The organism is Streptomyces sp. NPDC006326 (assembly GCF_040612915.1).
Classification (GTDB): Bacteria; Actinomycetota; Actinomycetes; order Streptomycetales; family Streptomycetaceae; genus Streptomyces.
The window spans coordinates 1-52185 of the sequence record NZ_JBEXRC010000050.1 but is presented as its reverse complement, the minus strand read 5'-3'; the positions used below and the strand labels follow the sequence as shown (position 1 = coordinate 52185).

Below are 52185 nucleotides of genomic sequence, written 5' to 3'. Positions count from 1 at the left end.
GCCGCCGCAGTCGTCGCCCGGAGCGGCCGCTCCGGCCGGCCGCGCCGGCCGCGCCGGCCGCCAGGGCAGCCGGCGGCCCCGGACCGACGCCAGCAGCGCGTAGTTCTCCGCCACGAACACCCGTCCCGGGCCGCCCGAGGGCTGCGGAACCTGCTGCCCCGTCAGGTCGAGGTACATCGCCTGTACGACGTCCAGCCCGGCGGCGTCCGCGAACAGCCGGAACTGGGCGCCGGGCCGCGGGTTGAAGTCGACTAGCCGGAAGCACCCGTGCTCGTCCCGGCGGAAGTCCAGGTCCAGGATCCCCTGGTAGCCCAGCCGCGCCGCCAGCCGCAGCCCGGCCTCCTCCACCGCCGGATCGGGCAGCCAGCGCCCCACGGCCGTCAGGCCCGTGCGCACCGGCCACGACAGCTCCTTGCGGCCCGAACCGACGAGCAGCGGCCGCCCGCCCCGGCCGAAGGCGCCGTGGAAGAACCAGTCGGTGTCCGCCCCGGCCGGCAGGAACCGCTGCAGCAGCAGCCGGCTGCCGGCCTGCGGGGTGCGCTCGTACAGCCCCCGCGCCTCGGCGGCGCTGTGCACGAGGGTGGTGCTGCGCAGCCCTGCGCCGGCCGGCAGCAGCCAGGGCCGGCTCCACTTGGCGACCACCGGCAGGCCGAGGCGCCACACGGCCTCCGCCGCCTCGGCTCCGCTCGCCGGGATCACGGTCTCCGGGTGCGGGACGTCCCAGCGGGCGCACAGCCGTGACAGCTGCGCCTTGTCCGCCACCCGGGCCGGGAGCCCGTCGGGCTGATGGGGGATCCGGTAGCGCCCGTCGAGCATCGGGGCGATCCGCGCCACGGCGATCGCGCTCAGGTCGTCCATCGCGACGAGCACCGCCGGCCTGCCGATCCGCTCCGACACCCCGACCAGGCACTCCAGGAGCGCCTCGGGCGCCTCGGGGTCCAGCCCGCCGACCGGTCCGGGATGCGCGGCGCGCAGGTACCGCGAACGCCCCATGGGACCTCCCCCGGCCTCGACGACGGCATGGACCTCCACGCCCTTGCGCCCAAGGGATCTGACGGCGCCGAGGGTTCCGTGGTGGAACGGATTCCGATCGAGTCTGAGCACAACAGCGGGCACATGGGCGTCGAACGCGTACATGGGAACGGTGTCTTTCACCTAGTCGGTCCAAGCAGGGAGGGTGCGCAACTGCGAATGGCCTAGAAAGCCTTCATCGAACAGGCCATTCGTCAGATGTGCTGCCTAACGTCTTTGGCAAGCACACCGGTTCAGGAAGCCTCGGGAGACGCCATGTCCAGACCACGCCGCCGGCTGGCGAGCACCTGCATCGGTACGGTCACGGCCGGGCTGCTCGCCACGGGCGCCGCGCTCGCGGCGCCGGAGGACGACGAGCCCAGGAGCTCCGACGTCGCCATGGGGGCCTACCTCGACTACGGGCCTCCCGGGGTCGCCCGGATCCCGTTCCTGTCGCACTGGCTGGGCGGCAGGGAGATCCGGGTCGGACACACCTATCTGCCCGGCGACCGGTGGAGCGGCATCGAGGGGAACGTCGGCTGGCTCGACGACTGGGCGGAATGGCGCCTGGACGGCAGGGGCCGGATGTTCGTGCTCAACGTGCCCATGCAGGAGCGCAACGAGGGCCGGGTCCCCGACCGCCAGGTCGCCCAGCTGATCAGGGCGGGGGCGCACGGCGCCTTCGACGAGCACTTCAGGAGGCTCGCCGAACGGCTGGTGGACCTGGGCGTGCCGGACACGGTGATCGTGCTCGGCTGGGAGATGAACGGCGCCACGTACACCCACCGGTGCAGTCCGGACCCGGAGAACTGGAAGGTGTACTGGAAGCGCATCGTCAACACGATGCGCTCCGTGCCCGGTCAGAAGTTCAAGTTCGATTTCGCCCCCAACCGTGGGACGGACGCGATCGGCTGGACCAAGTGCTACCCGGGCGACGACGTGGTCGACATCATCGGCATGGATTCGTACGACCAGGGCCCCGGCCGCACCTTCGACGACCAGATCACCCAGCCGTACGGGCTCCAGCAGCACGTCAACTTCGCACGAGCACACGGAAAGCAGATCTCGTACCCGGAGTGGGGGCTCTTCCGCAACGGGGACAATCCGGAGTACGTACGGCGCATGCTGAAGTGGATCGAGCAGCACAAGCCGCTCTACCACACCATCACCGACTACTGCCCGCACGGCGTGTGGCAGTGCAAGCAGAACCCGCGCTCGGCGAAGGTGTTCCGCGAGGCGCTCAGGCCCGAGAAGCCGGGTCCGGTGATCCCCACCCCGGTGGTTCCGACGCCCGTCGTACCGACTCCGGTCGTCCCCACGCCCGTGGTCCCGACCCCGGTCGTACCGACGCCGGTCGTCCCGCTTCCCGACGTGCCGACGCCGCAGATCCCGATGCCCCAGGTCCCGGTCAAGCCGAGCCCCGCCAAACCGAGCCCCGCCAAGCCGAGCCCGGTCCCGCAGCCGAAGCCCAGCCCGGTGCAGCCCAGCCCGGTCGCACCCCGCCCGGTGGAGCCCAGCCCGGTGGAGCCCAGCCCGGTCGAGCCGAGCCCGGTCGAGCCGAGCCCCGTGGAACCGAGCCCGGTCGAGCCCAGCCCCGCCGCGCCCGTCCCCGTCGAGCCCAGCCCGGTGGAGCCCGTCCCCGTCGAGCCCAGCCCGGTGGAGCCCGGCCCCGTGGAACCGAGCCCGGTCGAGCCCGGCCCGGTCGAGCCCGTGCCCTCGCCCGTCATGCCCTCGCCCCAGGCGCCGGTCATCCCGGTCCCGAGCCCGGTCACGCCCGAGCCCGAGCCGCCGCGGCCGCAGCCGCAGAAGCCGTCCACCAACAGCACGCAGTGGTGCGTGCCGCTCAACGTCGGCGAGTGGCTCTCCAAGCTCCTCGGCAAGCAGTCGGTCTGCGTCAAGGTCGACTGGAGCTGGGGCGAGGGCTCCGGCTGGCCGTTCTAGGCGCGGCGGGGTCGTCACCGGACGCGCAGTTCGTTGAGCCGGGCCCGCCAGTCCCTGGCGGCCGGCAGCGCCTCGCGCAGCACCCCCACCGCCCGCTCGCGCCCCGCCGCCTGCCCTTCGTGCAGCCGCAGCAGGGGCGCGAGCGCCGTCCTGGCCAGCAGGAACCGCTGGTTGACCACGGTTTCCGGCCGCCAGTGGTTCTTGTACGGTTCGTTGCCGCGCAGGAAACTCACCACCGGGCGGCCCTCCGCGAGGGCCCGGCCCGCCTCGTAGCGCAGGAGCAGCGTGGCCACGTCCACCTTGCGGGAGCGCAGTTCCGGGTCCGCGCCGTACAGGTAGCCGCCGCTGAGCGCGCCCGACAGCAGCGTGACGTTGGCCGCCACCACCTTCCCGTCCAGCCGGAACTCCGTCAGCCGTCCCTCGCCGGCCCGGACCATCCGCCGGGTGGCGCGGGTCAGGTGCTCGGCGAAGCGGGGCTTGAGGTGCTCCGGGGTGACCCCGCGCCCGCGCCACTGCTTCTCGTGGAGCCGCAGCAGCGTCCGTACGGCGCGCGGCACTTCCTGCTCGGTGACCTCGTGCTCCTCGATCCCGGCCGCGTCGGTCTTGCGCAGCTTGGCCCGCACCCGCTGGGCGCCGGAGGCGGGCATCCGCTTGACCAGCTCGTCGAAGGGCAGGGCGGGCAGCTCCATGCAGGTGGAGTCGGCCAGCTTGGTGCGGACCCCGGGCCACTGCTCGTACAGGGCCTCGGCGGCCGCCCCGGGACGTACCTCGCGCAGGTCGACGACGGCGCCGCGCGCCGCCCGGTGCAGCCCGTGGGCCAGCGCCGGGACGACCTCTGCGGCGTACTCGGCGGCCACGAGCACGTCGGAGTAGTCCGTGATCCCACCGCCGAGCGGCACCAGCAGCGGCAGCGGCCGGTGTACGAGCATCAGCGGGGCCGCGCCGACCAGTTCCTCACCGCGCCGCACGAGGACGATCCGCAGCCGCCCCTCCCGGCCGTAGGAGAGCCACCAGGAGTGCAGCCAGGCGTGGCTCTGGAAGGGAGTGGCGGCGGGGCAGGAGCGGAAGAGCCGGTTCCATGGCTCCTCCATCGCGGCGAACTGCCGGGGATCACGGCACAGCGTCACCGTCAGGGCCCCTGGGGAGCCCGCGGTCATCGCACGGACTCCTTCTTCTCCTTGGCCTTCTCCTTGGCCGCGCCCGGCTCGCCCTGGGCGGGCAGCGAGGCGTACTCCTCCACAACGGGCTCCACGGCCCCGGCGTCCGCACCCGTGCTCGCGGTCGGGGTCGTGTCCGTGTCCGTGCGGGTGCCCGGGTCCGCGTCCTTGCGGCGCGGCCGCGCCAGCAGCCACAGCCCGCCCAGCAGGCCTCCCGCGCACAGCCCGACCGCGCCGCTGACGGTCGCGGACGGCGAGGCCGGCTCGGTCGGCGCCACCGCCTGGTTGAACAGCAGCAGCTGGACACCGGTGTTCTTCGCGGCCTGGTTGCTGCTCAGCGACAGCGCATCGGCGACCGCGTTGGCGATGTCGGCGGCCTCGCCGGGGCTCTTGGAGGTACCGGTGATGGCGATCATCGGCGACTCGGGGGAGGTCTCGGCCCGTACGTGGGTGCGCAGTTGCCGGGCCGGGATGCCCGCGCGGGGCTGCGCGTAGCCGAGGGTGGAGCTGCTGGTGGCGATCCGGGCGTACGCCTGGGCGAAGCCGAGGGCGGTGGCCGGCTCGGTGGTGTCGTCGGGCACGGCGACCACGTAGCTGGTGGCGGCGTACTCGGGCGCCTTGAGCACCCCGTACGCCCCGCCGGCGGCCAGTCCCACGAGGGCGGCGGCCGGCAGGGCCCACCATGCGGGCGGCGGCAGCAGCCTGGCTCGGCGGCGTCGGCGGTCGGTCTTCTTCTGGTCGGCGGTGTCGGCCATGTGCGTGCTCACTTCCTGGGTGAAGGGTTCTTGTCTCGGGCCCGGTTGGCGGGCCCCGGTACGGCGGTTGGGCTCAGCCGTTCTCCCCGCCCCCGCCCGCTGCGGCCGGGCCCGGGGCCACTGCGCCGGGAGCCGGCCGCCGTCCGGGCACGGACGCCGCCTCGCGCGGCTCGCCCCCCGGCGTCCCCGTTTCCGCCGGGGACAGGGCTTCGGGGCGGCCCTGCCCCGGCCCGTCCGGGACCGGGTCGCCGCCCGCTGCGAGCGGTGCGCGCGGGCGGGACAGGGCCAGGCGGTAGACGTCCAGCAGGAGTTCCGCGCTGTGCGCGATGTCGTAGCGGCGGGCCACCGGTGGCGGCGGCAGCCGGCGCACACCGGCCTCCATGTGTCCGCGCAGCGCCGCGACCAGCTCCTGCTCCCCCGTCCCGATCCGCCGCGCCCCCGGCGCCTGCGCCGCCGGCAGGTCGTCGATCGCCGGACAGGTGACGTGCAGCACCGGCAGCCCCGCCGCCAGCGCCTCGACCACGGCCAGCCCGAACGCCTCCTCCCGCGAGGCGGAGACGAACACGTCCATCGCCGCGAGGAGCGCCGGGATCCCGGGCGTGCGCCCGTCCGCGCTGTCGCCCAGCGGGTCCCGCTCCCCCAGGAGGTGGATCCGGCCCTGCGCGCCCGACTCGGCGGCCAGTGCCCGCAGGGTGGCCCGCTCGGGGCCGTCCCCGACGAGCAGCAGGTGCGCCCCCGGCAGTGCCGCCACCGCCCGCACCAGCGCGTCGAAGCGCTTGCCCGGCACCAGCCGGCCCACCCCGCCGACCACGAAGGCCCGCGCGGGCAGTCCGGTCCGGGCCCGGGTGGACCGCCGCACCTCCTCGTCGAAGCGGAAGCGGGCGGCCTCGATCCCGTTCGGTACGACGTGCACCCGCTCGGCGGGCACCCCCCACCCCTCCAGCCGGGCCGCGACGGTGTCCGAGACCGCCACGGTCGCGGCGCCCAGCCGCTCACCGGCCAGGTACAGGGCCCGGGCCCCGCGCGACAGCGGCCGTCCCTCGATCTCGCCGGCGCCCAGCGAGTGCTCGGTCGCCACGACGGCTCCCACGCCCGCGATCCGGGCCGCGATCCGCCCGTACAGGCAGGCCCGGTACAGGTGGGTGTGCACGAGGTCGTAGCGCCCGCGCCGGATGAACCGCACCAGCTTCGGCAGCGCCCCCAGGTCGCGGTTGCCGCGCATCCCCAGGTTCACCACCCGCACCCCGTCCGCGCGCAGCCCCTCGGCGACCGGCCCGGGATTGGTCAGCGTCAGCACGTCGCACTGCACCGGCAGGTGGCGCAGCAGCAGCCGCAGTTGCTGCTCGGCGCCGCCGACGCCCAGGCCGGTGATGACGTGCAGGACCCGTACGTCCTTCACCGGTGCACCGCCCGGCGCCGCAGCTCCTGCGCCTGGTGGCGCAGCTGCTTGATGCGCAGCCGGCCGCCGCCGTCCGCCTGGCTGACGTGCGTGCGCGGCAGGGCGTGCGGGCCCGCGAGGCGCCCGGGGTCGATGGCGCAGGCGTAGTCGTAGCCGGCGGCCCGGGTCGCGGCGACGACCCGCGCGTCGAGGTGCCCGTACGGGTAGCAGAAGCCCTGCGGGAGGGTTCCGGTGAGCTCGCGCAGCAGGTCCCGGCTGCCCCGCAGCTCCTGCTGGAGGACGGAGTCGGCGGCCGCGGTGAGGTCCTGGTGGAGCAGCCCGTGCGAGCCGATCTCCTGTCCGGCGGCGGCCACCTCGCGGATGCCCTCGGCGGTCAGCAGGGCCTTGCGCGGGCCCAGCGGGTCCCACACGTTGTCCACCCCGAGGCGTCCGGGCAGGACGAACAGGGTGGAGGTGAACTCGTGGCGGCGCAGCAGCGGCAGGGCGTTCGCCAGGTAGTCGGTGTAGCCGTCGTCGAAGGTCAGCCCGACCAGCCCGGCTCCGCGCCCGGCGGCCCGGGCCCGCAGCAGCTCCCCGACGGACACCCCGCGCAGCCCCCGCGCGCGCAGCCACAGCAGCTGGGCCTCCAGCGTCCGCGGGGTGACGGTGATGCCGTACGGGTCCTCCGCGGGATCGGTGAACTCGGTGACCGAGTGGTACATCAGGACCCACGGCGAGGCGGTCCGGCGGGCGGGAGCCCTCACGGCGGCCGGCGCCGCGGCGGTGTCAGCGGGCATTGCGGAACCTCTGGGTCATCTGGGAGATCTGGGCGGGCAGGGCGGTGATTTCGAGCACGCGCAAGGCCAGGCCGCAGGCCCCGAACATGGCGGGGATCAGCAGGCAGCCGAGCGCGACGCTGAGCAGGGGGTCGGGGATCTTCGGCGCGGCGACCCAGCCGGTGGCGCAGGCCGCGACGGCGGCGACGGCGAGCCGGCCGATGCTCAGGGCGACGCGGCGGACGTGGATCGCGATGATCCGGGAGCCGAGGCCGGTGAGCAGCAGCACCGCCGTGGTGGTGATGCCCGCGGCGTTGGCGGCGGCGATGCCGTGGGTGCCCCATCCGCGGACGGCAAAAGCTCCGCCGACGATGTTGACGAGCAGTCCGGCACCCATCGCGAGCGCCGGGAACCAGGTGGGCCGGGCGGTCGAGAAAAAGGGCCGGGACAGTGCGCCGACGAGGCAGTGGCCGAGGAGCCCGAGGCCGTAGACCCGCATGACGGAGGCGGTGGCCAGGGTGTCGCGGTGGGTGAAGGCGCCGCGTTCGAAGAGGACCTGGATGATCTGCGGCGCGTAGGCGATGACGAGGGCGCTGCCCATGAGGACGGCGAGGGAGGCGAGGGCCAGGTCCCGTTCGACGCGCCGACGGGCCTTTTCCAGTTCCCCGCCCGCCATGGCCTGGGCGACGACGGGGAAGGTGACGGTGCAGATCATCAGCGACAGCACCATCGGCATCTGCGCGACCTTCTGCGCGTAGTTCAGGTGCGAGATGGCGCCGGGCGGCAGCGAGGCGGCCAGGAACCGCTCCACCAGGACCTGGGACTGCCGGCAGACGGCGAACAGGATGACGGGCGCGATCAGGCCGAAGGCGAGCAGGGTGGGCCGGTCCCGGTCCCGCTGGCTGCGCGGGGCCTCCCCGGGGGCCGCCGCCCGGCCCGGACCGGAGCGTCGCCTCCCGGCGCGCGACGGCCCGAAGCCCACGTTCCGTACGAACGCGGGCAGTTGGACGAGCACCATCAGCAGACCGCCGACGGCCACCCCGGCGGCGGCGGCCCGCACCCCCCACACCGCGTGCAGGGCGATCATCGTCCCGATGATCCCGACGTTGTACGAGACGTAGATCGCGGCCGGCGGCACGAAGGAGCGGTGCGCCCGCAGGGCCGCGCTGAAGTACCCCGCGACCCCGAAGGACAGCACGGTCAGGGCGGTCAGCCGGGTGCACTCGACGGCCAGCCCGGGATCCGGCAGACCGGGCGCGAGCACGCCGACGACGAGCGGGGCGGCGATGATCAGCAGGGAGGCCACGGCGGCCAGGAACACCGCCAGCCGCGGCAGCGTCGCCCCCACGAGCAGGCGTACGGGGTCCTGCGCGCGGGCCTCCTTGCGGGTGAGCCCGGCCCAGGACGCCGCCCGCCGGGCCAGGGCATGGCTGAACGCGGGCACCATCAGCAGCGCCATGGCGTCCTCGATCAGCAGCGTCGAGGCCATCTCCGGCACGGTCCAGGCGATCAGGAAGGCGTCGCTGTCGTGCCCGGCACCGAAGAGGTGGGCGATCGTCTGGTCCCGCACCAGTCCGAACACCGCCCCGGCGGCGGTCAGTCCGGCGGTGACGGCGGCGGCCTTGGCCAGGAACCGCCCGAGCGGCGCGGATGTGCTGCCGTTCCCCGAGCCGCCGCCGGTGCGCTCGCCCCGGGGCCCTGGTGGCGGAGGCCCGCCGACCGCCCGCTCGCGTGCGGCGCCGCTGCGGCCGCCGGCGGCCGCGGGGCCGGACGCGGCCGGTCCGCCGGACCCCGGCGTCCCCGGGAGTGCGGCGGAGCCGGACTCGGGCAGGCGCGGCGGACGGCCCGCAGCCTCGGCGACTTCGGTCGCCGCGGCCGCGGGCCGCCGCCAAGGCGTCGTATCGGTCACCGGGCCGCCGTACCCGCGGCGCCGGCGAGGCGCCCGGCCGGAACGGCGGAGCCGGAGGGCATCCGCCGCCCGCCACGGCCGTCCGTATCCGCGTCGTCCCAGGAGGGGAGCGCCCACCACGCCGCCAGGCCGATGATCACCCCGGTGAGGACGGTGGACGGGCCACCGATGTCCGCGTACAGGAAGTCGGTCAGCTGCCACACCAGCAGGCCGACGGCGATCAGCCCGCAGTCCCGGGCGGCCCCGGCGCCGACGCACCGCCGCAGCCCCGCCACCAGCAGCGCCGCCCAGCCGCCCGCCAGTGCGGTCAGCCCGATCAGCCCCTGCTCGCTCAGCACCAGCAGGTACATGTTGTGCGGGGACAGCAGCGGCTGGCGGACGTACGCCTGACCCGCGCCCGCGGTGTCACTGCCCGAGGACAGCCCCAGCGAGGCGTGCCCGTCCCGGTTGGCGGGGAAGCCCTTGAGGCCCACCCCCACGGCGGGCCGCTCCCGCCACATCGACTCGGCGGCCGCCCACATCGTGTACCGGTCGGTGACCGACTGGTCGGGGGCGCTGGACACCTGGGTGATCGAGGTCAGCCGCTCCGCGACCATCTCGGAGCCGACCCCGAAGCCGCCCACGAGGACCACGCCGGCCGCGGTCAGGGCCGCCAGCACCTTCAGGGCCCGCCGGATCCCGGCCAGCCCCATCACCAGCACCGCGGCTCCCGCGGTCGCGATCCAGGCGCCGCGGCTGAAGGACAGGACGAGCGGCAGCACCAGGACCAGCGCCGCCGCGCCCGCCAGGCGCCGCACCCGGCGCGGCAGACCCGGGGCCAGCGCCGCCGCGGTGGCCACCACCAGCCCGTACGCGACGACCGTGGCCATGCCCATCACGTCGCCGGGACCGAAGGTGCCCACGGCCCGGACGTCCTCGCCCTGGTACGAGGCCCCGGTGTGCGTCGCGTACTGCACGACCCCCACCGCGCCCTGCACCAGCGCCAGCACCACGAAGCACCCGGCGGCCAGCCGGAACTCCCCTGCGTCCCGCACCAGCAGCACGATCGCCGCCGGGACGAGCACGAACACCTGCAGGTAGCGCACGAATCCCGGCAGGGCCGCGAACGGGTCGCCGGCGGTCGCGGTCGCCACGGCCAGCCCCAGCGCGGGCACCCCGAGCACCAGTACGGCGAGCGGGCTCAGCTCCCGCACCCGCCCGCGCAGCGCCTGCACCGCGCACACGGACACCAGCAGCAGCGAGGCGGCGTCGGCCGGGCCGACCTTGCCGGAGGTGCTCGCATCGCCCGCCGGAACGGGGGCGAGCAGTATCAGGACGGTGGCGGCGAGCGGCAGCAGCGGCCAGTGCCGCCGCATCAGGGCCGGCACGTCGGGCCGGGCCCGGGTACCGGAAAGGGCAAGGCTCATGCTCAGCTGCCTCCCAGCCGGAAACGGAAGAAGGAGGCCGCGGTGCGGGCCAGGATCCACAGGTCCTGCCACAGCGACCAGGTGTCGATGTAGTGGTTGTCGAAGCGGGCCCGGTCCTCGATGGAGGTGTCCCCGCGCAGGCCGTTGATCTGCGCGAGGCCCGTGATGCCGACGGGCATCCGGTGGCGGGCCTCGTAGCCGGGGTGCACGGCGGCGAACTTCGCCACGAAGTAGGGGCGTTCCGGCCGGGGACCGACCAGGCTCATGTCGCCGCGCACGACGTTCCACAGCTGCGGCAGCTCGTCCAGCGAGGACTTGCGCAGGAAGGAGCCGACCGGGCTCATCCGGTGGTCGCCGGCGACGGTCCACCGGGTGGCGGACTCGTGGGCGTCGGCGCGCAGGGTGCGGAACTTCAGCAGCGTGAAGGGCCGCCCGTAGAGACCGACCCGTTCCTGCCGGAAGATCACACCGGGCCCGTCGGAGACCCGTACGGCCAGGGCGCACAGGCCCATCACGGGCGCGGCGGCGATCAGGGCGAGCGCGGCGAGGGCACCGTCGATCACCCGCTTCAGCCCGCGCTCCACCGGCCGGGCGGGCCGCGGCAGCAGCGGCTGCACGGCGTAGCCCCACAGCTGGTCCTCGGGCTGGGCGACCCGCATCCCGGTGACCTTGGCGGTTCCGGCCGGGTCGGCGAGCCAGAGCCGGCAGCCGTGGTCGTGGAAGAGCCGGACCAGGGAGGCGGTGCGCTCGTCGGCCTCCGGCGGGCGGGTGAACACCGCGTGCCGCACGGAGTTCTGGATGACCGCGCGGCGGATGTCCTCCGGGGTGGCGAGCACCGGCACCCCGCCGTTCCCCTCCTCGGCGGGCCCGGTGTGCGCGAGGCCGACGGGCCGCAGCCCGTACTCGGGACGCCCGTGCAGGGCGGCGGCGACGGCGCTCGCCCCGGCGCCGGGTCCCACGACGAGGGCGGAGGAGGGCTTGCGCCGGGCGGACCGGCGGCGCAGCTGGTTGACGCAGCCGCGCGCCGCGCAGGCCAGTACGGCCTGGACGCAGACGGCGGTGAGCAGCGCCGCCCAGCCCAGGGCCTGGCGCGGGGCGACGGCGGCGACGACCGCCGCGGTCCCGCACCACAGGACGGCGGACCGCCCGGCCAGTACGGGCAGTTCGCGCAGCGCGGAGGGGGCGAGGCGCGGCCGGTAGAGCCCGGCCTGCGCGTGCAGCAGGGCCAGCAGTACGGCGATCGGTCCGGCCGCGGCGGCCGGGAGGGCGGGGGCGGGCAGGGCCGCGGTGGTGACTGCGGTGGCCAGCGCGTCGGCGGTCAGCAGCGGGAGGACGCCGTCGCGCGGGCGGCCCCGCTGCGGCCGGACGAGCGGCCGGGCCCGGTCGGCGTCGGGCCGGCGTGGGGGGTGGATGGCGGTCACGGACCGTCGGACGGCTGCGGTGCCGGCGCTGCCGCCGGCGGGCCCCGTGCCGCTCTGCCCGGTGTGCCGGGCGGGTGCGCTGTCCATCGTCATCGGCTGATGCGCTCCTGGTTAGAGGGCCGGGGCCTGCCCAGCAGTTCGTGGTACAGACCGGTGACCGCTTCCGTGGTCCGCCGTACGTCGAAATCGGTCCGGGCGTGCTGCCCGGCCTGCTCCCCGAGTGCGGCGAGCAGCCGCGGTTCGGCGAGCAGCCGTCCCAGGGCCTTGGCCAGGGCCGTCGGGTCCTCCGGCGGCACCAGGCACAGCCGTCCCTGGCCGGGCGGCAGGCTCTCCCGGGCACCGCTGACGTCCGAGACCAGGACCGGTCGGCCGCAGGCCATGGCTTCGAGCGGGGCGAGCGCCATGCCTTCCCACCGCGACGGCAGTACAACGAGATCGGCGGCCCGAAGCCACGGTCGGATGTCGGGGGCGGCGCCCGCGAAGAGCACTCCGGGCGGCGCGGCGCGGCGCAGCCGCTCGGTGTCGGGGCCGTCGCCGACCAGTGCCAGACGGGCGGTGGGCAGGTTGCCGAGGACCTCCCGCCAGGCCTGGAGCAGTACGTCCTGGCCCTTCTGCCGGCACAGGCGGCCCACGCAGACGGCGAGCGGCCCGTCGCCCTGGACGGCGGCGGGCCAGGGCAGTTCGGCGCGGGCCCGGGCCTTGTCCGCCTCCCCGTCCGGTCCGCCGGGGCGGAAGTGGTCGAGGTCCACGCCGTTGCGGATGACCGACCAGTGGGCGGCGACCCCCTCGCCGGCGCCCGCGCGGCGTTCGGCCTCGCTGACGCAGAGCACCCGGTCGGCCCAACGGGCCCCGAACCGCTCCCAGCGCAGGGCGAGGGCCGCGGTGCCCCCGCCGACGGCGTCGAAGGACCAGGCGTGGGGCTGGAAGACGGTGGGCACGCGGCCGCGGGCGGCGAGCCGCCCGGCGAGCCCGGCCTTGGCACTGTGGCAGTGCAGGACGTCGGGGCCGACCCGGCGGATCACCCGCCGGGCGCCGAGCACCTCGGCGGGCAGTTCGGGGCCGGGCGCCCGCCCGGCGCGCCAGGTGACCACCTCGGCCCCGGCCGCGCGGGCGTCGTCGCCGAGGCGGCCGCCGCGCGGGCATCCGACGACGGCGCGCAGTCCGGCTGCGGACTGGGCGCGGACGAGGTCGACGACGACGCGGGCCACGCCGCCGTCCACGGGCTGGACGAGATGGAGGACGGTCAGGGGGGAATGCTGTGTCGGCACGCGGAGCGGTCTCCTACGTTCAGCGGCGCGCGTCTGTCTGAACGAAGAGCACGCCGAGGAATTGACCCTGGCTTTCGCCCGTGAACCTGAAGTTCAGGCTGCGGGCGCCACCGGACAGGGCGGGACTCAGGTCGAACACGTCCGCGTCATATCCGAGATTGTTGATGTGTTCGGGCTGTCGCACGAACGAGGGACGTCCGAATTCCGTGATCGTGGAATTCATAACATCATTAAAAGGATTTTCAGCATCGCTGACGCTGATCCGGCGGCCGCTGTCCGCGGTCACCGTGAGTGAGTCCCCGAGGGCCCCGCGGTCCCCGTCGTACGCGACCACCCCGGCCTTCCCGGCCGCCCCCGGAGGGACGTCCAGGCCGTTGAGCTCGACCGTGTCGCCCGAGGCCCCGGCGGCCCGCTCGGCAATCCCTTCGAAGCCGTCCCACAGCGAGATCCTGCGGAGCGGCTCCTGCGGGTGCTCGTAGGCGACGACCAGCGTCCACCCGCCCCAGGCCCCCACCGCGGAGTGCCCCATGGCGATGTTGAGCTGGGCGACCGTCCACATGCCCGCGCCGCCCTTGCGCACCAGCGGGGTGACGTCGGCCGAGGCCTGGTAGGCGTCGCTGTCCGCGTCCGTACGGTGGCCGATGACGGTGTCGGCCAGGACCTCCTTGTAGGCCCCACCCGGCTCGGCCACCAGCACCCGGCCGTTGTCCTCGGGCGGCTTCTGCTCGCCCACCCGCAGATTTCCGCCCCAGTACAGGCGGGCGTACGACACCTTCGCACCCTCCGGGACCTTCAGCTCGGCCCGGGTGGAGTTGTAGGTGTCCGGGTCCTTGTCGACCTCGCTGTAGAACATCTCGAAGTCGCCGTTCACCCCGGCCGCACCCTGCTTGACGTCGGCGCACGGCTCGGCCTCGGGGGACTCCTCCCGCCGGCACGCGATCGACGAGTTGGAGGCCCGTACCAGCCCTCCGTGCTGCACGGCCTGGTAACGCTGGGTGAAAGGGATCTTCGGCGCTTCCCCGAGCTCCGGTGGGGCGGCGCCCGCGACGGGAGCGTTGACCGAAAGTGCGAGGCAGGACAGCAGGCCGAGCGTGCCGAGGATTCTGCGGGAGGAACCCATGACCCCGTCTCCATTTTCGATCAAGGGGACAAAACCGGAGTGAACTTTGGCAGATATCGGGCCGGAAATCACGCCGGACTCGCTCGTACGGCCTTTTGGGCGATGGCACGCACCCTCGCAGGCGGCGAGTCGTTATGCGGGTGGACCGGCGTTCGAACGGAAAGGAAATGCGGAGATGAAGAAGAAGCTGATGCGCGGCACCACCACCGCGGTCGCGGGCACCGCCCTGCTGCTGGGCGGCGCCGGCCTCGCCTCCGCGCTCGACGGGGACGGGGCGACCGCGGAAGGCGTCGCGGCGCAGTCCCCCGGCGTGGTCAGCGGCAACCTGCTCCAGGTCCCGGTCGACATCCCGGTGAACGTCTGCGGCAACAGCGTGAACGTGATCGGACTGCTGAACCCGGCCTTCGGCAACGTCTGCGTCAACCGCTGACCGCCCCGCCCCCTCCCCGCCTCACCGTCAACCACGGCGCCCGAAACGTCGGCATCCGGGTGAATCCACGCAACCCCGCCGAGGCGCGGCCGTTGATCCGGGTGCTTCAAGTACCGGGCAATCCTGCAAATAAGGGACGAGAATGATCAAGAAGATGATGGCCTCGGCAGCGGTTGCGGCCTCGGTCGTGGGCATCGGCGCCGCCATGGCGCCGCAGGCGATGGCCATCGGGAACGACAACGGCATCAACACCGTCAACGGCAACGGCGCCGCGCAGATCTACGGCAACCAGGCCACGTACGGCACCATGAGCCCGCAGATGGCGCTCATCCAGGGCTCGTTCAACAAGCCCTGCATCGCCCTGCCCGCCAAGGCCAACGTGCAGTCCCTGCTCGCCCTGGTCAACATCGGGGTCCAGGACGTCAACGTCCTGTCCAACCCGCAGAACCAGCAGTGCACGGAGAACTCCACCCAGGCCAAGGGCGACGAGGCCCTCTCGCACATCCTGGACAACATCCCGATCCTCTCCGGCAACATCTCCGCCGGCAGCTGATCGCGCCCCGCACCCCGCGAGGCCGCCGCACCCCCGGGCGCGGCGGCCTCGCCGCTTGTCGGCCCGCACATTCTCGATAAATCACTCGGTGAATTTCGGCCGACCGGCCCGCCGGGGCGAATTGGGTAGCCGCCCTCCGAAATAGGCGGTTTCTTTTCCCGGACCCGCTCGTTGTTATTTCTGCAGTGGACAAGCCGCTGCGGGAAGGATCTAAATCAAATGACGTACAAGAAGGCAGTGGTGCTGGCCGCCGGCGCTCTGATGGCCGCCGGTGCCGCCTCCCCCGCCATGGCCGACTCGGTGGCCGACGGTGCGGCCGTCGGCTCCCCCGGCGTGCTCTCCGGCAACCTGGTCCAGGTGCCGATCCACGTCCCGGTCAACGTCTGCGGCAACACCGTGAACATCATCGCGCTGCTGAACCCCGCGTTCGGCAACGTCTGCGTCAACGACTGACGCAGCGCCGGTGCCCGCAAGGGCAACCTCCTCGGGGTGGCCTCGGAGTGCACGGCGGTGCACTCCGGGGCCACCTTCGATTCAGCACCGGCGGCAGAGCCGGTAGACAGGGAAGGACCCATGCGACAGGTACTGAGCCGACAGGTACTGGGCAAGGGGGTGCTCACGGCGGCGGCCGCCTCAAGCCTGCTCTCGATCGCGACCGGCGCGGCCTACGCGCACCCGGGGGCGATGGCCGAGGCCTCGCATTCGCCGGGCGTACTGTCCGGCAACAGCGTCTCGGTACCGGTCACGCTCTCGCCGAACGTGTGCGGCAACAGCGTCGACGGCGGGGCGGCGCTGAACCCCTCGTTCGGGAACACGTGCGTCAACACCACCGGCTCCGACGACCGCCACGAGGACCACGCGTACGAGCGCTACCTGAGCCCCGAGCACGCCGAGGCGTTCGAGCGCTACCTCCAGGAGCGCGAGGGCCGGCACGCGCAGCCCACCCGGCAGCACGAGGAGTCCGGGTACGGGGGCGAGGAGGACGAGGGCAGCCGCCCGGAGGAGAGCCGGCACGAGGAGAGCCGCCCGGAGGAGAACCGGCACGAGGAGGCTCGTCACCCGGCACCCCGGCACGCCGCTCCGCGCCACGCCGCCCCCCGGCATGCGGCCCCCCGCCACGAGGCGCCTCGCCACGAGCAGCCCCGGCACGAGGAGACCCGCCGGGAGCAGCCCCGCCACGAGCAGCCCCGGCACCAGGAGACCCGCCACGAGGGCGGCTACGGCGGCTCCGGAGCGCACGAGGAGGAGTGCGACGACCACCCGCACACCCTCCCGGCCCCCGCCCCGCACCAGGCCCCGCCGGCTCCCCGCCCGGCTCCGCGCCCCGCCCCGCAGCACGCGCCCCCGCCCGCTCCCGTCGAGGAGGCACCGCCGGTCCACGAGGCGCCCGCACCGCCGCCCGCCCCGGTCGAGGAAGCGCCGCGGCCGCTCCCGGCCCCCGCCCCGGTCGAGGAAGCGCCGCGGCCGCTCCCCGCCCCGGCGCCGGTGGAGGAGGCGCCCGCCCCCGCGCCTCCGCGCGGCAGCCAGGTCGTGGAGCACCCGGCACCGGCCCGGCCGGCGCCCGAGGTGGTCCCTCCCGCCGGGCAGCCGCCGGCCGCACCGGCCGGTGACATGCCGGTCCGGCCGGCTCCCGCGCCGGCGCCGCTCCCCGCTCCGGCTCCGGCGCGTCCCGCCCCGGCCCCCCTCCCGGCCCCGGCCCCTGCTCCGGCGCACGTCACCGCTCCGGCGCTGGCCGAGACGGGCGCGGGTCAGCCCGGAGCCGCGGCGGCCCTCGCGACGGCCCTCGTACTGGGCGGCGCGATTCTCTACCGCAGGTCCCGTAACACCTGACCGGCAATACCGGTAATCAGAAGAAATAACGGCCGGAGAGTCCCCTGGTGGATTCTCCGGCCGTTGCCGTACGCGTTTCCGCAACCGCGGGGAATCGTTACCAGGGCGAAAGCGGCGCGACGGTCGCCGCTGACGCCTCTGTCCATGAAAGAAGAGGATTTCGATATGAAGCTCTCGAAGGCCGCTGCAGTAGTCGCCGGCTCCGTTGCCGCGCTCGGCGCCTCCGCCCCCGCTTTCGCCGCCGAGGCCGGCGCGATGCCGCCCATGAGCGTGACGAGCGGAGCGACGGACGCCATCAACGCCTTCGCTCCCGTCACCGAGTCGCTTCCCCAGACGCTGGGCAACGGCCTCGCCGAGCAGGGTCAGACCGTGGAGAAGGTGCTGGTCACCGCCCAGCAGGTGAACAAGTTCCGCAACAATGCGCCGGGCGAGCTGCTCGGCCTGGCGAACGGCGCCACCCAGGCCTCCCCGCTGCTCGGCGGTGTGAAGCTCAACGGCGGCGCGAACTGACCGCCCGCCCCCGACACGCACTGTGGGCGCCACCGGTCAGGCCGGTGGCGCCCACAGTCACGTGGAACGCTGACGTCAGTCGTTGACGCAGGCGTTGCCGAACGCGGGGTTCAGCGCGGCGATGACGTTCACGGTGTTGCCGCAGACGTTGACCGGGACGTGAACCGGGACCTGGACCAGGTTGCCGGAGATGACGCCGGGGGAACCCACGGCCGCGCCCTCGGCCGTCGAGTCGGCCAGGGCGGAGCCGGCGGCACCGGCCGCAGCGAGACCAGCGGTGGCCAGGACCAGGGCGGCCTTCTTGGCAGAGTTCATGGGAAGTGCACCTTCTGTTCGATGTTCTGCCCCGATCCGGGGCTCACACCGAGCGAAACGGTCCAGCCTCCCATGGGGACACGGCTCCGCGCGTAATCAGACCTGTTCAGCTCAATAGTCGTAATCACGAGCGGTTTTCCGGCCGCCCTCCACGGCCCTCCGGCCTCCGTCACGGCAGTCGGGGGACCTCCGGCACGATCTTCACCGGCGCCAGCACCGGGGCCGCCGGGGCGGGTTGCGCCGGCTTGGAGACCGGGATCGCTGGGATCTCGGGGATTTCCGGGATCGCCGGGATCGGGATGTCGGGGATCGCGATGGGCAGTTCGGGAATCTCCGGGATCTCCGGCAGGTCCGGGAGGGTGGGCAGTTGGATCGGTGGCAGCGTCACCCCGGGCAGCAGGGTCTGCAGGCTCTTCAGGAGGTCGTCCAGGGTCTTGGTGATGCCCGCCAGCAGGTCGTCGAGCGGACCGGCCGCGGCCGCCTGCCGGTTGATCTCCTGCTGCGCCGCCGCCACTCGCCTGTCGAGGGCGGCGCTGCCGCCACCGTCCGCGGCGCCTGCGGGGGCGGCCGCGCCGGCGAGTATGACGGCCGCGAGGACCGACGGGACAAGGACGCGGATACGGGACGGCTTCGTGCGGTGCATGGGGGTTCCTTCGTGGTCGCACAGGAGCGGACCCGAGCGATCCGCCTCCTTACCCACCGTGAGAACACCTTCTACGGAGCGCAACAGGATCTTGAAGGCGTGCACCTCCGATGGGGGCTGCGTACGGGCTTCGCGCAGGCGTCCGGGGGCGCCTCACCCGGGCCGGGGAAAAGACCGCCACGATCGCGCCGTTTGAGTGAAGGAGCGGAACCAACCCTCGGAGAGCCCAGTTGACCAGGGCGCTCCACTAGCGGGCACTCGTGCGACAAAAGGACCAATGATGCTCAAGAAGATCATGACTGCTGCCGCGGTCACCGCCGCCGCCGTGGGCGCGAGCGCCGCTGTTGCGGCCCCGGCCATGGCCATCGGCAACGACAACGGGATCAACACCGTCAACGGCAACGGTGCCCAGCAGATCTACGGCAACCAGAAGACCAACGGCGACCTGAGCCCGCAGCTGAGCCTCGTCCAGGGCACCCTGAACAAGCCCTGCATCGGCCTGCCCGCGAAGGTCAACGTCCAGTCGGTCCTGGCGCTGCTCAACATCGGGGTCCAGGACGTCAACGTCCTGTCCAACCCGCAGAACCAGCAGTGCACCGAGAACTCCACCCAGGCCAAGGGCGACGAGCCGCTCTCGCACATCCTGGACAACATCCCGGTCCTGTCCGGCAACCTCTCGCAGGGCAGCTGATCCTCACTCCTCCCCCCTTTCTTGCGGCCGGGCCACCCGCCCGTGGAGCGAAGTGAAGAGGGCCCCGGCAGCCACCGGCTGCCGGGGCCCTCGGCCGTGTGCGGACCGCGGACCGCGGGCCGCGGGCCGCGTCGCGTACGCGGATGCGGACGCCGTCAGCCGGTCCAGAACTCCCACCACCGGGTGAGGACCAGCATCCCGATCGCACCGGTGTGCAGGGCGGGCGGGGCCCAGCCGAACTCGGTGAAGAAGCCCTGTACGGCGCGCGGCGCCGGAAGCAGGCCCGTGCGGACGGTGTGCGCGGTGACCGCCCAGAACATCAGCAGCGTGGCCACCCAGGCCAGGGAGCACCACAGGCAGAGCGCGTTGATCTCGTAGAGCGACTGGACCATGAGCCAGGCGCAGAAGCCGGTCCCGAAGAGGGTCCCGGCGTTCAGTCCCAGCCAGAACCAGCCGCGGTAGCGGGCACCGGCCAGCAGCCCCGCGCCGACGCACACGACGACCCCGTACGCGACCAGCCCCAGCATGGGGTTGGGGAAGCCGAAGGCCGCGGCCTGCTCGCTCTGCATGACGCTGCCGCAGGAGACGACCGGGTTGAGACTGCAGGCGGGCTTGAAGTCCGGGTCCTCCAGCAGGAGGAACTTGTCGAGGGTGATCACCCAGGAGGCCAGCACTCCGGCGGCGCCGGTGAGGACCAGCAGCCAGGCCAATCCCCTTGGGGCCACGGCAGGTTCGTCCTCGTGCGGTCTGCGGGGGCGGCCCTGCTGGCGGGGGACGCCCACGGTGTTCGTTGCCATACGGCCCATCGTCCCGCGCTCCACCACAGACCGGGGCGAACCATGCTGCTCGCCCTGCAAGTTGACCTGAAGGGGTGGCGGGAACCGCCGGTACTTCCCGGACGTTTTACCGAACCCCGGACGTGATGTCAGAGCCAGGGGTTACGTTGTGCTTCCGCGAAGTGACAAGCTGCGACGGCCTGGAGACCCACCTTGAGCGATCCGTACGAGACAACCGAGGCGCACCTCGCGCGACTCCTGGGCCGCGCCCTCAACTCCTTCGACCTGCCCGACCGGTTGGTCGAGCGCCTCGGTACGGCGCTCGCCCACAGCTCTTCGCTCTACACCACCCACCACAGCCCGGCGGCGGGACTGTGGCGGGAGACCCACCGGCACACCTACCTGCTGGCCGACGGCGGGTCCGCCTCGCTGTGGGAGCTGGTGTACCGGCTGCCGGGCGACCGGGCCGTGCGGCACGAGCTCTTCACGAGCAAGGCGGAGACCTGCCTGGCCGTGTCCCGGCTGTTCGGGGACGGCGCGGTGGCCGATCCCGCGGCGGCCGCGGGCCGGGAGGAGCCGGACGGCGAGGCGCCGGAGCTGAGCGCGCTGTTCGCGGCCTCCACCCCGGCCCACCGGCACCGGGAGTACGCGGTGGAGCAGTCCGCGGACCACGCCCGGCGGGTGCTGCGCCGCGCGGAGAACGCGGACCGGCCCGGCGAGCAGGTGGCCCTGCTGCTGAGGTCGGCGTACGCGCACCAGATCACCCAGGCGTTCGGCACCCGGCAGTGCCTGCCGGACGGGCGGGGCGCCGGATTCAGCCTGTACGAGCACTCGTTCGTGCTGCTGGACGGCAGCGAGCTCAGCCTGTGGGAGGTCGAGCACACGGCGACGCCCGACGGCCGCCACATGTGCGAGGTCTACGAGAGCGAGGCGGCGGCTCGCGGGGCCATGGAGCACCGCGCCCGCGTGCGGTGAGCCGAAGGGCGACGGGCATGCCCGCCGGGGAGGCGGACATGCCCGTCGGGGGACACGCAGGCGGAGCCTAGGCGGCCGAGGCCGGGGCCGGCTCGGGCACAGTCCCGGCGTCGGGCTGCGTGGCGCCCTCGCGCTGCTCCGGCGGGAGCGCCTTGCGCGGCAGCATGAACATCACCGCGAAGATCACGACGAGGACGGCCACGATCCACCACAGCGCGCCGTGGAAGGCATCGACGTAGGGCTTCCCGAGGACCATGTCGTCGTCGATCAGACCGAAGAAGACGACGGAGGTCAGGCCGAGACCCAGGGCGTTGCCCATCTGGCCGGTGGTGTTGATCAGTCCGGATGCGGAACCCGCGTGCTCGCGCGGGACCTCGGAGAGCACGGTGTCGGTGAGCGGGGCGACGATCAGGCCCATGCCGACGCCCATCACCACCAGCGGCGCGGCCATCTGCCAGGAGGCGATCTCCATGCCGTAGTGCCCGGACTCCCAGATGTAGAGGAGCAGGCCCGCGGCCATGGTCAGGGCGCCCGCCTGGAGCACCTTGCGGCCGAAGCGGGGCACGAGCTTCTGCACCGAGATGCCCGCGGCGGCCGAGACGGCGAGGGAGAAGGGGATGCCGGTGGTGCCGGCCCGCAGCGCGCTCCAGCCGAGGCCCATCTGCATGTACAGCGTCCACACCAGGAAGAAGATGCCGGTCGCGATGCCGAAGGTGAGCTGGACGGCGATACCGCCGGCGAAGCTCTTGACCTTGAAGAGGGACAGTTCGACCAGCGGGGAGCCGTCCTTGCGGATCTTGTACTTCTCGTAGGCGATGAAGGCCGCGAAGACGAACGGCACGGCGCCCATGCACAGGAAGCCCCACAGCGGCCAGTCGTTCTCCCGGCCGTGGGTGAGCGGGAAGATCAGCATGACCAGGCCGAGGGTGGCGATCACGACGCCGGCCAGGTCGAGGCGCAGGGCCTTGGGGGCCTTGGACTCGGTGATGTACTTGCGTCCGAGGAGCACGCCGGCGATGCCCACGGGCAGGTTGATCAGGAAGATCGGGCGCCATTCGAGGCCGAGGATGTTGCCCTCGCTGAGCAGCGCGCCGAGCATCGGGCCGGAGACGGCGCCCAGACCGACGATCGCACCGAACATGCCGAACACCTTGCCGCGCTCGTTCGGCGGGAAGGTGACGTGGATGATCGCGAGGACCTGCGGGACCATCATGGCCGCCATGCCGCCCTGGAGGATGCGGGAGGCGACGAGCATGTCGGGGTTGGCGGCGATCCCGCACAGCAGGGAGGCGGCGGTGAAGCCGGAGATGCCGATGAGGAAGAGGCGCTTGCGCCCGTAGATGTCACCGAGACGGCCGCCGGTGATCAGACCTGCGGCGAAGGCGAGGGCGTAACCGGCGGTGATCCACTGGATGGCGCTGGTGGAGGCGTGGAAGTCCGCGCGCATCCGGGGTATCGCGATGTTGACGATCGTGACGTCGACCAGGTCCATGAAGGCCGCGGTCATCACGATCGCGAGGGCGAGCCAGCGCCGGCGGTCGGCCGGCGCCGGGTCGGCTGCTGCAGGTGGGGCGTGGTCGGGCAGAGGGGAGTTCCGCTCTTCTCGTACGGGCCCGTTCTTTCTTTCGGGCGATGCCTGGGACGTCTCGGTGGTCATGGAAGGAAACCTAGACGGCATCTAGGTCAGTTGGTGTCCTAATGCACTGGCAGGCTGGTGACATGACCGACACTCCGGCCCGCCTGCTGACCCTGCTCTCGCTGCTCCAGACCCCGCGCGAGTGGCCGGGGAGCGAGCTGGCGCAGCGGCTGCGCGTCAGCGCCCGGACGATCCGGCGCGATATCGACCGGCTGCGGGAGCTCGGCTATCCGGTGGAGGCCACGCTGGGCCCGGAGGGCGGGTACCGGCTGGTGGCGGGGGCGGCGATGCCGCCGCTGCTGCTGGACGACGAGGAGGCCGTGGCCATCGCGGTGGGCCTGCGTGCCGGGGCCGGGCACGCAGTCGAGGGCGTGGAGGAGGCCTCCGTACGGGCCCTGGCCAAGCTGGAGCAGGTCCTTCCGGGCCGGCTGCGCCACCGGGTGAGCTCGCTCCAGTCGGCCACGGTCGCCCTGGCGCGGGGCGACGGGGCCAGCGTGGATCCGCGGACGCTGACGACGATGGCGTCGGCGGTGGCGGGGCGGGAGCGGCTGCGGTTCGCGTACCGGGCGCGGGACGGGGCGCAGTCGCGGCGGCTGGTGGAGCCGTACCGGCTGGTGAGCACGGGGAGCCGGTGGTACCTGGTGGCGTACGACCTGGAGCGGGAGGACTGGCGGACGTTCCGGGTGGACCGGGTGGCGGAGCCGTTCGCGACGGGCGCCCGGTTCGCGCCGCGGGAGCTGCCGATGGACGCGCAGGAGTTCGTACGGCGGGGGGTGCGGGGCGCGGAGACCTACCGGGTGGAGGTCGTCCTCGGGGCGGGGGCGGAGGCGCTGCCGCCGTGGCTGCGCGATGCGGCGGTGGCGGACCCGGCGGGTACCCGGGTGTGCTTCGAGAGCGGGGACTCCCCGGAGTGGCTGGCGGCCAGGCTGGCGCTGATCGGGGTGCCGTTCACCGTCCACGAGCCGGAGTTCCTGGCGGTGGCGGCGCGGGGGCTGGCTGCGCGACTGGCCTCCGCGGCCGGGTCGTAGCCCGGCCGGGGGTCGTAGCCCGGCGGGGGCGCCCGGGTGCCGGACGCAGACGGAGGGAGCCCCCGGCACCTGGGGGGGATAGGCACCGGGGGCTCGTACAGGGGGCTCGCGCCGACTCTCGGGCGCGGGCCTCAGGCCACCGCGTCGAAGCCCGTCGCGCTTGCCATCCGCTTCAGCTCCAGCAGCGCGTGCTTCTCGATCTGGCGGATCCGCTCCCGGGTCAGGCCGTGCTGCTTGCCGACCTCCGTCAGGGTCCGCTCGCGGCCGTCGTCGATGCCGTAGCGCATCTTGATGATCGAGGCGGTGCGCTGGTCCAGCTTGCCCAGCAGGTCCTCCAGCTCCTCGCTGCGCAGCAGGGACAGGACGGACTGCTCCGGGGAGATCGCCGACGTGTCCTCCAGGAGGTCGCCGAACTGGGTCTCGCCCTCGTCGTCCACGGACATGTTCAGGCTGACCGGGTCGCGCGCCCAGTCCAGTACGTCGCTGACGCGCTTCTCCGTCGAGTCGAGCTCGGCGGCGATCTCGGCGTGGTCCGGGTCCCGGCCGTTCTCCCGGTTGAACTCGCGCTGGATCCGGCGGATCCGGCCGAGCTCCTCGACGAGGTGGACGGGCAGGCGGATGGTGCGGGACTGGTCGGCTATGGAGCGGGTGATGGCCTGGCGGATCCACCACGTGGCGTACGTGGAGAACTTGAAGCCCTTGGTGTAGTCGAACTTCTCGACGGCACGCACCAGGCCTGCGTTGCCCTCCTGGATCAGGTCGAGCAGGGGCAGGCCGCTGCGCGGGTAGCGGCGGGCGACGGCCACGACGAGGCGGAGGTTGGAGCGGATGAAGATCTCCTTGGCCCGCTCCCCCTCGGCGGCCAGGGCTTCCAGCTCCGCGCGCGAAGGGGAGTCCCCCTCGCGCTCCACCTCGCCGTCGAGGATCTCCTGGGCGTAGACGCCCGCCTCGATGATCTGCGAGAGCTCCACTTCCTTGGCCGCGTCGAGCAGCGGGGTGCGCGCGATCTCGTCCAGGTACATGCCGACCAGGTCGCGGTCGGCGATCTCCCCGCCCGCAGCGCGGGCGCTGCCCGTGGACTGACGGCGGGCGACGGCGCGGGTTGCCATGCGTGCTCCCTTGCAAAAGTTCGGTCGCGGTGCGGCTGCTGGAACGCGGCTGTGCGTCCCTGGACACTCTCCCGAGTGGCCCCTGCCGAAGGAAACAACGACTGGAATCGGGACAGAATTCCCACGCTGGTCCCTCTTTTTCGAGATCTTGCAGTATCCTGCCCCGCCGTCGGCGTCCCCGAGGGCCGCAGGGCTCCGTAAGAGCTCGAAGAGGTGCAGGTCAGGCGCGGGATCGAGACCCGGGCGCCGCCCCTCGGAACAGCGCCGGCCGTGGCTGCACTCCCGTCCTTGAAGACGGCGCTCGGCGCCTTCCGGTTGCCTGCGCGGTCACCCGAACTGGAGGGAGCGCTTCGACAGGCCCATCCAGAAGCCGTCCACCGGGTCCGTGCGGCGGCCGAGGTCACCGCAGGCGTCCGCCGCGCCGAGGGTGACGAAGAGCGGGGCGAAGTGCTCCGTACGGGGGTGGGCCAGGCGGCCCGCCGGGGACTTGGCCTCGAAGTCCATCAGGGCGTCGACGTCACAGGCGCCCAGGGCCTCGCGGCCCCACGCGTCGAACTCCGCCGACCAGGACGGCACGCCGGGACCGGAGTGCCGCAGGGCCGCCAGGTTGTGGGTGAAGAAGCCGCTGCCCACGATGAGGACGCCCTCGTCGCGCAGCGGCGCCAGCTTGCGGCCGAGGTCCATCAGGCGGCGCGGGTCGAGCGTCGGCATCGACATCTGCAGGACCGGGACGTCCGCCTCCGGGAACATCTCCACCAGCGGGACGTACGCGCCGTGGTCGAGGCCGCGGTCCGGGATGTCCTGGACCGGCGTGCCGGGCGCCTGGAGCAGCGCGCGTACCGAGGCGGCCAGCGCGGGGGCGCCCGGGGCGTCGTAGCGCACCCGGTAGTAGTGCTCCGGGAAGCCCCAGAAGTCGTGGACGAGGGGGACGGGCTCGGTCGCACCGAGGGCGAGCGGCGCCTCCTCCCAGTGCGCGGAGACCATCAGGATCGCCCGGGGGCGGGGCAGGTCCGCGGACCAGGCGGCGAGTTCGCCCGGCCAGACCGGGTCGTCGGCCAGCGGCGGGGCGCCATGGCTCAGGTAGAGCGCGGGCATGCGCTCCGGGGCCGGGCTGCGGTGCGGAGTGGTGGTCACGGGGTGCTCCTCGTACGTCGGCGCGACCCTGCGGACTGCGTCGGCACGGCCTGCGGTGTCGTCGGCACGGGCCTGCGGTCGCCTGCACGGGCTCGGAACCGGGCCCTGACAACAGACTAACCCCGTGTCGTTCAAATTTGAACGACACGGGGTCATCAGTCATTCCCGGCAGCCCCGGGCCCCGTCAGTGCGCGATCACCGGCACCTGGAGCTCGGCGTCCGCGTCCGCGCCCTTCGGGCCGCCGGAGGCGATCGGGCCACCCGCGCCCGGACGGCCCGTGGTGATCAGGGTCGCGGCGAGGACCGCGCTGGTGAGCAGGATTCCGACCGCCCACCAGATGGCGGTGGAGTAGCCCTCCACCATCGCCTGGGCCTGGATCAGCTTCGCCGCGGGGCCGCCCGCCGCCGCCTGGGCGGCGTGGTCGGTCAGGTACGCGGTCGTCGCCGAGGCGGCGATCGTGTTCAGCAGCGCGGTGCCGATCGCGCCGCCCACCTGCTGCGAGGTGTTGACCATCGCTGAGGCGACACCGGCGTCGGCCGGCTGCACCCCGTGCGTGGCCATCGACATGGCCGGCATGAACGCCGTACCCATGCCGAGGCCCAGCAGCAGCTGCGCGGGCAGGATCAGCGCCGGGTAGGAGGACCCGACCTCAAGCTGCGTCAGCAGCAGCATGCCGGTGGCGGCGAGCAGGAACCCCGGGCCCATCAGGAGCCGCGGCGCGACCCGCGTCATCAGGCGCGCGCCGATCTGGGTGGAGCCCGTGATCATGCCCGCGATCATCGGCAGGAAGGCGAAGCCGGTCTTGACGGGCGAGAAGCCCTTCACGACCTGGAGGTAGTACGTGAGGAAGAGGAACAGGCCGAACATCGCGATGACGGCGAGGCCCAGCGAGAGGTACACGCCGCCGCGGTTGCGCTCCAGCAGGACGCGCAGCGGCAGCAGCGGGGACTTCACCTTGGACTCGACGAAGACGAAGGCCGCGAGCAGCAGGGCCGAGCCGATGAACATGGCCACGGTCACCTGGTCCGACCAGCCGGCCGACTCGGCGCGGGTGAAGCCGTACACGAGGGCGACCAGACCGAGGGTGGAGAGGACCACGCCGGGGATGTCGAGCGGCGCGCGGTTGCGCCCGCCGACGGGCTCGCGGATGACGAGCCAGGCACCCAGGGCCGCGACGACCGCGAACGGGATGTTGACGAAGAAGGTCCAGCGCCAGTTGAGGTACTCGGTGAGGAAACCGCCGAGGATCAGACCGACGGCGCCGCCGCCACCGGCGATCGCACCGTAGATGCCGAAGGCCTTGGCGCGCTCCTTGGCGTCGGTGAACATGACGGCGAGCAGGGACAGGGCGGCCGGCGCCAGCAGTGCGCCGAAGGCACCCTGGAGGGCGCGGGCACCCAGCATCATCGCCTCGCCGTTGGCGGCGCCGCCGAGTGCGGAGGCGAGGGCGAAGCCGCTCAGGCCGACCACGAAGGCGTTCTTGCGGCCCCACTTGTCGGCGATGCGGCCGCCGAAGAGCAGCAGACCGCCGAAGGCCAGCGCGTACGCGGTGATGACCCACTGGCGATTGCCGTCGGAGATGCCGAGGTCGGTCTGGGCGGACGGGAGGGCGATGTTCACGATCGTCGCGTCGAGCACGACCATCAGCTGCGCCAGGGCGATGAAGACCAGGGCCTTCCATCGACTGGGGTCGGCCACCGGGACGGGTGCCGGGGCTGTTTTCGGCATGGGGGTACCCACTTCACTGTGCGGAATGACTGAAAAAGCGTGTTTGATCGGGATTTCGACGCTATCGGGGGCGACCCCGGGGCGTCACATGGTTTTCTGCCTCAGGTCCTCAAGCGTGGCCGCCGAACCCGGCAGGACGGAGCGGGCCGGGGCCCCCAACCCGTCGAGGAACAGCTGGAGATGACGGTGGACGAACATGTCTCCGTCCACGCAGGTGATGTCGGGCAGGGGCCGGCTGAGCTGGGACAGGGCGACCATCAGATCGCCGACCCCGACGTCGGTGCGGACCAGGCCGGCGTCCTGGCCGGCCGTGACCAGGGCTTCCACCGCCTCCTCCAAATCCGCGCGGGCGGCGAGGAGTTCGGGGTGCTCGCGGTCGAAGTCCCCCGCGAGCATGGGGCACAGGGCGCCGATCCGCTCGTCCGCGGCCGCGTGCGTGAAACGGCACAGCGCGGCGAAGGGGTCCGCCTCGACCGCGAGGGACTCCTCGGCCTGGGCGGCCACCCGGCCCATCACGTAGAGCACGACGTGGTGGACGAGGGCGGCCCGGTCGGGGAAGTGCCGGTACACGGTGGCGTTGCCGACGCCCGCCCGGCGGGCGATCTCGTCGAACGGGGCGCTGCAACCGGTCTCCACGAACATCTCGCGGGCCGCCACCAGGATCCGCTCACGGTTGCGCACGGCGTCCGCGCGCGGACGCGGGACCCGCTCGACGGCCGGGGCCGCCGGGGCGGTGGGCGCCGGGGCCGCCGGGGCGGACATGGCCGCCGGGGCGGACATGGCCGACGCGGCGGACGGGGCCGCCGGGGCGGTGGCGGAGCGCTTCATTCCGGGGCCTCCCTGGACCTGGGACTCGTACGGGGCCGTACGGAGGGGTCCGACGGACCCCGGTAAACGGGGAGCCGGTCCCCGCTTCGTGGACTCTCATGCAAACGGGGATTGCGTCCCCGCTTATTTCACCCCTCCGTGTGACCTGAGTCACCGCCCCGTTCCCGTTCGGCCGCACCCGGCGCGCGGGTGAGCCGCCGCCGACAGAGGGTGATCGCACAGAGAGCAGACCGGGCCCGGCCGGCTGCCGCGGACCCGAAGGCGATCTCCATGTCGCAGACCCGCCACCGGATACGCCGACATCACCGCGCCTGCGCCTACATCGGCCTCACCGCGCTGGCCCTGGGGATCACGGCCACCGCGAGCACCGGGATCGCCGGACGCGGCAACTCCGCGGCCGGCCCGGTGGCCGCGAACGCCGAATCGGCCCTGGCACCCTGCCGGATCAGCGGCGCGATGGGCGTACAGATGTCCGAGGGCCTGCCGACGCCTCCCGGGTACTCCCGCTCGACGGGCGAGATCCGGGCACTGAACCTGATGATCGACTTCCCTGACGCCAAGGGCGAGGGCGCGGCCATGGACCGGATGGCGGAGTTCTTCCCCCGGACCTCCGACTGGTTCCGCACCAGCTCCTACGGCCGGCTCAGCTACCGCCCCGAGGCCCCGATACGGAACTGGCTGCGGATGCCGATGCCCTTCGCCGCGTACGGGATCGGCCGCGGCTCCGCCTACGAGCCCGGCTACCGCCAGCTCGTCGAGCACATCGCGAAGGCCGCCGACTCCGAGGTGGACTTCAGCCGCTACGACCTGATCAACATCCTGGTCACCCCGAACGCCGGGCCCTCCGCCCTGGACACCGTCCTGTCCGTCACCTTCTCGGGCAATGCCGACGCCCCCACCGCCGACGGGGTCCCGCTCGCGAACACGTCCTTCGTCTACAGCCGGCAGGACGACGGCTCGGGCTCCTACCGGGAGACCGGCTACCGGGTCCTCCCGCACGAGAACGGGCACGTCTTCGGCCTGCCCGACCTCTACACCGCCGACGGCGGCGGCGCGGTCGGCCACTGGGACATCATGAGCGAGGACTGGGGAGCCAACAACGACCTGCTGGGCTGGCACAAGTGGAAGCTGGGCTGGCTGGACGGCTCACAGATCAGCTGCGCCTCGAAGTCGGGCGTCAGCGACCACGTCCTCACCTCCCTGGCGGTGGAGGGCGGCACCAAACTGGCCTTCGTGCCGCTGACGGAGAGCTCCGGATACGCGGTGGAGGTGCGCACCCGCGCCGGCAACGACGAGGCCGTCTGCCGCCCCGGCGTCCTCGTCTACAAGGTCGACTCGCAGGTGGACACCGGGCGGGGGCCGGTGACGGTCGCGGACAGCACGGCCGCGAGCGGCGGCTGCACGCGGCGGCCCAATGTGCACGGGGAACTGTCCGACGCGCCGTTCCGACCGGGTGAGACCTTCACCGACGAGAAGGCCGGCATCAGCATCTCGGTGGTGGGCGAACTGCGTGACGGCAGCTTCCAGGTCAGGATCACCCGCCCGTGACGTCCCCCGAGCCCTGACCGCCCGCCCGGACCGTGCCCGCCCGCCCCACCCCGAGGAGTCCGACCATGACCAGCACCCCGGAGGAACGCCTGACCGCGGCCGGGTTCACCCTGCCGCCGGCCCCGGCGCCCGTCGCCGTGTACGTACCCGCGGTACTCAGCGGGCACTACGTCCACACCTCCGGCCAGCTCCCGATGGTCGACGGCGCGCTCCCCCTGACCGGCAAGGTCGGCGACGGGATCACCCAGGAGCAGGGCAAGGACCTGGCCCGGCAGTGCGCACTGAACGCGCTCGCCGCGATCGCGTCGGTCGCCGGCGACCTGTCCGCCGTCAAACGGGTGGTCAAGGTGGTCGGCTTCGTCGCCAGCGCCCCCGGATTCACCGGCCAGCCGTACGTGGTCAACGGCGCGAGCGAACTGTTCGGGACCGCCTTCGGCGACGCGGGCATCCACGCGCGCAGCGCGGTCGGCGTGGCGGTGCTTCCGCTGGACGCGCCGGTGGAGGTGGAGGTCACGGTCGAACTGCACGTCCCGATGGGGGTGTAGGGCCGCGGCCGCGGTACTCGTCCCAGGTCCACACGAGCTGGCGGCGGGCCAGGACGCCCACCGCGTGGCGGCGGTAGCGGGCCGTGCCGCGGACGTCGTCGATGGGGTTGCAGGCGGCGGCCGCGAGCTCCCCGAACTGCCGGGCGACCGAAGGGCTGACGGCCCCGCCGGACTCCCACAGGCCGCCCTCGTCGAGGGCCGCGGCGAGGAACTCCTCGGCGGTCACCGCCCGCACCGGGGTGGGCGCCGCCGAGCCGATGCCCGTACGCACGCTGCGCGTCGCGGGGTGCAGGGCCATGCCGAAGGCGCAGACGGCGATGACCATGGCATTGCGGGTACCGACCTTGGAGAACTGCTGGGGGCCGTCCGCGGTGGCGATGTGGACGGTCTTGATGAGCTCGTCGGCGGCGAGGGCGTTGCGCTTGACGCCGGTGTAGAACGCGTCGATCGGGATCAGCCGGGAGCCCCGTACGGACTCCACCTCGACCTGCGCACCCGCGGCGAGCAGCGCGGGGTGCGCGTCGCCGGCCGGGGAGGCCGTGCCGAGGTTCCCGCCGACGCTGCCGCGGTTGCGGATCTGCGGGGAGGCGACGGTGTGCGAGGCGAGCGCGAGCGCCGGCAGCTCCGCGCGCAGGTTCTCGATGATCTCCGTGTACGTCACGCACGCCCCGAGCCGTACGACGTCCTCGCCGACCTCCCACTCCTGCAGGCTCCGGATGCGGTTCAGGTCCATCAGGTACTCGGGGCGGCGGTGGTCGAAGTTGATCTCCACCATGACGTCGGTGCCGCCCGCGATCGGCACGGCCGTGGGGTGCTCGGCCTTGGCGGCCAGCGCCTCCTCCCAGGTGGCAGGGCGCAGGAAGTCCATGCGGGGCTCTCCTTCGTCGTCCGGCGGTCACGGGTCCCATCGACCGGGCCCGCCGCCGCCAAACCGGGCAGCCGTAGGGCACAACAGTATGGGTCGGCCGGGCCGGAGGGCTGGAGCCGGCGCGGTGCAACCCGAAGAGCTCGGCGGCCGAGGTGGGGGGTAGGTGTCACCGAGCCAGCAGGTGCTGCGCCGGGCGGAGCGCGACGTTGAACTGCACGGGGTACGGATCGAGGCCGGCCAGGACGTGGCGATCTGGCACTTCTCGGCCAACCGGGACGAGCGCGTGTTCGCGGACGCCAACCGGTTCAACATCGCCCGGACGCACAACCCGCATCTGGCGCTGGGATCGGGGCCGCACTACTGCCTGGGGGCGTCCCTGGACGAGCTGTGCGAACGGGTGGGCTCCGCTGTCATGATCGAGCCGCCGGTGCGGCTCGCGTCCACGGTCATCAGTGGGTGCAAGCACCTGCGCGTCCGGCTGCTTCCCTCATGAGCCTGCAAGGAACCGATTCCGTGACCACTTCCGCACCGGCCGCCGCGACCGACCCGGCCCCGCCGGCGCCCGCCGTCCCACTGTGGCGCAGCAGGAACTTCCTGCTGCTCTGGGGCGGCCAGACCGTCGGCGAGCTGGGCGCGCGGATCTCCGGCGTCGCGGTGCCGCTGCTCGCGGCGACCACGCTGCACGCCAGTGTCTTCCAGATATCCCTGCTGTCCTTCCTCGGCTGGCTGCCGTACCTGCTCTTCTCACTGCCCGCGGGGATCCTGGCCGACCGGGTCGACCAGCGGAAGCTGATGATCGTGTGCGATCTGGCCCGTATGGCGCTGATGCTGTCCCTGCCGCTGGCCGCGCTCCTGTGGGAGCTGAGGCTCTGGTACCTGTACCTGGTCGTCGGCGTCTGCGGGGTGTTCACCGTGCTGTTCAACGTGGCGTACAAGAGCATGCTGCCCAGGCTGGCCGGACCGGACCAGCTGGTCGACGCCAACGCGAAGATCGTGATGAGCCAGGAGTTCGCCGAGCTCATCGGGCCGACCGCCAGCGGTCTGCTGATCGGCCTCGTCGGCACCGCCCGGACCTTCTTCAGCAACGGGCTGGCCTTCCTCGTCAGCGCGGTGACGCTCTCGCTCCTCCGGGAGGCGCCCAAGCCTGCGGCGACGGAGACGTCCGACGGCGGCGGGCGGGTCGGGTTGCGGGCCGAGATGAGCGAAGGCCTCGCCTTCATCCGCAGCCGGCCTATCCTGCTGGCGATCCTGGCCTGCACGGCCACCTCCAACTTCTTCGTCATCGCGAAGAGTTCCATCGAGGTCACGTTCCTCGTCCGCGAGCTGCACGCCTCCTCGCTTGCAGTCGGCCTCGTCTTCAGCGTGAGCGCCGTCGGCGGCCTGGCGGTCGGCGCCGTGGCGAGTCGGCTCTCCCGCCGAATCGGCACCGCCCGCGTCATCTGGGTCGCCATGGCCGTACCGGGCCCGCTGTACGCCCTCATGCCGCTCTCCACGCCGGGCTGGGGGCTGCTGCTCTATGGTTTCGGCCTCGCGGCGTTCTCCGCGAACGTGGGCCTGTACAACATCGCGGCGACCTCGTACCAGCAGCAGGTCACCCCCGCCCACCTGCTCGGGCGGGTCAACGCAGCCTTCATGTGGATATGCCTCGGCGTCATCCCGGTCGGGGCACTGTTCGGCGGCGCCCTCGGAAGCGGGCTGGGCCTGCGCACCACACTGTGGATCTGTGTGCTGGGGACCTGGAGCGCCGCGCTCTTCGTCGTCTTCTCACCGCTGCGGACGATGCGGGACATGCCCGCGGAAGGGACCTCGTCACCGTGACCGCCAAGACACTGCCTCCTGGCCGGCGGCACCGTCGTGCCGCTCAACGAGGCGTACCCCGCGGAGCGCAACCGGAGGATCCTCGAACTCGCGGGTCCCGACGCCGTCCTGGCCGACGCCGGGCAGGACGCCTCGTTCGCGGACGGGACCGGGGTCCCGGTCGTCCGCATCGGCGCCGACGACGTGGCACGGACCCTGCGGGAGCGCGGTCCGGCGCCCGCCCTGGCGGGGGAGCCGGGCGACCCCGACGCGATGTGACCAAGGACGGCGGCCGGGTGCGAGCGGAGCCCGACGTAGGGCTCCGTGGCCTTGATGTAGGCCTCCTTGCGGCAGGAGTCGCGCCTTACCCTCCTGCACTCGGCCGCCTCTCCGCGCCCTCACCACGCACCCGGCCTCCGCGCCCAGGCCCCCGGCCTTCAGAACCCCCAGGTCACGACCATGCCCTCGCCTCAGATCCGCGCCTGTGGCAATCCATGCGACCACTCCCAGCACGATCCGCTAGGCTGTCAGCGGTCAGGCGACTACCAGGCGTGTTCCGGGAAAAGTGTCCGCGAGGACATCTCCACCCGGGCAGGCGCACGTCATCTGACCAGCACGCTTGCCGAAGCGGCTCGGGCGATCCCTCTGGGGTTCCCGGCAACGTTTCCGACAAGTCCCTGCCTTCGTAGCTCAGGGGATAGAGCACCGCTCTCCTAAAGCGGGTGTCGCAGGTTCGAATCCTGCCGGGGGCACAGGCGCAAAGGGCACCTACCAATTTCGGTAGGTGCCCTTTGGCATCCACGGCTGACATCAACGGCGGCCGTCAGGGGCGGCTCGACGAGGGTGGCCGCGTTGCGCGTGATCAGCTCCGCGCGACAGGCCGCAGTGCGTCGGCCTTGCTCGGTGCATGCAGGCTCCGGGCCCCGAGGGGGCACGAGATGCAGCCGGACGTGTCTCGTACGTGTCGTAGGTGCTGGGCTTCCGGCGCGCTCGACGTGCTGCTCCGGCCAGTACGGCAGCCACCACGGCGGCGCCGGCCCCGCTACGCGGCCCGAGACGACGCGGCGGTCGCCTTCTGCTCCTTCGCCTAAGGGGTGGCGAGGGCGCGGGCAACCGGGGTACCGGTGCGTCGTGCGTACGTGAGGCGCTCCCGCACCTCGCGCAGGCTCCGGGGGCGGTAGCCCGGGCCGCAGCCGCAGCATGCCTGCCGGAAGTCCAGCCCGGCATGGAGCAAAACGGAAACGACGCGCCAGGCATCCCGGTCCCGCTGCGGCGGCGCTTCGAAGGCGTCACCGGCGAGGAGTAGCGCTCGACGGCACTTCGGGCAGCGGTACGTCCGCTGCCCGGGGTGCTTGAAAGAGACCCGGCAGGACAGGCACACGTATGCGGAGCGGTGGGGCATCCGGTCACTATCCGCCGTCAGGATTGTGCGCCGCCATGGGTTTTTTCACTCACATGCATGGCAGCGCTGGGACACGGCGACTTCCTGACGGCAGAGTCTGACGGCACGTCGGCGATGACCCTTGGGACGGCGCGGATGGTCGGCCACGTCGAGGAGGTCGGCCGCCTTGGTTGTCGATCGCCGAGGTGCACTGCCGTTACGGGGTACCCCCGGTTGCCAACGGACAAGGTGAACTAGCCGTTCCGGGCACGACCGTACTGGTTGCGGTCAACGAGGCGGGCGGTTGGGCGAAGGCCAGGCCGGGCGTCGGCTTCGCGGCTGGTGCGGGGCGTGTGGGAGCCCTCCCGGGTGGGCCGGAAGGGCTGGTCGCGGGGATGGGGGGATCAGCTCAGGCCTCTGCTGCGCTCGCCGATGCGGTCGCCCTGCGGGGTTCCGGCCCGCTTGAGGTCCGCCTTCGTGTGCGCTCCGCCCTTGACCTTGCTCCGCAGCGGGCCGTCGAAGCCGTGGCCTGCCGGCTGGGGCGGGCGGTCCACTTCGTGGGCCTGGGTCTGGAAGGCCGCCCTGGCGTCCTGCTTCTGCGCTCTGCTCATCCCGTCGTCAACTCCTCGGGAAGCACCCAATCGGACTATTGGGATGGTATGCAGATATGCGGAGCAACGCACCCGGACCGCGGTAAAAACTGCCGATCAAGGCCCCGGCACCCCGCGGACCAGCTCTTCCGGGCACGGCGTCCCGCGCGGCAGCTGGTACTTCGCCGCCACCCGGTACTGGCCCGGCGCCGGGGCCAGCAGCTCCGTCCACACGTCCCCCGCCCCGTCGGGAGCCGCCTTGAAGAGGCAGCCCGCCGTGTTCGCGTACTCCTTCGGCAGCGTCCCGCCCCGCCCGCTGCGCGCCTTCGAGGCGAAGGTCTCCTGCGGCGGCGCCACCGGCCTGCCCGCCGCGTCCAGCAGCCCCAGCCACGGTGAGTGCGGGATCCGCACCAGTACGCGCCCGGCCGCGCGGACGTCGATGACCAGCTGGTCCGCGCCCGCCCGGACCACCTCCGCCTGCCCCGACACCAGCTCCGTCGGGGCGTCCACCTGGAACAGCTGCCAGTTCGCGTCGCCCCACACCAGCCGGAGGTACGGGAGCCCCTCGCGCACCAGCTTCGCCTCGTCCTCACCGCCCGAGTCGGGTTTGTCGGCGGGCAGCACCACGTAGCGCACGGCCCAGCGCTCCAGCCAGCTCCGGTAGCTGTCGGCGTCGAGGGTGTCGTCGTAGAAGAGCGGATTGCGTTCGAGGTCCGCCTGCCGGTTCCAGCCGCGGGCCAGGTTCACGTACGAGGGGAAGGCCGAGGACTCGCGGTGGCTGCTGGCCGGGACCACCTCGACGCGCCCGCGCTCGGCGCCGGCCTTCTGCAGCTGGTCCACCAGCGGGGCCAGCTCGCGGTTCCAGGCGGCCACCGGGGTGGTGCGCACGATGTCCGTGATGCTGTTGGCGGTGATCCACCCGGCGAGGCCCACGCAGGCGACCACCAGCGCGTACCGGTGCCGCGAGCGCGGGGCCGCGTACGGCAGGGCCGCACACAGCACCGCCCCGCCGAACAGCATGACCAGGCGGGTGACGTTCGAGCCGACCTGCGAGTCGATCGCCCAGGTCAGGAACACGCCGAGGGTGTAGACCGCCGAGGCCGCCCGGACGGTTTTCCACCGCTTCGGCACGAGGACGAAGATCAGGATCCCGAACAGGAACGGCGGAGCCGCCGAGCCCAGCTTCATCGGCTGCGTCCCGGAGAACGGGAACAGCCAGGCCGACAGTCCGACCACCGCCACCGGGGCCAGGCCCAGCGCGTACGCCCCCGGCCGCCGCCGGCTCAGGAACAGCGCGGCCGCGATCACCCCGAGGAACAGTCCGGCGACCGGGCTGGCCGCGGTCGCGATCCCGGCGAGGGGGGCCGCGACGGCGGCCTTGGCCCAGCGCCGCTCCGCCCAGGTGCGGGGCCAGCAGAAGACCGCGGCGACCGCGCCGAGCGCGAACATCGCGCCGAGCCCGAAGGTGACGCGGCCGGACAGCGCATTGCAGAGCAGCCCGTACACACCGGCCAGCGCCGGCCACAGCGGCTCGCGGACGGCGCCGCGGCACCGGGTCAGGATCAGCGCGAGCAGCCCGGCCGAGACGGTGCCGGCGACCATCATCGTGGTCCGTACGCCGATCATGTACATCACGTACGGGGAGACCACGCTGTACGAGACCGGGTGCATGCCGCCGTACCATGCGAGGTTGTACGCCGAGTCCGGATGGCGGCCGACGAACTCCGCCCAGGCGTCCTGCGCGGCGAGGTCGCCGCCACTGTTGGCGAAGCAGAAGAACCAGACGACGTGCAGGACCGCGGCCAGGGCGGTCGCGACGGCCACCGGATGCCTGCGGGCCCACGCCACGGCCGCAGGCCCGGCGGGCGCAGGCGCCCCGCCGTGCACCCCGCCGGGGGCACCGTCCTGCGTCCCCTTCTGCGCCCCGGCGATGGCCCCGGCGGCCGCCGCCCCGGGTACGCCGGAGCGACCGGCTTCGGCGGCCGGTACGCCCTGGCTTTCCTGCTCGGCGGTCGTCACTGCGCTACTCCGGTGCTCCCCGGCACATGGCCATGCGTCGTCAACACGTCAACACCTGCGTCCCGGTCCCAAGACGCGCTGCGGCGCCCCGGGGTTGCCCGGGGCGCCGGAACCACGCGGTCAGCGATCAGCCGACACGGGTCAGTTTGCTGCCGATGCCGGGCGCGGCGAGATCACTCTGCAGCGCCACCGGCACCTTCACCTGGCTGGCCCCGTCACCCACGGTCAGCATGCCGATCTCGGTGCCCGCCTTGGCGGTCTGCGGCAGCTTCCCGTCGCCGCCGACGAGCTTGACGTCGATGTGGAGCGACGGCCAGCCGACCGCCTCGACGTCGGCGGTGGCCACGACCGGCGTGTGGCCGCCGAGGCCGTCGTCCACGTACCCGACGACGTCGCCCTTCTTCAGGACGGGCGCGCTCACCAGCATCTTCTGCGTCGCGAGCATGACGTTCTTGCTCGCGGTGATGGCGGTGCCGAGGATCGGCACGCCGTGCTGGCCGAGGACCGCGCCGACGATCAGCTGGTTGGTCTTGCCGACCTTCTTCTCGGCGGCGAACAGCAGGTTGCCGCCGGCCTTGGTGGTGGAGCCGGTCTTGATGCCGATCGCGCCGTTGTACGGGACGAGGTCGTTCCAGTTGCGCCAGGGCTTGCCCGAGGGGTCGGTCCAGCTCGGCAGCTTGGTGATGGCCATCAGCTCGGGCATCTCGACGACCTTCAGGCCCAGCTTGACCTGGTCCTCGGCGGTGCTGACCGTGGTCGCGTCCAGGCCCGAGGGGTCGGTGTACGTGGTGTTGGCCATGCCGAGGTCCTTGGCGGCCTCGTTCATCTTCTTGACGAAGGCCTCCTGGTCACCACCGGTGTCCCAGCGGGCGAGGAGCCGCGCGACGTTGTTCGCCGAGGGGATCATGATCGCGGCGAGGGCGTCGTACTCGGAGATCTTGTCGCCCTCCTTCAGCGTGTTGACCGTCGACTCGCCGTCGGAGTCCTTCTTGCCGTCGTCGACCGCCGTCTTGTCGATGTCGATCATCGGACCCTTTTCCCCCTTCTTGAGGGGGTGGTTCTTCAGGATCACGTACGCCGTCATCGTCTTGGCGACGCTGCCGATCGCGATGGGCTTCTGCTCGCCGAAGGTGCCGACGGTGCCGAGGCCGGCCGCGGCCATGTGGCCCTGCCCTTCCTTGGGCCAGGGCAGGGAGGGGTTGCCGCCGTCGAAGGTGTACGAGCTCTGCGCGGTCATCTTGAGCTTCGGCTCGGGCAGCGGGCGGACCAGCTGTACGACGGCGATGATGATCGCGAGGAGCACGACGAGCGGGGCGTAGATCTTGAACCGCCGGATGACGGTACGCAGCGGGCTGGGCGGCGGGGGCGGGTTGTTGGTGAGGTCCGCGAGCAGGTCGAGCGGCGGCATGGGCGGCAGCGGCTGCTGCCTGGTCCGCTCGGTCCGGTCGAGGGCCGGGGCGGTGGCCTTCGGCGCAGCCTGGACCGACGGGGCGGGGGCCGGGGCCGCGGGGGGCGCCGGCGTCGGAGCCGCGGTGGCCGCGGCGGGCTTCGCGGGGCCCTCGCCGTCCTTGCGCAGCGGGACGAAGGTGCTGGCCCGCTCCTCGCCGTCGGCCTTCGGCTGGACGGGCCGGGAAGCGGCGGGCCTGTCCGCCGTCGGAGCGGAGCCGGGCTTCACGGCCCGGAACACGGCGGTGCGCTCGCTGTCGGCGGACTCCTCGGAGGCCGCCTCCTTCGCCTCGGGGGAAGCCGAAGCGGAACCCGGCTTCACCGCCCGGAACACGGCCGTACGCTCACTGTCGGCGGCCTTGCCCGCACCCGTCGGCGCGCCCGGCTCATCCTTCGGCTTCGGCTTCGGCGCCCGGAACACGGCGGTGCGCTCGCTGTCGGCCGGCTCGTCGGCGGAGGGCTCCGGCTTCGACTCCGGCTTCACCGCACGGAAGACGGCGGTCCGCTCGCTGTCGGCCGGGGCATCCGGCTTGGTCTCAGGCTTCGGGGCCCGGAACACGGCGGTGCGCTCGCTGTCGTCGGCAGCCGGGGCCTCCGGCTTCGGCGCACGGAAGACGGCCGTCCGCTCGCTGTCGGCGGGCTCGGCCACCTCCGGCTTGGCCGCCCCGGCAACCCCATCGGCCGCAGCCCCGGCAGGCTTCGCCCGGCCCGCCTCCACTGCCGAACCGGAACCCGAACCGGAACCCGCCTCCGCGCCGGCCCCGCCCGAGGACCCGGAGGCAGACCCGGAAGCACCGGCCCCGTCGGAAACTTCGGAAGCACCGGAGCGCCGGGAGTCGCCGGAAGCGCGGGAGGCTTCGGCCGACGCCGACTCAGAGGCTTCGGCCGCACCGGTGGTCCGGGAGCCACCGTCAGCCTCGGCTGACTCGGAAACACCGGAGCGCCGGGAGTCGCCGGAAGCGCCCGAAGCCGGGGAGCCACCAGAAGCTCCGGCCACCTCGGAGGCGCCGGAACCACCGGCCGCCTCGGAAGCACCGGCCGCCTCGCGGGCACCGGAAGCACCGGCCACCTCTGAGGCGTCGGAGACGACGGGGGCTCCCCCCTCCTCGGAGTCGGAGCCTTCACGGGCGTCGGAGCCGGAGCCCTCGCCGCCGGCCGGGGCCTTCGGGGACTCGCCGCCAGCCGACGGCTTCGCAGACTCACCGCCAGCCGGGGTCTTCGGGGACTCGGCGTCGGCCGACGGCTTCGGGGACTCGGCGTCGGCCGGGGGCTCCGTCGCCTCGGCCTCGGATTCCTCCCCCGTACCGCCGGAGGCACCCGCGCCGGCCACCCATGCGGCCACCGCCGCCCGCAGCGGATCGCGCTCGGCGGAGGGCTCGGGATCCCGCGGGCGGAACACCGACAACCTCGGGTCACGCTCCGCGGAGGACCGCGCCTCGCCCGACGTTCCTTCATCTACCGACTTGTCGGGGGACTCGCCCGCCACCAGTTCCTCCTCGATCGCCACCGTGTCCGGCTGTCCGAATGTCTAACAGTGTCCCGTCTAGGGGGCATCGCCCCCGTGCCAGACGAGAACGACATAGCTGCGGGTTCCCCCACAAAGCGACCAGGCGCTCTCGACAGATGAATGTGAGAGGCGTCACCCTGTCACTCATCCACGCGGGGAGGCATGGATGGGCAGGAGCCGCAGAACAATTCCGGAGGAGCTTCTGCTGCTCGCTTTGGACCCGACCACGGGTACCACGGCGCAGCCGCAGTCGCTCGACCTCGGCCTGGCCGGGGCACAGCTAGTGGAGCTGGCTCTGGCAGGACGGATAGCCCCTGACGGGGATCGTATCGCCGTGGTGATGCCACGGCCGACAGGAGATCCGACTCTGGACTCCGCACTGGAACTGCTGCGCAGGCGCGGCAGCCCGGTACGGGCCGTCCACTGGATCGGCGGACCCCGGCTGGGGCTCCGCCAGATTTACCTCGCGCACCTGGAGCGCTGCGGCATGGTCCATGCCGTCGCGGGACAGATGTGCGGGGTGCTGCCGACGACTCGCTACCAGGCGACCGACACGGCGATCAGCCGGGAGATCCGTACCCGGCTCGACAATGCGATCCGCACCGGCGTACCGCCGGACCCGCGGACCGCGGCGCTCGCCGCACTGGCCCATGCGGTCGGACTCGGCAAGCACCTGTACCCCGGCAACGAGGGGCGGTCGTCCAGATCCCGGCTGCGGGACCTGATCCGGCACGACCCCATGGGCGGTCTCGTGGCGCACGCCGTCATGGACGTCCAGAACGGTGTGGCGGCACAGCCACGCCGTGACCGCGCCCCGGCACCGCCGGCCGCCCGGGCCACGGCGAGCGGCGTTCCGATGCAGCCGCGCCGGACGGGTGCGATGGCCCGCGTGGCCGCGCACTGATCCGGCCGACCGCCGGGCGCGGCCGGGCACCACTGCACGCCCCCTGAACAACCCCGAACGACCCCTGCACGACCCCGGAACGACCTCCGAACGACCGCTCCACCCCCTGCACGACACAGCACCACGCGCAGATCCACCGCTCCACCGCAACGCCATCGCCGCACACGGCGTCCCCGGCGCGCGGGGTGGCGGGGCCGGTCCACCGGTCCCGCCACCCCGCGCGTCCGTATTTCCGGGCCGTTCTCCGGCGCCGCCGCACCCTTCGGTGGCAGTCTGCTCACCAGCAGACACGCAGAGAGACAGAACCAGAAGAAGAAGGCGGAGGTGCCGTTCACGTGGCGTCCAATGTCAATCCCACCGTCCGACGCCGCCGACTGGGCATGGAGTTGCGCAAGCTCCGCGAGGACAAGGGCATGACGGCCGAGCAGGTGGCCGAGCGCCTCCTCGTCTCCCAGTCCAAAATCAGCAGGTTGGAGAACGGCCGCCGTTCCATCAGCCAGCGCGACGTCCGCGACCTGTGCGACGTGTACGAGGTCGAGGACCGCCGGCTCGTCGACTCCCTGATGCAGATGGCGAAGGACTCCCGCCAGCAGGGCTGGTGGCACGCCTTCGGTGACATTCCGTACAGCGTCTACATCGGCCTGGAGACGGACGCCACCAGTCTGCGCACGTACGAACCGCAGATGGTCCCCGGCCTGCTCCAGACCCCGGAGTACGCCCACGCCCTCATCCGCGGCGCGCTGCCGGAGACCGCCCCGGCGGACGTGGAGAAGCGCGTCAACGTGCGGATGCACCGGCAGAAACGGCTCTCCGAGACCGACAACAACAACCCGGAGGTCGGCCCGCTGCGCCTGTGGGCCGTCATCGACGAGGCCGCGCTGCGCCGCCACGTCGGCGATGCGCAGCTGATGATCAGGCAGCTGGAGTACTTGATAGAGCAGTCGGAACAGCCGTACATCACCGTGCAGGTGATGCCCTTCTCGATGGGCGCCCACCCGGGGGTGAACGGCCAGTACGCCATCCTGGAGTTCCCGGACGCGTCCGACTCCACCGTGGTCTACATCGAGGGCGTGACGAGCGACCTGTACCTGGAGAAGGCGAACGACGTGCAGAAGTACAGCGTGATGTACGAGCACTTGCGCGCCCAGGCGCTCAACGTCGAACAGACACGTCAGTTCATCTCCGAGATCATCGATCAATATGCGGGCAAGGCGAAGTAAACGCGGAGGAAACCGGGCAGGTGGCGAGGGGGGCGCGCACGGTACACCGTGACTCCCCGGCCACAGAAGTCCTGAATGGAATATGCCACTCGGTCGGGTGAATGACCCCTTCGCCCCTCGGAAGGTGCCGGTAGCGTCGATCACGTCGGCCGGGAAACCGAATTGGCCGACATCCCACTGGCACTGCTCGCTGAACCGGAGAACAACATGGCTATTCGTCAGGGCGCCACCGACCACTGGACCAAGTCCTCCTACTCCGGCGGGAACGGCGCGTGCGTCGAGGTCAAGTCCCCCGTCGTGGAGGCCATCGCGGTCCGCGACTCGAAGGTGCAGGACGGCCCTTCGCTCACCTTCGCCCCGGACTCCTGGACCTCGTTCGTCGCGGACGTCACCGAAGGCCGGATGGGACGCCTCGTCTGAGCGTCAGGCGCACGCCCCGTCCGTCCCACCGGCACCACAAGCAGCACCGGCACCACAAGCAGTCTCTGCACCACCTGACTGGAGCCCTCTCGACTGGTCCGCCGTCCCGGCCGAGGGGGCTCGGCCATGTCCGGCCGCCCCCGCCCCGCACGCCCCCGCCCGGCCTGGCGCCGGCCTAGTGCCGGAGCCGGTCCACGTACCGGTCGGTCCCCGGAACCGTCGGGATGAAGGGGGCCACCAGCTCCACCCGCCCCGGCCCCGCCTCCGCGACCTCCGCGTCCAGCCCCTGGAAGCGGTCCCAGCAGGTCCGCGGATCGGCCTCCAGGAACCACAGCAGCGTCAACCGGGTGTCGACCCCCTCGACCTGCTTGACGTACGTCATCCGGTCGCCGGGCAGCGGCGTCGGCCGGAAGACCGTCACCATGGCGGCCGGTGAACCTGCGAGGCGCCCGGGCAGGGCGCGCGAGCGCAGCCATTCCAGCAGTTCCGCCCGCTGCTCCGGCCCCTCGGCGTCCACGACCTGGAGGACGAGGCCGGCGTACGGGTGGTCGAGCGCGTGGAAGTCCCGCGGACCGGCGGCCCCGTCGCGGTAGACGGTCGCCTCGTGGTCCTGGAAGGCCGTGAAGACGTGGGTGCGGTCCTGGTAGACGCGGCCGTCGCGGTTCAGCCGCTTGTTGATGCCGACCGTCCACTTCATGTGCTCGTTGTAGCGGCCCTCGGTCACCCAGTACGTCGACAGGTAGCACCCGGCGGTGACCGGCTGGGCGACGGCCGACTTCTCGGGGTAGCGCAGCTCCTGCAGTTCCCGGGTGGCCACCCAGCGGCGGCCGGCGTACATCCAGGGCATGGCCATGGCGCCGGCGTAGTAGTGGTCGTCCTCGTACCAGCGGTTGTACGCGTACTCGTGGCCCGGGTGCGGTTCGACCATGGTGATCAGCGCATGGCCGGGCCGGACGCCGTACGGCCCGACGGCCGCGAGCTCGGCGTAGTCGTCGGGGCGGGTGTCTTCGCGGTTCTCCGGGTGGGGTGTCATGGGAACGGTGTATCTGACATCGCATCAGATGAGGAGAGGTGCGACGGGTTCCGCACCTCCCGCCTCCGCCACCGACCCACTCGCGGCTCCGGCTCCGGCTCCCGAGCCGCACCCCTTCCCTCCCTCCGCGCAAACGCCTACTCTGACGCACCGTCAGATCACCTCCGCCCCTCCCCCGCACCCGCCAGGAGGCTCCGCATGCCCGCATCGCCCGCGCTGCTGCTGCAAGGGAAGACCGTCATCGTCTCCGGCGTCGGGGCCGGGCTCGGGCACCAGGTCGCCGCCGCCGTCGTGCGCGACGGCGGGAACGCCGTGCTCGGGGCGCGGACCGAGGCCCACCTCGCCAAGGCCTCCGCCGAAATCGATCCCGCCGGCAGGCACACCGCGTACCTGCCCACCGACATCACCGACGAGGGCCAGTGCGCCGACCTCGCCGAGCTGGCCCGGGAGCGCTTCGGCGGGATCGACGCCGTCGTGCACGTCGCCGCCTGGGACTCGTACTTCGGCGGCCTGGAGGACGCCGACTTCGGGACCTGGCAGCAGGTCCTCGACGTGAACCTGCTCGGCACCCTGCGCATGACCCGGGCCTGTCTGCCCGCCCTCAAGGCGGGCGGCGGCGGGGCCGTGGTGATCATCGGCACGCAGTCGGCCGTCGCCGCCCCGAACGAGGTGCAGCAGGCCGCCTACGCCGCCTCCAAGGGGGCGCTGACCTCCGCCATGTACTCCATGGCCCGGGAGCTCGGACCGCACCGGATCCGGGTCAACACCGTGTTGCCCGGCTGGATGTGGGGCCCGCCCGTGCAGGCCTTCGTCACCTTCACCGCGCACTCCGAGGGCGTCCCCGAGGCCGAGGTCCGGGCCCGCCTCGCCGAGCGGATGGCGCTGCCCGACCTCGCCACCGACGGGGACGTCGCCGATGCCGTCGCGTTCCTCGCCTCCGACCGGGCACGGGCGATAACCGGCCAGTCCCTGCTGGTCAACGCCGGTGAGCTGATGCGATGAGGCTGATCATCGCCCCCGTCCCCGCACCCTCGGATCGTATGCTCACGGCATGACCACTCCGAGTGACGCTCCGACCGAAAACGCGATGCGCCGCGCACTGCGGCGGGCCCGCGACGGCGTCGCGCTCGACGCGACCGAGGCGGCCGTACTCCTCCAGGCGCGGGGCGCGGACCTGGAGGACCTCGCCGCCTCCGCCGCCCGGGTGCGCGACGCGGGCCTGGCGGCCGCCGGGCGCCCCGGCGTCATCACGTACTCGAAGAGCGTGTTCATCCCCCTCACCCGCCTGTGTCGCGACAAATGCCACTACTGCACCTTCGTCACCGTCCCCGGCAAGCTGCGCCGTGACGGCCACGGCATGTTCATGTCCCCCGACGAGGTGCTCGACATCGCCCGCCGCGGCGCCACGCTGGGCTGCAAGGAAGCGCTCATCACCCTCGGCGACAAGCCCGAGGACCGCTGGCCCGAGGCCCGCGAGTGGCTGGAGGCGCACGGCTACGACGACACCATTTCCTATGTGCGCGCCATCTCGATCCGCATCCTGGAGGAGACGGGCCTCCTCCCGCACCTCAACCCGGGCGTGCTGTCCTGGGCGGACTTCCAGCGCCTGAAGCCGGTCGCCCCCTCGATGGGCATGATGCTGGAGACCACCGCGACGCGCCTGTGGTCCGAGCCCGGCGGCCCGCACTTCGGCTCCCCCGACAAGGAGCCGGCGGTGCGCCTGCGCGTGCTGGAGGACGCGGGACGTTCCTCGGTCCCCTTCACCAGCGGGCTGCTCATCGGCATCGGCGAGACGTACGAGGAGCGTGCCGAGTCGCTGTTCGCGCTGCGCCGGATATCCCGCTCCTACCACGGCATCCAGGAGCTGATCATCCAGAACTTCCGCGCCAAGCCGGACACGGCGATGCGCAGGATGCCGGACGCCGAGTTGGACGACCTGGTCGCCACGGTCGCGGTCGCCCGGCACATCATGGGCCCGTCGGGCTGCCTCCAGGCCCCGCCGAACCTGGTCGACGGGGAGTACGCCCGCCTGATCGGCGCCGGTGTCGACGACTGGGGCGGGGTCTCGCCGCTGACGCCCGACCACGTGAACCCGGAGCGTCCCTGGCCGCAGATCGACGTGCTGGCCGAGCAGTCCGCGGCGGCCGGTTTCGAGCTGCGGGAGCGGCTCTGCGTGTACCCGGAATTCGTGCAGCGCGGTGAGCCCTGGCTGGATCCGCGGCTGCTGCCGCACGTACGGGCGCTCGCGGACCCGCAGACCGGCCTCGCCCTCCCGGACGCCGAGGTCACGGGCCGTCCGTGGCAGGAGCCGGAGGAGGTGTTCACGGCGGCGGGCCGCACCGACCTGCACACCGCCATCGACACCGAGGGCCGTACGAACGACCGCCGCGAGGACTTCGACCTGGTCTACGGGGACTGGGAGGCCCTGCGCGAGGCGGCCGCCCCGGGCATGGTGGCGGAGCGCATCGACACCGACGTACGGGCCGCGCTCGCCCAGGCCGCCGACGACCCGACGAAGCTCACCGACGACCAGGCCCTCGCGCTGCTGCACGCGGACGGACCGGCGCTGGACGCGCTGTGCCGGATCGCGGACGACCTGCGCAGGTCGGTGGTGGGCGACGAGGTGACGTACATCGTCACGCGGAACATCAACTTCACCAACATCTGCTACACCGGCTGCCGGTTCTGCGCCTTCGCGCAGCGCCGTACGGACGCCGACGCCTACACCCTGTCGCTGGAACAGGTCGCCGACCGGGCCGCGCAGGCATGGGACGTGGGCGCGGTCGAGGTGTGCATGCAGGGCGGCATCCACCCGGACCTGCCGGGGACGGCGTACTTCGACATCGCGCGCGCGGTCAAGAAGCGGGTGCCCGGTATGCACGTGCACGCCTTCTCCCCGATGGAGGTCGTCAACGGCGCCACCCGGACGGGGATGTCCGTACGGGACTGGCTGACGGCCGCCAAGGAGGCCGGGCTGGACACGATCCCGGGGACGGCGGCGGAGATCCTCGACGACGAGGTCCGCTGGGTGCTGACCAAGGGCAAGCTGCCGACGGCGGACTGGATCGACGTGGTCACCACCGCGCACGAGCTCGGCATCCGGTCCTCGTCGACCATGATGTACGGGCACGTGGACCAGCCGCGGCACTGGCTCGGGCACCTGCGCACGCTGGCGCGCATCCAGCAGCAGACCGGCGGTTTCACCGAGTTCGTGACGCTGCCGTTCATCCACACCAACGCGCCCGTGTACCTGGCGGGCATCGCCCGGCCCGGCCCGACGGTGCGCGACAACCGGGCGGTGACGGCGATGGCCCGGATCCTGCTGCACCCGCACATCACCAACATCCAGACGAGCTGGGTGAAGCTGGGCACGGAGGGCGCGGCGCAGATGCTGCGGTCGGGGGCGAACGACCTGGGCGGGACGCTGATGGAGGAGACGATCTCCCGGATGGCGGGGTCGAGTTACGGCTCGTACAAGTCGGTGCAGGATCTGATCGCCGTGGCGGAAGCCGCCGGCCGGCCCGCAAAGCCCCGTACGACGCTGTACGGGGAGGTGCCGCAGGAGCGCCAGGACGCGGCGCGCGCCTCGGACGGGCACCTGCCGGAGCTGTTGCCCGTACTGGACTGAGCGCGGGCCGTGGAGCCGGCCGGGCATCGCGCCCGGCCGGCGGTTCGCGGCCGCCGGGGTCAGCCGACGAGGAGGTCCTTCTTGAGCTGCTTCAGCTCGCGGGCGTCGATGCCGAGCCCGTCCCTGAGGTAGTGATCGAAGCTGCCGTACGCGGCGTTGACCTCGTCACGGCCGGAGTCGAGGTACTCGGGGCGGACGTCGAGCATCGGCTTGTACACCGCGGCCTGCTGGGCCGGGAGGCGGGACAGGAGGGCGTCGTTGGCGGCCCTGCGGTAGTCGTTGCTGGCGAGGTAGTCGGCCGTCACGGTCTCGGCGGGGACGCCGAGGGCGGTCAGCAGGGTGGCGGCCGCCCAGCCGGTGCGGTCCTTGCCGGCGGTGCAGTGGAAGAGGACGGCGCGGTCGCGGTCGCGTTCCATGCCCTCGAAGACCCGGCCGTACGCCTTCTTCCCGCCCTCGCCGCTCACCATCGCCTTCTCGGCGTCGATCATGGCCTGGGCGGCCTCCTGGGGCGTCTTGGGCAGGGTCGGGAAGGAGCCGGAGCCGGCGAAGACGTCGGCGACGGTGTAGGTGGCGCCGGCCGGGACCTTGTCGGCGTCCTTGGTGCGCTCGCTCTCCGTGCGCAGGTCGAAGACGGTCCGGACGTGCAGGCGCCGGAGGGTGGCGAGGTCGTTCGCGGTCAGCTTGTCGAGTACGTCGGAGCGGTAGACCTCGCCCATCTTCACCCACTGGCCGGCGGCGGTGCGGTAGCCGCCCGCGTCGCGGAAGTTGACGGCGCCCTCCAGCCTGACGAGCCGGTCGGCGAGGTGGAGGCCGGTCCCGCGGTCGGGGGTGAAGTCGAACCACTGGCGGTCGGCGGCGGGCAGCCCCCTGACCACGGCCCGGCCCTCGGCGCCGCCCTTGGCGACGGTCTTGCCGTTCGCCGTGATGGTGACCCGCCTGACGCCCTCGGCCTTCCACGTCAGGACGTACGAGCCGTCGGCGGCGGCGGTGACGGCCGCCCCCGTGAAGGGGACGGCGCTCGTGCTGTGGCGGTGGGCGGCCCAGGGCAGGTCCCAGCCGGTGGCCGGGGAGGCGGTGGCGGCGGGGGCGGCGAGCAGGGAGGCGGTGAGTGCTGAGGCGACGGCGGTCGCGGCGAGGAGGGCCTTCTTCATGCCGCCCAGGCTGTGGGCGGCCGGGGAACACCGCATGAACGAGACATGGCCGAAACCGGCTCACCCGAAGGCGAATGGCAAAACGTGCCACCCCTTGCGGTATCCCCGCACGGATTCCGGCCTTTCTCTGCTCGGGCTTTCGAATTCGACCGAGCCCGTCCACTACAGTGCGCGCCAGAGCAAGGGGGATCGCGATGGACACGGACACAGCGGCGGCCACACCTGCGAGCGGGCCGACGGCCGGCGCGCAGCACACCCTCGCCGGCCGCGCGGCCGTGACCACCGGCCTGTGGGGCCGCACCCAACAGCAGGACTTCCGCAGCCGCGTCCGCGGCACCCTCCTCGGCTCGGCGATCGGCGACGCCCTCGGCGCACCCCTCGCCGCCCTGTCCCTCGACGCCGTCCGTGCGGCCCACGGCCCCGGGGGGCCGACCGGGTTCGCCCCCGCCCACGGCCGGCGCGGCGGCATCACCGCCGCCACACAGCTCACCCTGTTCACCGTCGACGGGCTCATACGGGCCCACGTACGCCGTGACACCGGCGCCTGGCACCCGCCCACCGACCTCCACCGGGCGTACCTGCGCTGGGCCGCCACCCAGCACGACTGGGGCCCCGACGAACGCCGCGAGGACAACGGCTGGCTCGCCCGGGAGGAATGGCTCTACGCCCGCCGCAGCCCGGACCGCGCCTGCCTGACCGGCTTCGGCGACGAGACCCTCGCCACCCTCGCCCAGCCGAGGAACCCCACCGACCGGGGCGCCGCCGCGGCCACCCGCTCGGCCCCCTTCGGGCTGCTCGTCGGCTGGGAACCCGCCCTGGTGCTCCAGCTCTCCGTCGAATGCGCCGCCCAGAGCCACGGCCACCCCGCCGCGTACCTGTCCGCCGGGGCCTTCGCCGTCATCGTCCACGGCCTGACCCGCGGCGACTCCCTCGACTCCGCCCTCCAGCGCGCCCTCGGCCTGCTCGGCTCCCGCCCGGGCCGGCAGCCCGTCACCGACGCCCTCCAGAGGGCGGTCGCCGCCGTACCCCGCGGCACCCCCTCCGCGGAGATCGTCGAATCCCTGTCCACCGGAGACGGCCGGTGCGCCGAGGACGCACTCGCCGTCGCCGTCTACTGCGCCCTCGTCGCCGAGGACGTCGCGCACGGGCTGCGCCTCGCCGTCAACCACGGCGGCGACTCCACCGCCACCGGCGCCCTGTGCGGAGCCCTGCTCGGCGCCCTGCACGGCGAGACCGCCCTCCCGGGCGCCTGGCTCGCGGAGCTCGAAGGCCGCGCCACTCTGCTGGAACTCGCCGACGACTTCGCCCTGGAAATGACCCAGGGCCCCTCCCTGCACGGCCCGGCGGCGGCCTCCCCGGTCTGGTCGGCGCGCTACCCCGTCGGCTGACACCCCCTCAACAACCGTGGCCCGAGCCCGTACCGTGAGGTCTTGCCACGCCCAGGAGCCCGGAGCGCCACGGAGGTGCCCTCACCCATGCGGATCGCCACGACCATCTTCCTGACCGACCAGTCCGTCTCCCCCGTCCGCCTCGCCCGCAGCCTGGAGGAGCGCGGCTTCGCCGGCCTCTACCTGCCCGAGCACACGCACATCCCGGTCAGCCGCGACACCGACGCGCCGATGGGCGGGGAGCTCCCGCAGATGTACGGGCGCACCCTCGACCCCTTCGTGGCCCTCGCCCAGGCCGCCGCCGTCACCGAGCGCCTCCACCTCGGCACCGGCATCACCCTGGTCGCCCAGCACGACCCGATCGACCTCGCGAAGCAGATCGCGACGCTGGACCACCTCTCCGCAGGCCGCTTCACCCTCGGCGTCGGCTACGGCTGGAACGTGGAGGAGGCCGCCGACCACGGCGTCGAGTGGCACACCCGCCGCGAGCTGGTCCGCGACCGGATGGCCCTGATGCGGGCCCTGTGGGCGCCCGAACCGACGGCCTACGTAGGCCAGTTCAGCTCCGTCAGGGCCAGTGCGGCCCACCCCAAGCCGGTCCAGCCGCCCCGCGAACTCGCCCCGGGCGAACCCCTCCACGGCCCCCGCACCCTGATCGGCGGCCAGGCCGGCCCCAAGCTCTTCGCGGCCATCGCGGACCACGCCGACGGCTGGCTCCCGATCGGCGGCGGCGGCCTCTCGGAGTCCCTCCCCGCCCTGCGCCAGGTCTGGGAAGCCGCGGGCCGCGACCCCAAAACCCTCCAGGTGGTCCCGTACGCGGTCCAGCCCAACCCGGGCAAACTGGCCCACTACGCCGACCTGGGCATCGAGGAGGTCGTCCTCCAACTCCCCTCGGCCCCGGAACCGGAGGTCCTGCGCACCCTGGACGACTTCGCCCAATACCTCTGACCGACCGGCCCCGGCACGCCCGGAAGAGGCCGTGCGCCCGACGGCCTTGACGGCGTTCCTCGGCGGGGTCACAGGGGCCCGGGCTCCGGCCCGGCGGCGTCGGAGAGGGGCCGGGGGCTGCCCGCCAGTCCCACTGTCCTTCCGGTTCGGTCCGGCCCGTCAAGGGCGCTCACTGCGTTCGCGTCGCTTCGCGATGGCCTGCGGCCACCCTTGACCGCCCGGCCCGCCCCGGAAAGACAAGGACTGCCGGGAAGCCCCCGAAGGAACGGCATGGGGCACGGATCGCCATACGGGCACGTCAGCGAAGGGCGGGCCGGCTCACGGGCGCGTCAGATCGCCACGCGCTCCTCTGGTCCCGGCGGCCGCCGGGAGTCCGGGGCCGGACACAGGCCGCCCACGCAGCCGACGTGAGCGGCCTGTCCCGCGTCTGCACCTAGGCCGTCTCTTTCGGATCTTGCCTGACCCGCGCCGCCCGGCACCGCACCTCGCCGCGTTGTCGAGGCACCCGAGGACGTCCAGTAATCGGGAGCCTCTCCGCCTTGCGATGCACGGCACCTGGGGGAGACGCGGGCTTAACCGGCAAGATCCGAAAGAGACGACCTAGCCGGTGACCCGGGCGGTGAAGGAGTCGAGGTTGGCCAGCGCCCGGGCGATCTTCTCGTCCACGCCCACCGTCTCCTCGTGACGTCCGCCCCTCAGCTTCGGCAGGCGCTTGCCACGGATGTAGAGGGAGCAGGCGAGGTCCGCACACACGTAGATGCCCACCGTATTGCCCTCACGACCCCGCACGCCCGCAAGGGGCGCGACGAGCAGGGAGACACCCGAGGCCGCATGCGCGGTCATGCAGATCTGGCAGACGCTCGACTTGACGGCGCTCGTGCGCTTCACGCCCGGCACCCGCAGCGTGATGCCGACAAGGCTGCCATCCGCTCCGGGACGCACGATGTGGGCACGCAGCGGCGCGCCCGGGTCCACCCACCCGAGGAAGTCGAGGTCCTCCCAGGGAAGCTCGGCGAAGTCCTGGGGCAGCTTCATGCGCGCCGCATCGCCCTTCGTGCAGTTCACGAAGGAGGAACGGATCTGTTGGTCGGTGAGCGCTTCCATGTAAACGGACCATACGGACCGATAGCTGCCCTGGTCATCCGATTTTCACCGTCCTCGCCACCGAGGAACCCCAGACGGCCGCCGGACGCCATACGTGAGGAGCGCGTAGCGATCCGAGGCGCTGGTGGCCCCGATCCGCCCCGATGGTCATCTCATGGGCGTCGACTGCGGCTTGACCCGGCCGGGGCCCGGAACGAGGGGCCTATCGGCCCCGAACGAGGAACGGGCGACGGGAGAGAGCCCGGGCATCGCTGACAGGCCCGAATGTCCATCTGTCCCCCCGGCCATTCCTCGGGGGCTTCCCGGCAGTCTGTTGTCTTTCCGGGGCGGGCCGGGCAGTCAAGGGTGGCCGAAGGCCA

General features: G+C 72.8%; 45 protein-coding genes, 1 tRNA gene and 1 pseudogene. 22 read left to right on the top strand and 25 right to left on the bottom strand.

Annotated elements, in window-relative coordinates:
- On the bottom strand, positions 1 to 1137 hold a 1137-nt coding region (locus ABZ128_RS29805; RefSeq protein ID WP_356852273.1), incomplete at its 3' end, for an ATP-grasp domain-containing protein.
- Between the two features lie 273 nt (positions 1138 to 1410).
- Between ABZ128_RS29805 and ABZ128_RS29800 the strand changes: the two are divergent.
- Positions 1411 to 2244 (top strand): annotated as a pseudogene (locus ABZ128_RS29800) (glycosyl hydrolase); the annotation flags it as partial.
- A gap of 722 nt (positions 2245 to 2966) precedes the next feature.
- On the opposite strand, the gene ABZ128_RS29795 reads toward ABZ128_RS29800, so the two are convergent.
- The 9 genes from ABZ128_RS29795 to ABZ128_RS29755 all read right to left on the bottom strand — a co-directional run bounded on the left by ABZ128_RS29795 (position 2967) and on the right by ABZ128_RS29755 (position 14214).
- Positions 2967 to 4109: a GNAT family N-acetyltransferase gene (locus tag ABZ128_RS29795; protein ID WP_356852272.1), complete on the bottom strand. Its 1143-nt coding sequence runs from the start codon at positions 4107 to 4109 to the stop codon at positions 2967 to 2969.
- On the bottom strand, positions 4106 to 4876 hold the full coding sequence (locus tag ABZ128_RS29790; RefSeq protein WP_356852271.1) for a lipopolysaccharide biosynthesis protein: 771 nt from the start codon (positions 4874 to 4876) through the stop codon (positions 4106 to 4108). Before ABZ128_RS29790 ends, ABZ128_RS29795 begins: the two co-directional genes overlap by 4 nt.
- Positions 4877 to 4937: 61 nt before the next feature.
- The gene (locus tag ABZ128_RS29785) at positions 4938 to 6263 is read right to left on the bottom strand and encodes a glycosyltransferase (RefSeq protein ID WP_356852269.1); all 1326 of its coding nucleotides are present in this window, start codon (positions 6261 to 6263) and stop codon (positions 4938 to 4940) included.
- Positions 6260 to 7039 (bottom strand): polysaccharide deacetylase family protein, encoded by a 780-nt coding sequence (locus ABZ128_RS29780; RefSeq protein WP_356852268.1) that lies wholly within the window; start codon positions 7037 to 7039, stop codon positions 6260 to 6262. Before ABZ128_RS29780 ends, ABZ128_RS29785 begins: the two co-directional genes overlap by 4 nt.
- The gene (locus ABZ128_RS29775) at positions 7029 to 8927 is read right to left on the bottom strand and encodes a lipid II flippase MurJ (RefSeq protein ID WP_356852266.1); all 1899 of its coding nucleotides are present in this window, start codon (positions 8925 to 8927) and stop codon (positions 7029 to 7031) included. Before ABZ128_RS29775 ends, ABZ128_RS29780 begins: the two co-directional genes overlap by 11 nt.
- Positions 8924 to 10282, bottom strand: a complete 1359-nt coding sequence (locus ABZ128_RS29770) for an O-antigen ligase family protein (protein ID WP_356852281.1) — start codon at positions 10280 to 10282, stop codon at positions 8924 to 8926. The genes ABZ128_RS29775 and ABZ128_RS29770 overlap by 4 nt, the downstream gene beginning before the upstream one ends.
- Positions 10283 to 10335: 53 nt before the next feature.
- Positions 10336 to 11841: an exopolysaccharide biosynthesis polyprenyl glycosylphosphotransferase gene (locus ABZ128_RS29765; RefSeq protein ID WP_356852279.1), complete on the bottom strand. Its 1506-nt coding sequence runs from the start codon at positions 11839 to 11841 to the stop codon at positions 10336 to 10338.
- Positions 11842 to 11843: 2 nt separating this feature from the next.
- On the bottom strand, positions 11844 to 13022 hold the full coding sequence (locus ABZ128_RS29760; RefSeq protein WP_356852264.1) for a glycosyltransferase: 1179 nt from the start codon (positions 13020 to 13022) through the stop codon (positions 11844 to 11846).
- A 19-nt stretch (positions 13023 to 13041) separates the two neighbouring features.
- Entirely contained in the window at positions 13042 to 14214 is a 1173-nt protein-coding gene (locus ABZ128_RS29755) for a DUF3344 domain-containing protein (RefSeq protein ID WP_356852262.1), read from the bottom strand.
- Positions 14215 to 14317: 103 nt separating this feature from the next.
- Between ABZ128_RS29755 and ABZ128_RS29750 the strand changes: the two genes are divergently transcribed.
- The 5 genes from ABZ128_RS29750 (at position 14318) to ABZ128_RS29730 (ending at position 17465) form a co-directional block, all read left to right on the top strand.
- A complete protein-coding gene (locus tag ABZ128_RS29750; protein ID WP_356852261.1) occupies positions 14318 to 14572 on the top strand; it encodes a chaplin in 255 nt (84 codons plus the stop codon).
- 142 nt (positions 14573 to 14714) lie between these two features.
- On the top strand, positions 14715 to 15125 hold the full coding sequence (locus ABZ128_RS29745) for a rodlin (RefSeq protein ID WP_356852259.1): 411 nt from the start codon (positions 14715 to 14717) through the stop codon (positions 15123 to 15125).
- A gap of 219 nt (positions 15126 to 15344) precedes the next feature.
- The gene (locus tag ABZ128_RS29740; protein WP_356852258.1) at positions 15345 to 15578 is read left to right on the top strand and encodes a chaplin; all 234 of its coding nucleotides are present in this window, start codon (positions 15345 to 15347) and stop codon (positions 15576 to 15578) included.
- Between the two features lie 120 nt (positions 15579 to 15698).
- Complete coding sequence (locus tag ABZ128_RS29735) at positions 15699 to 16955, top strand: chaplin family protein (RefSeq protein WP_356852256.1); 1257 nt, start codon at positions 15699 to 15701, stop codon at positions 16953 to 16955.
- Positions 16956 to 17120: 165 nt separating this feature from the next.
- The gene (locus ABZ128_RS29730; RefSeq protein ID WP_356852255.1) at positions 17121 to 17465 is read left to right on the top strand and encodes a hypothetical protein; all 345 of its coding nucleotides are present in this window, start codon (positions 17121 to 17123) and stop codon (positions 17463 to 17465) included.
- Between the two features lie 75 nt (positions 17466 to 17540).
- Here ABZ128_RS29730 and ABZ128_RS29725 read toward each other — a convergent pair whose 3' ends face one another.
- Positions 17541 to 17780, bottom strand: coding sequence for a chaplin (locus ABZ128_RS29725; RefSeq protein WP_356852253.1), 240 nt, complete (start codon positions 17778 to 17780; stop codon positions 17541 to 17543).
- A 169-nt stretch (positions 17781 to 17949) separates the two neighbouring features.
- Entirely contained in the window at positions 17950 to 18423 is a 474-nt protein-coding gene (locus ABZ128_RS29720; RefSeq protein WP_356852252.1) for a hypothetical protein, read from the bottom strand.
- A gap of 280 nt (positions 18424 to 18703) precedes the next feature.
- Between ABZ128_RS29720 and ABZ128_RS29715 the strand changes: the two genes are divergently transcribed.
- A complete protein-coding gene (locus tag ABZ128_RS29715; protein WP_356852250.1) occupies positions 18704 to 19114 on the top strand; it encodes a rodlin in 411 nt (136 codons plus the stop codon).
- A 155-nt stretch (positions 19115 to 19269) separates the two neighbouring features.
- Here ABZ128_RS29715 and ABZ128_RS29710 read toward each other — a convergent pair whose 3' ends face one another.
- The gene (locus ABZ128_RS29710) at positions 19270 to 19911 is read right to left on the bottom strand and encodes a vitamin K epoxide reductase family protein (protein WP_356852248.1); all 642 of its coding nucleotides are present in this window, start codon (positions 19909 to 19911) and stop codon (positions 19270 to 19272) included.
- Positions 19912 to 20103: 192 nt separating this feature from the next.
- Here ABZ128_RS29710 and ABZ128_RS29705 point away from each other — a divergent pair, with 192 nt between their 5' ends.
- Positions 20104 to 20865 carry a DUF6227 family protein gene (locus ABZ128_RS29705; protein ID WP_356852246.1) on the top strand — a complete coding sequence of 254 codons (762 nt, stop codon included), beginning with the start codon at positions 20104 to 20106 and terminating at the stop codon, positions 20863 to 20865.
- Positions 20866 to 20932: 67 nt separating this feature from the next.
- Here ABZ128_RS29705 and ABZ128_RS29700 read toward each other — a convergent pair whose 3' ends face one another.
- Positions 20933 to 22522, bottom strand: a complete 1590-nt coding sequence (locus ABZ128_RS29700) for an MFS transporter (RefSeq protein WP_356852244.1) — start codon at positions 22520 to 22522, stop codon at positions 20933 to 20935.
- A gap of 62 nt (positions 22523 to 22584) precedes the next feature.
- Here ABZ128_RS29700 and ABZ128_RS29695 point away from each other — a divergent pair, with 62 nt between their 5' ends.
- The gene (locus ABZ128_RS29695) at positions 22585 to 23529 is read left to right on the top strand and encodes a YafY family protein (protein WP_356852242.1); all 945 of its coding nucleotides are present in this window, start codon (positions 22585 to 22587) and stop codon (positions 23527 to 23529) included.
- A gap of 131 nt (positions 23530 to 23660) precedes the next feature.
- Here ABZ128_RS29695 and ABZ128_RS29690 read toward each other — a convergent pair whose 3' ends face one another.
- The 4 genes from ABZ128_RS29690 to ABZ128_RS29675 form a co-directional block, all read right to left on the bottom strand.
- Positions 23661 to 24638 carry a sigma-70 family RNA polymerase sigma factor gene (locus tag ABZ128_RS29690; protein ID WP_356852241.1) on the bottom strand — a complete coding sequence of 326 codons (978 nt, stop codon included), beginning with the start codon at positions 24636 to 24638 and terminating at the stop codon, positions 23661 to 23663.
- Between the two features lie 327 nt (positions 24639 to 24965).
- Complete coding sequence (locus ABZ128_RS29685; RefSeq protein ID WP_356852278.1) at positions 24966 to 25733, bottom strand: class III extradiol ring-cleavage dioxygenase; 768 nt, start codon at positions 25731 to 25733, stop codon at positions 24966 to 24968.
- Positions 25734 to 25956: 223 nt separating this feature from the next.
- The gene (locus ABZ128_RS29680; protein ID WP_356852239.1) at positions 25957 to 27501 is read right to left on the bottom strand and encodes an MFS transporter; all 1545 of its coding nucleotides are present in this window, start codon (positions 27499 to 27501) and stop codon (positions 25957 to 25959) included.
- Positions 27502 to 27585: 84 nt separating this feature from the next.
- The gene (locus ABZ128_RS29675) at positions 27586 to 28281 is read right to left on the bottom strand and encodes a TetR/AcrR family transcriptional regulator (RefSeq protein WP_356852277.1); all 696 of its coding nucleotides are present in this window, start codon (positions 28279 to 28281) and stop codon (positions 27586 to 27588) included.
- Positions 28282 to 28599: 318 nt separating this feature from the next.
- On the opposite strand from ABZ128_RS29675, the gene ABZ128_RS29670 reads away from it, so the two are divergent.
- Both ABZ128_RS29670 and ABZ128_RS29665 read left to right on the top strand, forming a co-directional pair.
- Entirely contained in the window at positions 28600 to 29877 is a 1278-nt protein-coding gene (locus tag ABZ128_RS29670) for a M6 family metalloprotease domain-containing protein (RefSeq protein WP_356852238.1), read from the top strand.
- A 65-nt stretch (positions 29878 to 29942) separates the two neighbouring features.
- Positions 29943 to 30422, top strand: coding sequence for a RidA family protein (locus ABZ128_RS29665; RefSeq protein WP_356852237.1), 480 nt, complete (start codon positions 29943 to 29945; stop codon positions 30420 to 30422).
- Here ABZ128_RS29665 and ABZ128_RS29660 read toward each other — a convergent pair.
- The gene (locus ABZ128_RS29660) at positions 30388 to 31290 is read right to left on the bottom strand and encodes an FAD binding domain-containing protein (protein WP_356852236.1); all 903 of its coding nucleotides are present in this window, start codon (positions 31288 to 31290) and stop codon (positions 30388 to 30390) included. The genes ABZ128_RS29665 and ABZ128_RS29660 overlap by 35 nt on opposite strands.
- Positions 31291 to 31453: 163 nt before the next feature.
- Between ABZ128_RS29660 and ABZ128_RS29655 the strand changes: the two genes are divergently transcribed.
- The 4 genes from ABZ128_RS29655 to ABZ128_RS29640 all read left to right on the top strand — a co-directional run bounded on the left by ABZ128_RS29655 (position 31454) and on the right by ABZ128_RS29640 (position 33839).
- On the top strand, positions 31454 to 31783 hold the full coding sequence (locus ABZ128_RS29655) for a cytochrome P450 (protein WP_356852234.1): 330 nt from the start codon (positions 31454 to 31456) through the stop codon (positions 31781 to 31783).
- A gap of 20 nt (positions 31784 to 31803) precedes the next feature.
- Positions 31804 to 33108, top strand: a complete 1305-nt coding sequence (locus ABZ128_RS29650) for an MFS transporter (RefSeq protein WP_356852233.1) — start codon at positions 31804 to 31806, stop codon at positions 33106 to 33108.
- 36 nt (positions 33109 to 33144) lie between these two features.
- Complete coding sequence (locus tag ABZ128_RS29645) at positions 33145 to 33366, top strand: hypothetical protein (protein WP_356852231.1); 222 nt, start codon at positions 33145 to 33147, stop codon at positions 33364 to 33366.
- A 400-nt stretch (positions 33367 to 33766) separates the two neighbouring features.
- Positions 33767 to 33839, top strand: a tRNA-Arg gene (locus ABZ128_RS29640).
- Positions 33840 to 34872: 1033 nt separating this feature from the next.
- On the opposite strand, the gene ABZ128_RS29635 is transcribed toward ABZ128_RS29640, so the two are convergent.
- From ABZ128_RS29635 to ABZ128_RS29625, 3 genes are all read right to left on the bottom strand, one after another.
- Entirely contained in the window at positions 34873 to 35079 is a 207-nt protein-coding gene (locus tag ABZ128_RS29635; RefSeq protein ID WP_356852230.1) for a hypothetical protein, read from the bottom strand.
- A 96-nt stretch (positions 35080 to 35175) separates the two neighbouring features.
- Positions 35176 to 36906 carry an MFS transporter gene (locus tag ABZ128_RS29630; protein ID WP_356852275.1) on the bottom strand — a complete coding sequence of 577 codons (1731 nt, stop codon included), beginning with the start codon at positions 36904 to 36906 and terminating at the stop codon, positions 35176 to 35178.
- 298 nt (positions 36907 to 37204) lie between these two features.
- The gene (locus ABZ128_RS29625; protein WP_356852229.1) at positions 37205 to 40030 is read right to left on the bottom strand and encodes a hypothetical protein; all 2826 of its coding nucleotides are present in this window, start codon (positions 40028 to 40030) and stop codon (positions 37205 to 37207) included.
- Between the two features lie 166 nt (positions 40031 to 40196).
- Between ABZ128_RS29625 and ABZ128_RS29620 the strand changes: the two genes are divergently transcribed.
- The 3 genes from ABZ128_RS29620 to ABZ128_RS29610 all read left to right on the top strand — a co-directional run bounded on the left by ABZ128_RS29620 (position 40197) and on the right by ABZ128_RS29610 (position 42574).
- A complete protein-coding gene (locus ABZ128_RS29620) occupies positions 40197 to 40934 on the top strand; it encodes a GPP34 family phosphoprotein (RefSeq protein ID WP_356852227.1) in 738 nt (245 codons plus the stop codon).
- 335 nt (positions 40935 to 41269) lie between these two features.
- Complete coding sequence (locus tag ABZ128_RS29615) at positions 41270 to 42154, top strand: helix-turn-helix transcriptional regulator (protein ID WP_356852226.1); 885 nt, start codon at positions 41270 to 41272, stop codon at positions 42152 to 42154.
- Positions 42155 to 42361: 207 nt separating this feature from the next.
- Entirely contained in the window at positions 42362 to 42574 is a 213-nt protein-coding gene (locus ABZ128_RS29610; protein ID WP_356852224.1) for a DUF397 domain-containing protein, read from the top strand.
- A gap of 175 nt (positions 42575 to 42749) precedes the next feature.
- On the opposite strand, the gene ABZ128_RS29605 is transcribed toward ABZ128_RS29610, so the two are convergent.
- Positions 42750 to 43607, bottom strand: coding sequence for a hypothetical protein (locus tag ABZ128_RS29605; protein ID WP_356852223.1), 858 nt, complete (start codon positions 43605 to 43607; stop codon positions 42750 to 42752).
- Positions 43608 to 43805: 198 nt separating this feature from the next.
- Between ABZ128_RS29605 and ABZ128_RS29600 the strand changes: the two genes are divergently transcribed.
- Together ABZ128_RS29600 and ABZ128_RS29595 are read left to right on the top strand one after the other, a co-directional pair.
- Entirely contained in the window at positions 43806 to 44609 is an 804-nt protein-coding gene (locus ABZ128_RS29600; RefSeq protein ID WP_356852222.1) for an SDR family oxidoreductase, read from the top strand.
- Between the two features lie 49 nt (positions 44610 to 44658).
- A complete protein-coding gene (locus tag ABZ128_RS29595; protein WP_356852221.1) occupies positions 44659 to 47235 on the top strand; it encodes a bifunctional FO biosynthesis protein CofGH in 2577 nt (858 codons plus the stop codon).
- A 59-nt stretch (positions 47236 to 47294) separates the two neighbouring features.
- Here ABZ128_RS29595 and ABZ128_RS29590 read toward each other — a convergent pair whose 3' ends face one another.
- Entirely contained in the window at positions 47295 to 48386 is a 1092-nt protein-coding gene (locus tag ABZ128_RS29590; RefSeq protein WP_356852220.1) for a tyrosine-protein phosphatase, read from the bottom strand.
- A 275-nt stretch (positions 48387 to 48661) separates the two neighbouring features.
- Between ABZ128_RS29590 and ABZ128_RS29585 the strand changes: the two genes are divergently transcribed.
- Complete coding sequence (locus tag ABZ128_RS29585) at positions 48662 to 49774, top strand: ADP-ribosylglycohydrolase family protein (protein WP_356852274.1); 1113 nt, start codon at positions 48662 to 48664, stop codon at positions 49772 to 49774.
- An 87-nt stretch (positions 49775 to 49861) separates the two neighbouring features.
- Entirely contained in the window at positions 49862 to 50722 is an 861-nt protein-coding gene (locus ABZ128_RS29580) for an LLM class F420-dependent oxidoreductase (RefSeq protein WP_356852219.1), read from the top strand.
- Positions 50723 to 51322: 600 nt separating this feature from the next.
- On the opposite strand, the gene ABZ128_RS29575 is transcribed toward ABZ128_RS29580, so the two are convergent.
- Positions 51323 to 51826, bottom strand: a complete 504-nt coding sequence (locus tag ABZ128_RS29575; RefSeq protein ID WP_356852217.1) for an FBP domain-containing protein — start codon at positions 51824 to 51826, stop codon at positions 51323 to 51325.
- Positions 51827 to 52185 lie beyond the last annotated feature (359 nt).

What these genes read in the sequence shown, in the direction of transcription:
- ABZ128_RS29600 (WP_356852222.1), top strand. Translation starts at nt 43,806, where the DNA reads ATGCCCGCATCGCCCGCGCTGCTGCTGCAAGGGAAGACCGTCATCGTC.
- ABZ128_RS29690 (WP_356852241.1), bottom strand. Translation starts at nt 24,638, where the DNA reads ATGGCAACCCGCGCCGTCGCCCGCCGTCAGTCCACGGGCAGCGCCCGC.
- ABZ128_RS29735 (WP_356852256.1), top strand. Translation starts at nt 15,699, where the DNA reads ATGCGACAGGTACTGAGCCGACAGGTACTGGGCAAGGGGGTGCTCACG.
- ABZ128_RS29695 (WP_356852242.1), top strand. Translation starts at nt 22,585, where the DNA reads ATGACCGACACTCCGGCCCGCCTGCTGACCCTGCTCTCGCTGCTCCAG.
- ABZ128_RS29620 (WP_356852227.1), top strand. Translation starts at nt 40,197, where the DNA reads ATGGGCAGGAGCCGCAGAACAATTCCGGAGGAGCTTCTGCTGCTCGCT.
- ABZ128_RS29780 (WP_356852268.1), bottom strand. Translation starts at nt 7,039, where the DNA reads ATGCCCGCTGACACCGCCGCGGCGCCGGCCGCCGTGAGGGCTCCCGCC.
- ABZ128_RS29745 (WP_356852259.1), top strand. Translation starts at nt 14,715, where the DNA reads ATGATCAAGAAGATGATGGCCTCGGCAGCGGTTGCGGCCTCGGTCGTG.
- ABZ128_RS29710 (WP_356852248.1), bottom strand. Translation starts at nt 19,911, where the DNA reads ATGGCAACGAACACCGTGGGCGTCCCCCGCCAGCAGGGCCGCCCCCGC.
- ABZ128_RS29725 (WP_356852253.1), bottom strand. Translation starts at nt 17,780, where the DNA reads ATGAACTCTGCCAAGAAGGCCGCCCTGGTCCTGGCCACCGCTGGTCTC.
- ABZ128_RS29665 (WP_356852237.1), top strand. Translation starts at nt 29,943, where the DNA reads ATGACCAGCACCCCGGAGGAACGCCTGACCGCGGCCGGGTTCACCCTG.
- ABZ128_RS29580 (WP_356852219.1), top strand. Translation starts at nt 49,862, where the DNA reads ATGCGGATCGCCACGACCATCTTCCTGACCGACCAGTCCGTCTCCCCC.
- ABZ128_RS29740 (WP_356852258.1), top strand. Translation starts at nt 15,345, where the DNA reads ATGACGTACAAGAAGGCAGTGGTGCTGGCCGCCGGCGCTCTGATGGCC.
- ABZ128_RS29610 (WP_356852224.1), top strand. Translation starts at nt 42,362, where the DNA reads ATGGCTATTCGTCAGGGCGCCACCGACCACTGGACCAAGTCCTCCTAC.
- ABZ128_RS29590 (WP_356852220.1), bottom strand. Translation starts at nt 48,386, where the DNA reads ATGAAGAAGGCCCTCCTCGCCGCGACCGCCGTCGCCTCAGCACTCACC.
- ABZ128_RS29660 (WP_356852236.1), bottom strand. Translation starts at nt 31,290, where the DNA reads ATGGACTTCCTGCGCCCTGCCACCTGGGAGGAGGCGCTGGCCGCCAAG.
- ABZ128_RS29770 (WP_356852281.1), bottom strand. Translation starts at nt 10,282, where the DNA reads ATGCGGCGGCACTGGCCGCTGCTGCCGCTCGCCGCCACCGTCCTGATA.
- ABZ128_RS29715 (WP_356852250.1), top strand. Translation starts at nt 18,704, where the DNA reads ATGCTCAAGAAGATCATGACTGCTGCCGCGGTCACCGCCGCCGCCGTG.
- ABZ128_RS29680 (WP_356852239.1), bottom strand. Translation starts at nt 27,501, where the DNA reads ATGCCGAAAACAGCCCCGGCACCCGTCCCGGTGGCCGACCCCAGTCGA.
- ABZ128_RS29595 (WP_356852221.1), top strand. Translation starts at nt 44,659, where the DNA reads ATGACCACTCCGAGTGACGCTCCGACCGAAAACGCGATGCGCCGCGCA.
- ABZ128_RS29605 (WP_356852223.1), bottom strand. Translation starts at nt 43,607, where the DNA reads ATGACACCCCACCCGGAGAACCGCGAAGACACCCGCCCCGACGACTAC.
- ABZ128_RS29635 (WP_356852230.1), bottom strand. Translation starts at nt 35,079, where the DNA reads ATGAGCAGAGCGCAGAAGCAGGACGCCAGGGCGGCCTTCCAGACCCAG.
- ABZ128_RS29670 (WP_356852238.1), top strand. Translation starts at nt 28,600, where the DNA reads ATGTCGCAGACCCGCCACCGGATACGCCGACATCACCGCGCCTGCGCC.
- ABZ128_RS29700 (WP_356852244.1), bottom strand. Translation starts at nt 22,522, where the DNA reads ATGACCACCGAGACGTCCCAGGCATCGCCCGAAAGAAAGAACGGGCCC.
- ABZ128_RS29675 (WP_356852277.1), bottom strand. Translation starts at nt 28,281, where the DNA reads ATGTCCGCCCCGGCGGCCATGTCCGCCCCGGCGGCCCCGGCGCCCACC.
- ABZ128_RS29720 (WP_356852252.1), bottom strand. Translation starts at nt 18,423, where the DNA reads ATGCACCGCACGAAGCCGTCCCGTATCCGCGTCCTTGTCCCGTCGGTC.
- ABZ128_RS29750 (WP_356852261.1), top strand. Translation starts at nt 14,318, where the DNA reads ATGAAGAAGAAGCTGATGCGCGGCACCACCACCGCGGTCGCGGGCACC.
- ABZ128_RS29730 (WP_356852255.1), top strand. Translation starts at nt 17,121, where the DNA reads ATGAAGCTCTCGAAGGCCGCTGCAGTAGTCGCCGGCTCCGTTGCCGCG.
- ABZ128_RS29765 (WP_356852279.1), bottom strand. Translation starts at nt 11,841, where the DNA reads ATGGACAGCGCACCCGCCCGGCACACCGGGCAGAGCGGCACGGGGCCC.
- ABZ128_RS29795 (WP_356852272.1), bottom strand. Translation starts at nt 4,109, where the DNA reads ATGACCGCGGGCTCCCCAGGGGCCCTGACGGTGACGCTGTGCCGTGAT.
- ABZ128_RS29685 (WP_356852278.1), bottom strand. Translation starts at nt 25,733, where the DNA reads ATGCCCGCGCTCTACCTGAGCCATGGCGCCCCGCCGCTGGCCGACGAC.
- ABZ128_RS29575 (WP_356852217.1), bottom strand. Translation starts at nt 51,826, where the DNA reads ATGGAAGCGCTCACCGACCAACAGATCCGTTCCTCCTTCGTGAACTGC.